Below are 56,781 nucleotides of genomic sequence, written 5' to 3' on the forward strand. Positions count from 1 at the left end.
CGACGCGTTGATGGATTCGAAGATGTGCTTGCGGCTCAGGCCGGTGTCGTTCGGCCCCTTGGGACCGGTCGGCCAGTACACCTTGGTGAAGATCTCGAGCGACTCACGGCGCTGGCCGTTCAGCGCCTTGCCGAGCACCTCCTCGGCGAGGGTGTTGGCATAGACGTCGGCCGTGTCGAACGTCGAGATGCCGGCGTCGAGCGCTGCGTGGACGGTGGCGATGGCGGCCGAGTCGTCGACCTGCGAGCCGTGCGTGACCCAGTTGCCGTAGGTAATCTCACTGACTTTGAGACCGCTGTTTCCGAGGTACCGGTAATTGACCATGGGAAAACGCTACCTGCCCGCACGGGGTCGTCGGCGCGATCCCGCCGTTCGCCTGTCACAAAGACAACACGACGGATGCCGCGACCCGGCGCGCGAGCGCGGGGTGCGGCATCCGTCGTCAGGAGGTCAGACGACCGGGGCCGACTCGTCCTCGACGGCGTCGCCCGCAGACTCGGCGAGCGGCTCGCCGTGCTCGGCCTCGGCCAGCGCGCGCGCCTCCTCGTCGAGATCGGTCGCCGCCTGCTGGAACTGCGAATTGTAGAGCCGGAAGTACGCGCCCCGGGCGACGATGAGGTCGTCGTGCGTGCCCTTCTCGACGATCCCGCCGTTCTCCATCACGAGGATGAGGTCGGCGTCGCGGATGGTCGACAGGCGGTGCGCGATGACGAACGACGTCCGGCCTTCGCGGAGCGCCGCCATGGCGTGCTGCAGCAGCAGCTCGGTGCGGGTGTCGACCGAGCTCGTCGCCTCGTCGAGGATCAGCACCGACGGCTGGGCCACGAAGGCACGGGCGATCGTGATGAGCTGCTTCTCGCCGGCCGAGATGTTCGACGCGTCCTCGTCGAGGAGCGTCTCGTAGCCGTCCGGCAGCGAATGCACGAAGCGGTCGACGTACGTCGCGCGGGCCGCGGCGAGGATCTCCTCGTCGGTGGCGTCGGCGCGCCCGTAGCGGATGTTCTCGCGGATCGTGCCGGCGAACAGCCACGGGTCCTGCAGCACCATGCCCGTCTTGGCGCGGATGTCGCGCCGCGTGAGCTGCGCGATGTCCTGCCCGTTGAGGAGGATGCGGCCGCCGTCGAGCTCGTAGAAGCGCATCAGCAGGTTCACGAGGGTCGTCTTGCCGGCACCGGTCGGGCCGACGATCGCGACCGTCTGCCCCGGCTCCACCCGGAAGGACAGATCGTGGATGAGGGGGCGGTCGGGCGTGTACGAGAAGGCGACGTCCTGGAATTCGATGGTGCCGTCGCCGTCCACCGGCTCGGGCGCGTCCACGGCGTCGGGCTCCTGCTCCGGAACGTCCAGGAGCTCGAACACCCGCTCGGCCGACGCCGTGCCGGACTGCACGACCGCGGCCATGCCGCCCAGCTGCGCAAGCGGCTGGGTGAACTGCTGCGAGTACTGGATGAACGCCTGCACGTCGCCGAGACGCAGCTGGCCTCCGGCGACCATGAGCGCCCCGAAGACCGCGATGCCCACGTACGTCAAGTTGCCGATGAACATCATCGCCGGCTGCATGATGTTCGCCAGGAACTGCGCCTTGAACGAGGCCTGGTAGAGCTCCTCGTTCTCGAGGCGGAACGCCTCGCGTGCGCTCTTCTCGCGGCCGTACACCTTGACGAGCGCGTGACCCGAGAAGGACTCCTCGACGCGGGCGTTCAAACGACCGACCTTGCGCCACTGGATGCCGAAGGCCTTCTGGGAGCGCGGCCCGATGACACCGAACAGCACGGCCATGAGCGGGAAGCTCACGAGCACCACGAGTGTCAGCTGCCAAGAGATCGACAGCATCATGATGAGCACGCCGACGACGGTGAGCACGCTCGTGAGCGCCTGGGACAGAGACTGCTGCATCATCTGCGTGATGTTGTCGATGTCGTTCGTGACGCGCGAGATCAGCTCGCCGCGCTGCACACGGTCGAAGTAGCTGAGCGGCAGGCGGTGGATCTTCGCCTCGACCTGTTCGCGCATGCGCCACATCACGCGGACCATCACGACGTTCATGACGTAGCCCTGGATCCACGTCAGCAGCGAGGCCGCGAAGTACAGCGCGAGCACGAAGAGGAGCACACGGCTGAGCGCCATGAAGTCGACGCCCACGCCGGGCTCGAAGTTCTGCATCGCCGACACGATGTTCGCGAGGTCCTGCTGGCCGGCGTCTTCGAGGCCTTGAACGACCTGCTCCTTGGTCGCGCCGGCCGGAGCCATCCCCGAGACGACGCCCTCGAACAGGATGTTCGTGGCCTCGCCGAGCACCTTCGGGGCGGCCACCGTCAGCACGACGCCGATCGAGCCCAGGAGCGTCACGAAGACGAGGGGGAACGCGTGCGGCTTGAGCATCCCGAGGAGGCGCCGGAACGAGACTCCGAAGTTCGCGGCCTTGCCGGGGGCCACGCCGCCGCTCCAGTCGTCCGCGGCGAGGCGGGCCTGCTCGGCGAGTTCGAGCTCGAGCTTCTCTTCGGGACTCAACTCGGCGACCGCTGCCCCGATTTCGGCGGCTTCGCCGCGCTTGCGGCGGGACGCGCGGGAGGTGGTGTTGCTGTCGTCGCTCATCGGGCGACCTCCGCTCCGAGCTGGGATTCGACGATCTCGCGATAGGTCTGGCTCGTCTCGAGCAGCTCCTCGTGGGTGCCGAGACCCACGATGCCGCCGTCATCGAGCACGACGATCCGGTCGGCGTCGGTGACCGTCGACACGCGCTGCGCGACCACGATCTTGGTGACGTCCGGCAACTCACGCCACAGCGCCTGCCGGAGTCTCGCGTCGGTGGTCAGATCGAGCGCCGAGAACGAGTCGTCGAAGACGAGCACGCGCGGGCTGTGCACGATCGCACGCGCGATCGCCAGACGCTGTCGCTGTCCGCCCGAGACGTTGGTGCCGCCCTGGGCGATGCGCGCGTCGAGGCCGCCGTCCATCTGCGCCACGAAGTCGCTCGCCTGTGCGATCTCGAGCGCGTGCCACAGCTCGGCATCGGTCGCCTCCTCGCGGCCGAATCGCAGGTTGGAGGCGATCGTGCCCGAGAACAGGAACGGACGCTGGGGCACGAGGCCGATCGTGCGCCACAGCGCGTCGAGGTCGGCCTGCCGCACGTCGACGCCGCCGACGAGCACCGCGCCGTCGGTCACGTCGAACAGACGCGGGATGAGCGATATCAGCGTCGTCTTGCCGGCGCCCGTCGATCCCACGACCGCCACGGTCTCGCCGGGCGCGGCGCGGAAGCTGATGGCCGACAGGATCGGGCGCTCCGCGCCCGGGTACGTGAACGTCACGTCTCGGAACTCGACGGCACCGGGCTCGGGGAACTCCGCACGCGCGTCCGCCGGGCGGGCGAGCGTCGAACGGGTGTCGAGCACCTCGCCGATGCGTTCGGCCGACACGGCGGCGCGGGGGATCATCATGGTCATGAAGCTCGCCATCATGACGCCCGACAGGATGATCATGACGTACTGCATGAAGGCGAAGAGCGTGCCGATCTGGATCTCGCCGGCATCGACTTGAATGCCGCCGAACCAGATCACCCCGACGACGGTGACGTTGAGGATCAGCATGACGGCCGGGAAGAGCACGACGAACAGCGAGCCGACCTTGCGTCCGACGACCATGATGTCGGTGTTGGCCTCGGCGAAGCGCTCCTCCTCGATCGGCTCGCGCACGAACGCGCGGATGACCCGGATGCCCGTGAGCTGCTCGCGCATCACCCGGTTCACGCCGTCGAGTTTGACCTGGAAGGAACGGAAGAGCGGCACCATGCGGCCGATGATGAGCCCCGCGACGATGAGCAGCACGGGCACGGCCACGGCGATGATCCACGAGAGGCTCGGGCCCTGCGAGACGGCGAGGATGATGCCGCCGATCGCGAGCAGCGGTGCCGACACGAGGAAGGTCGCCGACATCATCGCCAGCATCTGCACCTGCTGCACGTCGTTGGTGTTGCGGGTGATGAGCGACCCCGCACCGAACCCGGTGACCTCGCGCTCCGAGAAGCCCGAGACCCGCTCGAAGATGTCGTCGCGCATGTCGCGCCCGGCTCGCATGGCGGCGCGTGCCGCGAACCAAGTGGCGATGATCGAGGCCACGATCTGGCCGAGCGACACCGCGAGCATCAGCAGGCCGGTGTTCAGGATGTACTCGGTATCGCCCTGGACGAGACCGTTGTTGATGATGTCCGCGTTGAGGTTCGGCAGGAACAGCATGGCGAGCGCGGACGCGAACTGGAACACCAGCACGCCGAGCAGCAACCAGCCGGATGCTTTGAGATAGCGGACGAGGAGCTTGGCGAGCACGGAGTTCTCCCGGACGTGACGAGGCCATGACGAAACGCCGCCTGATGCGGTGTCCATGGGTGCCGATCCACCTTCGCACGGGCTCCCGACATCGCGGCAGTCCCGTTCACGGAGGGCGAACGAGGCTCGCGGGCGGCTGTTCCCGCGACGTCGGTCACTCTAACACGATATATCGCGAGCCACAGCCCTGCCTCGTCCACCCGGACACGACAGCGGAGAGCGGATGCCTCGGCTCAGGCAGGCCCGCCCTGGGCGATGTCAGCCCTCTCCCGCCAGCTGCGCGCGGTCACCCGATCCAGCGCCACCTGGCGGCGCAGGGCGTCGGCCTGCTCGTAGAGCGACGGGTTGCCCCAGCTGGTCAGCACCTTCACGAGCACCGGGAGCAGCTCGATCATGAAGAACAGTCCGGCGATGAGCCAGTGCGCCCACGCCAGGGTGGGCTCGCGCTGCGACAGGCGTTCCAGCCCGCTGATCTGGCTCAGAAGGCCTACGGCTCCCGCGTTCCCGCCGGCGACCTCCGCCGCCCGCGCGTCGTAGGCCTGGAGCGCCGCCTCGTACTGGGCCCGTGCCGCGGGCAGCTCGTCCTCTGCCTGCTGCTTGTTCTGCTCCTCCGAGGCGCCGGCGCTGGCGGTGCCCGCCGACTGCGCGGCCGCGAGATCCGCCTCGGCGGTGCGCAGCTTCGCGGCGAGGTCGTCGTACGAGGCCTGTGCCTGCGAGAGCTGCGCCTGGGCGGCACCGGAGCTCGCGCCCTCGCCCGCGACGCCGCTGCAGCCCGGCACCTCACCGGCGCCCTGGCCGGTCAGCTCGCACTGGTAGATCGCGCGCGCCTGGTCGATCACCTGCTGCTGGGCGGCGAGCTTCGCCGTCAGATCGTCCACGGTCTGCTGCGCGGATGCTGTCGCCGCCGACGTGGTGTCGGCTCCCTCGACGATGCCGCTGGCCGCCTGGCTCTCGAGCGCGGCGACACGTTCGCTCGCGGCATCCAGCGCCTGCTTCTCGGGGCCCTCGGTGACCGCGTCCTGATCCGACTGCGCCTGCACGATGTTGGTCGCCGTCACCTCGCGCGAGATGTCGTTGTGGAAGATCTGCAGCACGAGCGGCTCGGCCACGACGATGCCGATGACCGCGGCCATGATCACGCGGGGGATCGCGAGCCCGATGAGCCTGCCGACGCTGTGCGTCGAGCGCATGGTCGAAGTGAGGAAGCGGTCGAGGTTGAAGATGATGAGCGCCCAGACGATCGCCAGCGGCAGCGCACCCCAGGCGACGATCCGGACGCCGGTGGTCAGCGCGAAGTACATCGAGATCGCCGAGATCAGGGCGGTGCCGGCGATCACGAAGAACATCTGCACGAAGCGGGGCGTCTCGATGGGCACCTGGTCGAGCACCGAGGCGTCGGCGCCGCCCAGAACGGCGAGCCTCCGCCAGCCCGAGCCGCGCTCCTTGCGACGCTTGGCGCGCTTCGCGCGAGCCGGGCGTGCGGGAGCAGCCTCTTCCGCGGCGGGCTCCTCCGCCTCGAGCGGCGCGGGGGCCGCCGCCTCGTCCACGGCTCCCCACTCGCCGATCCGCGCCGTTTCCGCGACCTCGGCCTGCTCTGCCGCGGCGGGGGCAGGAGCTTCCCGCGCCGCCACCACCTGGACCGGCTGCGTCGGGTTCATCGCGAGCGCGTCCTCGAGCAGGTCGCGCGTCACCGGATACGGGTCCTCGGGGCCGTCGGCATCCACCCGCTCGTCGCTCGGCTCGCCGGCGGCCTGCTGGGCCCGCACGTCGTCGAGGTACAGATCCTCGGTCCGCTCGCCGTCCGTCTCGAACTCGATGCGGCCGTCAGAGCCGAATCGGCCGGGCCGGTGTGCGGAGAAAGACATCCCGACACCCTAGACAGGCCAACCTGTGCGGCAGGTGTGTCTGGCTCTGCGAAGAGGCGGCGGGCTCAGTCCTCGAGCGGGGTGACGGCGGCGACCGCCTCGTCCTCTTCGGTGGCGACGAGCTGCCCGCAGGCGCCGTCGATCTCCTTGCCGCGGGTGTCGCGGAGAGTGGTGGGGATGCCGGCGTCGTTGAGGCGCCGCACGAACTCGTTCTGCACCGGCACATCCGAGGCCGTCCAGATCGAGCCGGGCGTCGGGTTGAGCGGGATCGGGTTCACGTGCACCCAGCCGCGACCGCGGGCGTTGAGCTTCTCGGCCAAGAGGTCGGCGCGCCAGCCGTGGTCGTTCATGTCCTTGATGAGCGCGTACTCGATCGACACACGGCGTCCGGTCTTGTCGAAGTACGCACGCGCGGCGTCGAGCGCCTCGTCGACCTTCCAGCGCGAGTTCACCGGAATGAGCTCGTCACGCAGCTTGTCGTCGGGGGCGTGCAGCGACAGCGCGAAGGTCACCGGGATGTCCTCGTTCGCGAGCTTCGTGATCGCCGGCACGAGCCCGACCGTCGACACGGTGATGCCGCGCGCGCTCATGCCGAGGCCGTGCTGCTTGTCGGTCATGACGCGCACCGCCTGCATCACCCGCGCGTAGTTGGCTAGCGGCTCGCCCATGCCCATGAAGACGATGTTCGACACCCGCTCGGCGGAGTGATCGGTCTTCTTCTTGCCGCCGAGGCCGCCCTCGGCGATGAGGCGGTTGGCGCGCACGATCTGCTCGATGATCTCGGCGGCCGACATGTTGCGGGTGAGTCCGGCCTGCCCGGTGGCGCAGAACGGGCAGTTCATGCCGCAGCCCGCCTGGCTCGACACGCACAGCGTGATGCGGCCGGGGTAGCGCATCAGCACCGACTCGACGAGGGCGCCGTCGTGCAGCTTCCACAGGAACTTGATCGTGTCGCCGCGGTCGGTCTCGAGGCGCCGCACCTCGGTGAGAAGGGGCGGGAGCATGCCGTGGACGAGCTCCTCGCGGCCCTCGGCCGGCAGATCCGTCATGTCGGCGGGGTTGTGCGTCCAGTGCTGGAAGTAGTGCTTCTCGAGCTGCTTCGCACGGAAGCCGGGAAGCCCCAGCTCCTTGACCTTCTCTACGCGCTGCTCGGGGGCGAGATCGGCGAGATGCACCGGCGGCTTGCCGCGCTTGGGACTCGCGAACTGGAGAAGCGGCCGCCCCTCGGCATCCTTCTTCTGGGTCCATCCCTCAGTCGCCGGACGCACCTGCCGGGGCTTGGTCGTGCGCACAGGCGAATCGGTCATGAAATCCAGGGTAGGGGACGCGCCTGGACGGATGCCGATGCCGGCGCATCACGGCCGCCCGCGCACTCGTACCCACGCGTGGTCAACCCCCATCGGGCGAGCCGGCGGCGCCCTTAGCCTGACTCGGTGAGCGACGACACAGACCTGACGATCCGACCGATCCAGCCCCGCGATGCCGGCGAGGTGCTGACGCTGCAGCGTGCGGCCTTCGTGCAGGAGGCGCTCATCTACGGCACGCCGGACATGCCGCCCCTCACCCAGACGCTCGAGGAGCTCGAGGCGGAGCTGACCGAGAACCTGGGCGTCGTCGCGCTCGACGGCACGCGCCTGATCGGAGCGCTGCGCGCACGGATCGACGGCGATCTGGTGCTCGTCGGACGCATCGCGATCGCGCCGGACCGCGCCGGCGAGGGCATCGGCAGCGCGCTGCTGGAGGCGGTCGAGCGCCGCGGCGCCGGCCGGGGCGCCACGGAGGCGGAACTGTTCACCGGCTCGCTGAGCGAGGCGAACATCCGCCTCTACGAACGCCTCGGGTACGCCGAGACGCAGCGGGTGTCGGGCGACGACGGCACCGAGCAGGTCTTCCTCCGCAAGCGGCTCGACGCGAGGCGCCGCGGCTAGGCTCGCGGTGTGGTCCCCCTCGAGAACCTCCTCGCCTTCACGCTCGCAGCCCTGGTGCTGATCGTGATCCCGGGCCCGAGCGTGCTGTTCACGATCGGGCGCGCGCTCGCGCTCGGCCCCGTCGGAGGCCTTCTCAGCGTGCTCGGCAACGCGTTGGGCCTGCTGCCGGTGATCGGCCTCGTCGCGATCGGCGTGGGCGGCGTCGTCGCGCAGTCGGTCGTGCTGTTCACGATCGTCAAGGTCGCCGGCGCCGTGTACCTCATGTACCTCGGCGTGCAGGCGATCCGCCACCGCCATCGCGCCGCCGCCGAGGCGAACGGCGGCGCTCTGCCCCGCTCGGCCTGGCGTCAGCTGGGCGAGGGGTTCGTCGTCGGGATCACCAACCCGAAGACGATCGCGTTCTTCGTCGCGGTGCTGCCCCAGTTCGTCGATCTGAACGCCGGCATGGTGCCCCTGCAGATGATCCAGCTCGGCCTCGTGTTCTTCGTGATCGCGCTCATCTCGGACGCCGTCTGGGCGCTGGTCGCCGCAGGCGCCCGCACCTGGTTCGGCCGCTCGCCGAAGCGCATCTCCACCCTGTCCGCCACCGGAGGAGGCCTCATGATCGGCCTCGGCGGCATCCTCCTCTTCACCGGGAACAAGCACTGATGACACCTTCGACAGACTCAAGGACCGACGCCGGCTCGGGTTCCGGGGACGGGCGGCGACGCATCGTCTTCCTCGACGTCGACGGCACGATCCTCGAGCACGGCTCGCACATCTCCCCCTCGACGCCGGACGCGGTCCGCGCCGCCCGGGCGGCCGGACATCTCGTGTACCTCAGCACCGGTCGGTCCGCTGCCGACATCCACCCGGTCGTCGCGGACATCGGGTTCGACGGCGCCGTCACCAACTCCGGCGCCCTCGTGACCTCGGGCGGCGAGGTGGTCGTCGAACGGCCCCTCTCGCCGGAGGCGACGGACCGGATGCTGACGGCGCTGCGCAGCCGCGGCATCCGCTATTTCCTGCAGGCACGTGACGGCGTCTATGCGAGCGACGACATGGCCGAGCTGATGCGCGACTACGCCCTCGCCCTCGAGGCCAGGGAGCGGGCCGGCGAGGAGGTGCGCCCCGAGGACTCCCTCGTCGGGCTCGCCCAGCGCACATTCCCCGGCGTGGAGGAGGCCGACCTCAGCCGCATCGACAAGGCCGTGTTCGTGAGCGACCACGAGGAGGGCCTCGACGAGCTGCGGGCCGACCTCGGCGACGAGTTCCTCATCGTGCCGGGGAGTATGCCGCTGCCCGGCGGCTCGAACGGCGAGATCAGCGAGCGCGACACGACGAAGGGCTCGGCGATCGAGCTGCTGCTCGCCCACCTGGGCATGGATGCCGCCGACGCCGTCGCGGTCGGCGACAGCTGGAACGACATCGAGATGTTCCAGGTGTGCGGCGTCGCGGTCGCGATGGGAAATGCCCGACCCGAGCTCAAGGAGCTCGCCGACCTCGTGACGACCGACGTGCTGGACGACGGGATCGCCAACGCCTTCCGCCGGCTCGGCCTCATCTGAGCCGAGTGCCCTTCCGCCGGTGCGCGGCGGCGCTTTCAGCCGGCGCGCGGCGGCGCCGTCGAGGCGCGCGGCGACGCCGTGGAGTTCCGCGGCACGAGTCCGGTCGGCAGCCGCACGTGCTCGGGGGGCGCGCCGCGCTCCATCTCCAGCGCCACGCGCAGGGACTGGCGGCCGAGCAGCCCCCAGTCCTGGCGCACGGTCGTCAGCGGGGGTGCGAACATCTCGGCCTCGTCGATGTCGTCGAAGCCGACGAGCGAGACGTCCTCGGGGATGCGCAGGCCCGCCTCGATGATCGCCCGGTAGGCGCCGAGCGCCATCTGGTCGTTCGCTGCGAAGATCGCGGTGGGTCGCTCCTCGCGCAGCAGCCGCTTCGTGGCCTCGTAGCCGGAGCCCGGGCTCCAGTCGCCCGACCGGGTCGAGGGTATGGGCCGGCCCCGCTCGGTCAGCACCTGCATCCATGCGCGGCACCGCGCTTCCGCCGAGAACGACACCGCCGGCCCGGTGATGTGGTGGACCGTCTCGTGGCCGAGGTCGAGCAGGTGCCCGACGGCCTCGCGCGCCCCGACCTCCTGGTCGAAGTCGACGGATGCCACGCCCTCCACGAGCGGCGGACCGAGCACGACCGTCGGCACCCCCTCGGGCAGCTGCAGCGTCTCGTCGACCCCGAAGGGTGCGGGCAGGATCACGATGAGCACGTCGACGGCCATCTCGCCGAGCCGTGTGAAGGCGCCGTTGGCCGCACGCCCGGAGGTCGCGGCCAACGGCATCAGGGTGGTCGCATAGCCCCGCTCGGCGGCGCGCTCCGAGATCTCCTCGAGCGAGCGATGCGTGCCGACCGAGTGCAGGTTGTAGTAGACGACGCCCACCGTGCGGAACGACCCGCGGCGGATGGCACGCGCGGCGGCGTTCGGCCGGTAGCCCAGCTCGCGCATCGTGGTGAGGATCAGCTCGCGCTTCTCGGGCGCCACGTTCGGCTCGCCGTTCGCGACACGCGACACGGTCTGCACCGATACGCCGACGGCCTGCGCGACATCGCGCAACGATGTGCGTCGCTCAGCCATTCACACCCCTCGGAACGCGAAGCGGAACTGGAGGTCTCCGCTCGTAGGCAGGTGGTACTGCGCCAGCGTGCGCGCACCCCACGAGTCGTCGCCGCCCACGCCCCGACGCATGAGCGCCGGGCGCAGCACCGTCCGGTGGATCGGCGGCAGCTCGGTGTGATGCAGCGCGTTCTCCACCTCGTCGGGCGTCCACGGCAACGCCGAGAACTCCATGCCGTCGGGCGACTCGACCCGCAGGCCTACGCCGCGTCCGTCGGTCACCTCGGCCCAGCGCACCCCTGTGCGGCTTCCCGCCTCCTGCGGCCGCAGGTACGGCGTCAGCTCCGTCGTCACGTCGCGATCGTATACGCCCAGCCGCGCGCCGCCGCGACGATCGACGTAGCACTCCTCCGGTCCGTCGCCGTACCACCGCAGCCGGCGGAACTCCGGCAGAGTCGTCAGGAGCATGCCGAACTCGGGCAGGCTCGGAAGGCCCTCGATGAGACGCAGCGTCTGGGTCACCTCGACGCGCCCCGCACCGTCGACGCGGTAGGCGACGTCGCACGTCGTCGCCGGTCGCGTCGGCAGCTCGTACGAGAGCGTCACGGTCACGGCGGAGTCGTCCGTCTCGACCCGCGTGCTCGTGAGCGGATCGCGTACCCGCCCGTACCGGCTCGCGAGCAGCCACTGCCCGTCCTCGAAGGGCGCCTCCCATCCCCGCTCGTTCGCGGTCGGCGCGTGCCAGAAGTGCGGGCGCGGCATCGAGGTGAGAAGCTCCCGCCCGCCGTCCGACGTCATGCCGAAGCGGTACGAGGCGAGGCCGCCGTACAGCGTCGAGAACAGCACGCTGAAACCCGGCCCGCGCACACCGATGTTGTGCGCACCGCGGATGAGCTCGGGAGCCGGGCCCGCGACGACGGCCGCCGGCGAGCCGACCCGCACCACCCGCTGCTCATGGGCGACCTCGTGTCCTTCGGCCGCCCACGCGGTCGCCGACCGCAGTCGGAACGAGACGTCGATCGTGTACTCCCCCGGCGCGGCGGGCACCGCGAGCGGGAGGGGGATCGTCCCGGTCTCGCCGGCCGGGATGTCGGTCTCGACCTCCGCCCGGCGCAGCACGGTGCCCTCGCGGGCCAGCGTCACCACGCACCGGTACGCCGCGCTCGAGGTCGCCAGCAGGCGGTTGTGCACCGTCATGGCGTCGTCGCCGATGCGGATGCGCAGGCCCTGATAGAGGTACGCGACCTCCTGCAGCTTGGGCGTCGGAGTGTGGTCGGTGAAGAAGATGCCGTTGCCGCAGAACTCGCCGTCGTTCGGCGCATCGCCGAAGTCGCCGCCGTAGCCGAAGTACTCGTTGCCGTATCGATCGGTCAGGGCGATCGCCTGATCCGCGAAGTCCCAGATGAACCCGCCTTGGAACAGCGGCTCCCGGTAGGCGAGCTCGATGTACTCGTCGACCGCGCCGAAGGAGTTGCCCATCGCGTGCGCGTACTCGCACAGGATGAACGGCTTCTCGCGATGCTCTCGCAGGAACTCCTCGACCTCGGCCGCAGGCGTATACATCTGGCTGACGACATCCGTCGTCTCTTCATGGCGCGGGTCCCAGTGCACGCCCTCGTAGTGCACGGGGCGGCTGTCGACCTCGCGGAAGTAGGCCGCGACGTCGCGCAGGTTGGTGCCGCCGTACGATTCGTTGCCGCACGACCACATCACCACGCTCGGGTGGTTCTTGTCGCGCTCGTACATGCTGGCGGCGCGGTCCAGGAGGGCGGGCAGCCACTCCGGCCGGTCGCCCGGGACGGCGTCGTCGATCGGCGCGCCGAGCTTGCGGATGCGGTCCCACACGCCGTGGCTCTCGAGGTTCATCTCGTCGATCACCATCAGGCCGTGACGGTCGGCGAGCTCGTAGAAGGCCGTGCTGTTGGGATAGTGGCTGGTGCGCACCGCGTTCACGCCGGCGGCCTTGAGCAGGAGGATGTCGGCCTCGATCTCGGCCGCCGTCTGCACGCGTCCGGCCAGGCCGAACTCGTGACGGTTCACGCCCAGGAACACGACGCGGCGACCGTTGAGCGAGAGCAGTCCGTCCTCGATCGCGAACCGGCGCACGCCGACCCGCTGCACGATCACCTCACTCAGGTCCCCGGCGCCGTCGCGCACCTCGATCTCGACCTCGTAGAGCGCCGGGTCCTCGGGGCTCCACAGTCGGGGACGGTCGAGACGGATGCCGAGCACGCCGTCGCCGCGATCCTCGAGCTCGCCCACGCCGTCGATGCGCGCGCGCACCGAGACGCCCCTGTTCGCAGAGCCGTCGCGCAGCGCGAGGCGCAGCGCCACATCCGCGACGTCGTTGGCGGGCGCGAGATCCACGTCGACGCGGACGTCCTCGACGTGCACGGCCGGCCGGCGGAAGAGCACCACGTCGCGGAACAGCCCGGAGAAGCGGAAGAAGTCCTGGTCCTCGAGCCACGATCCGCTGGAGAACTTGAACACCTGGGCGGCGAGCTTGTTCTCCCCGTCGACGAGCGCGTCGGTCAGGTCGAACTCCGACGGCGTGAAGCTGTCGGTCGCGTACCCGAGGTAGCGGCCGTTCAGCCAGACGGCGATCGCGCTCTCGGCTCCGAGGAAGCTCACGCTCATCGTCTCGCCGGCCGCGAGCGGCCGGTCGAGTACGAAGCTCTTCACGTACGAGGCGACGGGGTTGTAGCGCTCGGGCACCTGCCCCGGCGCGATCTCGTCGACACCGTCCCACGGGTACTGGACGTTGACGTACTGGGGGCGGTCGTACCCGTGCAGCTGGATGTGCGCGGGCACCGGGATGTCGTCCCAGCTCTCGCAGTCGTAGCCCGACTCGAAGAAGCCCGCGGGCGCCGCCGCCGGGTTCTTCGCGTAGTGGATCTTCCACCGGCCGCTCAGCGACTGCTCGTAGCCGCTGACGCCGTCGGCGGCCTCGGCCGCCGAGCGGAACCAGCGGTGGTCCGAGTGCGCGGGGCGGCGGTTCTCGCGCACGAACCGGGGATCGGCGATGCGCGCCGGGTCGAAGGCCGCGCGATCGTCGTCCGGGCGTGCGTCTGCCGTCTGGATGGTGTCGAGAGTCACTTGACCGCCCCCGTGATGCCCTGCGCGAACTGCCGCTGCAGGAGGAAGAAGACGATCATCGTGGGCAGTGACGACAGCAGCACGGCGAGCATCAGCACGCCGTAGTCGGTGACGTAGCCCGCACTGATGTTCGCCGTGAGCATCGGCATCGTGAGGATGCTGTTGTTGACCAGGATCACCTTGGGCCAGAGGAAGTTGTTCCACGCCATCATGAAGGTGATCACCGCGGCCGCCGCGAACGTGGACCGCATCGTCGGCACGTAGATGCGGGCGAAGATCGCGAACTCCTTCAGGCCGTCGATGCGCGCCGCCTCGATGATGTCGTGCGGGAACGAACGCGACGCCTGCCGGAACAGCAGGATCAGGAACGGCGTCGAGATCATCGGGATGACGACGGCCCACAGCGAGTTGACCATGCCGACGCGCGCGAACAGCTGGAACAGCGGGATCATCGTCGCGGCGAAGGGGATCATCATCGCGAGCAGGAGGATCGCCATGACGATGTCCTTGCCCCGGGAGTGATACACCTCGAAGCCGTAGCCGGCGACCGAGCACACCGCAAGGGCGAGCACCGTCGTCCCCACCGCGATGAGGAACGAGTTCGTCATCGCACCCACGACGTTCTGCGTCGAGAACAGCACGGAGATGTTCTCCAGCAGCGCGGTTCCGGGCAGCATCCGCGAGGCGAGGACGTCCTTGCTGGTGTTGGTGGCCGAGACGACCATGAAGTAGAGCGGGAAGATGGAGAAGAGCGCCCAGAACGCCAGCAGGGCGTATCCGGGGAGGCTGCGCAGCTTAGTCACGCTTGTCACCGACCTTCATCTGGATGAACGAGAGGATGGCGACGAGCATGAGGATCACGTACGAGATCGCCGCGGCGTAGCCGAAGTTGGGGTTCTTCTGGAACGACACCTCGTAGAGGTAGTGCGCCATCGACATCGTCTGGTAGGCCGGCCCTCCTCGGGTCAGCGCCCACGACTCGTCGAAGAGCTGAAGTGTGCCGTTGATCGAGAGGATCGCGGTGAGCACGATCATGGGCTTCAACTGCGGGACGGTGACGTACCAGAACGTCTGGAAGGCGTTCGCGCCGTCCATGCGCGCGGCCTCGATGCTCGAGTGGTCGATGTTCTGCAGGGCGGCGAGGTAGAAGACCATGTTGTAGCCGGTCCACCGCCACAGCAGGCCGAGGATGATCACGAAGCGCGCGGTGTCGGCCTGCCCGAGCCAGTTGATCGGGCTGTCGATGGCGCCGATGCCGGTCAGCATGTCGTTCACGAACCCGTCGCCGGCGAAGAGCGTGCGGAACACGAGCGAGTACGACACCAGCGACACGGCGCACGGCAGGAAGATCGCCGTCCGCCACAGCGCCTTGAACTTCAGCTTGGGGTTGTTCAGCAGGTTGGCCAGCACGAGCGCCAGCGCCAGCATGAGCGGCACCTGGATGATCAGGTAGATGAAGGTGTTGGTGAGCGTGAGCTTGAAGATCTCGTCGCTCAGCAGGCGCTGGTAGTTGTACCAGAGCGGCTCCGCGAACTCGAGTCGCGTGCCGCGCCCCGTCTGCAGCGACAGCACGAAGGCCTGCGCCATCGGGATGAAGCTCATGAAGAGGATCAGCAGGGCCGCCGGAAGCAGGAACCCCCAGCCGGTGAGGCTGCGGCGGCGGGTGTTGTTCAACCAGGGCTTGCGGTTGCCGATGTAGTTCGGCAGCGGCGGCGGATCGTTCCGCCGCGGTGTCTTCGTGCGCGTCTTCGCGTCGGAGGCCACGGGTGTCATCTCTTTCCCTCGAGCGGTCGGGATCACGGGGGGGGTCGTCCGGCCGGGCGGCGTCACCGCCCGGCCGGACGCTCCGTCGTGGTCACTCCATCGCGAACTCGACGTTGGCCTGCGCCTCGCCCAGAGCCGTCGCGGTGTCGGTGCCGCCCATGATCTGCGTCATGGCCGTGCTCACGGCGTCGCGGGCCTCGTAGTAGTAGGCGCCGGTGTTGTTCGAAGGCACCTCGGGACCGAACGCGACCACATCGGCGAAGATCGGCTGGCCGCCGAAGAACTCGATCGGCTCGTTGTACACGTCGCTGTCACCCGCGGGGACCCAGTTCGCGACCGCGCCGGCCTTCGGCAGGATCGTGTCGTAGAGCTCGGTCGAGCCGGCGAACGTCGCGGCGAGGAAGTCCGAGGCGAGGTCGACGTCGGCGTTGGACGAGATGGCCCACGACGAGCCGCCGTTGGCGGAGTAGTTCGTCGCACCCGAGACCGTGTCGAGCTTGGGGAGGTTCGTGATCCCCCACTTGCCGGCCTGGTCTTCCGCGGTCTGGATCGAGCCCACGATCCAGATGCCGTTGATCGTGCCCCCGACGTTGCTGTTGACGATCGTGCCGATGTACTCGTCCCACGAGTTGACCTCGATGAGCACGCCGGCGTCGACCAGCTGCGTGTAGACGTCGATGGCGGCTTCGAGCGCCTCGTTGTCCACGATCGTCGGGTTGCCCTCGTCGTCGAAGAGGCTCGCACCGGCCGACTGGAGCATCATCATCGGGATGTCGGCGGAACCTGCCTGCCCCGACAGCAGCGGCTGCCCGGTCTTGGCGAGGACGTCCTTGCCGATCGTGAGGTACTGGTCCCAGGTGATGTCGGTGAAGTCGTCGACGGTGTAGCCCGCCTGCTCGAGGACGTCGGTGCGCAGCGCCGTGACCGCGGTCCCGGCGTCGAACGGCACGCCGTAGTTGATGTCGTCGATGGTCGAGTATTCGACGACCGACTCCGGGAACTCCGAGAAGTCGATGTCGGAGTCGCTGAAGTCGGAGAACAGGTCGGGGTAGTTCAGCCCGTTCTTCTGGAACGCGTTGTTCTGCATCAGGAAGATGTCGGGCAGTTCGCTGAACGCCTGGGACTGGGCGATCGTGGTGAGCTTGGTCTGCAGGTCATCCCACGGCACTTCGACGATCTCGAGTTCGAAGTCCGGGTTGTCCTGCTGGTAGACCTTCTCGGCCTCCTCCATCGCGTAGATGTTGAACGCGGGGTCCCAGGTCCAGACGGTGAGCTTGTTGTCGCCGTCGCCTTCGCCGCCGGAGTCGCCTCCCGAGCCGCAGGCCGTCAGCGTGAGGGCGAGGGGCAGCGTGAGGGTGAGGGCCGCGGCGAGCTTCGCAGAGCTTTTCATGGATTGCAGATCCTTCCGTGGATTCGGTGGTGCCGAGCAGTGCCTCGGCTTCCGACACGTCCCCGCACATGGTGCCGTGCGGGCGTCGGCGGATCAGCCGGCGCACGTCGGAACGCACGCCGGACAGACGGAGGGCTCCCGGAGATCCATGGGTTGATGCGACATCGCATCGCCTGCGCTCTCCAGTGAGCACACCAGCTTCTGAGTCCGAGGGAACGGTAACACTGGTAACGTCACCACGCCAGTGTTTCAGCGGAATTCGTCTTTTCGGCCGACGCGCGGGGACGAACCTCCCGCCGCACGATGAGGCGCGCTTCTGCGCGGTGGGGCGTGCGTGCGCCGGTCGTCAGGCGGGCTCGACGGCGGGCGCTTCGGCCCCGAGATTGACCAGCGTGCCGCCGGGGTCGCGCACCTGGGCGACCCGCTCGCCCCACGGCATGTCGGCGGGCGGCTGCTCGGCCCGGCCGCCGGCATCCAGCCACGACGCGTACGTCGCATCCACATCGTCGACGTAGAACCAGAGCGCGGCCCGGTCGCCCACCGAGAGCGGGAGCGCGTCGGGGTCGCGACCGATGCCGAGCGCGACCTCGCCGATCTGCAGCGAGACGTAATCGTCCTCGTCGCCGCTGCCGAACCGGTACGCCACCGTCGCGCCGAGCGCGCTCTCGTAGAAGCGCACGAGCCGCGGAAGATCTCGCGCCAGCAGGATCGGGAACAGGCTCCGGACCGCCATGAAGCCCACCCTACGTCGCCCGGATGGGTCGAGAAAGGGAGTGCCCGTCGAGGAAGAAGTCCTCAGTCGAGGAAGATGTCGGGGAACAGCGCCGAGTCGGGCGTTCCCGGAACCGCCGCGTAGCCCGAGAAGTCGGTCACACCGGCTGCCTCGAGGACGTCCTCCACGATGAGCGTCTGCCCCGTGTACTCGCGTGCCGGCCGGGTGACGACCTCGTATGCGGCGTCGGCGTAGATCTCGGGCGTGCGGCTGACCTTCATCATGCGGTCGCCGCCGAGCGCGAACTGCACCGCAGCGGTGGCGATCGTCGTGCGCGGCCACAGCGTGTTGGCGGCGATGCCGGCCTCGGCGAACTCCGCCGCGAGTCCCAGCGTCGCCATCGTCATGCCGTACTTCGCGAGCGTGTAGCCGGTGTGGCCGCCCAGCCACTTCGGCGAGAGGTTGAGGGGCGGCGAGAGCGAGAGGATGTGCGGGTTGGCGGCATCCTTCAGAATCGGGATCGCGGCACGCGAGAGCATGAACGTGCCGCGCACGTTGACGTCCTGCATCAGGTCGTACTTCTTGGCATCGAGCTCGAGCGAGCGCGACAGGTCGATCACCGAGGCGTTGTTGACGACGATGTCGATGCCGCCGAACTCGCCCTGCGTCTTGAGCACGGCCTCGGTGACGTCGTCGTCGTTGCGCACGTCGCCCACGATGGGCAGGGCGTTCCCGCCGGCGGCGCGGATCTGCTCGGCCGCCGAGTGCACCGTGCCCTCGAGCTTCGGGTGGGGCGTGTCGGTCTTCGCCAGCAGCGCGATGTTGGCGCCGTCGCGGGCCGCGCGCAGCGCGATCGCGAGGCCGATGCCGCGGCTGCCGCCCGACATCAGGATGGTCTTTCCGGCCAGCGACGTGTCGCTCGTCGAGGGGTTGGTCACTGTCTTCCTCCGGTGGTGATGTCCCGGTTTCCGCCCTCAGTGTCCCGGTTTCGGGTCTTCATGTCCCGAATTCCGTCGTTCTGGTCGCCCGGAACGGTAGAAAGCGGGACATGCCGGTGGCGGCGGTAGCGGGCGGGCGGGTGGGCGGGGTGGATGGCTCAGGTGGGTGGCGTTCGGGTCAGGTGGGTGGGCTTCGGGTCAGGTGGGCGGGTCGGGTCAGGGACGGGACTTGGCGGATGCCGCGGCGAAGGCCGCGACGCGGGCGCGGGCCTCGTCGGTGTCGAAGCGGGCGCCGATCGAGGCGGCTTCGTCGTCGAGGTTCTCGGCGAACGAGCGTCCGGCGCCCGTGCGGACGAGCCGCTTCGCCTGCCCGAACGCGCCGGTGGCGTTGTCGAGCCAGAACCGCGCGACCGCCTCCGCGCGCGCAGCCACATCCGCCGCGGGCACGACCTCTGTGACGAGGCCCCAGTCGAGCGCGGTGGCGGCGTCGATCGTGAGGTCCTGCAGCACCAGCTGGAGGGCACGGCGCTGGCCGACCGCGGCCGGCAGCAGCGTCGAGACGCCGAGGTCGGGGGTGAGGCCGATGTTGGCGTACTTGCTGACGAACCGCGACTGCTCCGACGCCACGATGTAGTCGGCGGTGAGCATGAGCCCGAGTCCGCCGCCGGCGACCGCGCCCTGCACGGCCGCGACGATCGGCTTGTCGGACTCGACGAACGTGCGGATGCCGTCGTGGATCGTGTGCGCCGCGTCGGTGACCTCGGAGCCGGCCGCCCCCGACGTCGCCATCTCGAGCACGTCGCCGCCGGCGCAGAAGGCCGGGCCTGCGGCATCCAGGATCACGGCCCCGACCGAGTCGTCGGAGGTGAGCTCGTGCGCGACGTCTCGCCAGCGGCGACCCATCTCGAAGCCCATCGCGTTGAGGGACGCGGGCCGGTTGAAGGTCACGCGGGCGAGGGCGCCGTCACGCGTGACGAGGATCGATTCGCTCATGGCTCTCCTTGGATCGTGGGCGTACTTCGATGCCACCGGGGGTGGCGCGGGGCTTACTTCGGTGCCATCCGGATCGCACGATGGCGGATCAACGAGGAGCCATCCGGATAGCACCGTCGAGACGGATGGTCTCGCCGTTGAGGTACCCGTTGTCGACGATCGACATCACCAGGCGCGCGTACTCGTCGGGCCTGCCGAGCCGCTGCGGGTACGGCACCTGCTCGCCGAGGGAGTCCTGCGCGGCCTGCGGCAGGCCCATCAGCATCGGGGTCTCCATGATCCCTGGGGCGATGGTCACGACGCGGATGCCGTAGCGCGCGAGCTCGCGGGCGATCGGCAGGGTCATGGCGTGGACGCCGCCCTTCGACGCGGCATATGCGGGCTGGCCGATCTGGCCGTCGAACGCCGCGACGCTCGCGGTGCTGACGATGACTCCCCGGTCTCCGTCGGCCGTGGCATCCGTCTTCGCCATGACGGCGGAAGCCTGCGCGATGACGTTGTAGGTGCCGATGAGGTTCACGCGCACGATGCGCTCGAAACCCTCGAGCGGCGACGGGTTGCCGTCGCGGTCGAGCACCTTCGCGGGCGGCGCGATGCCGGCGCAGTTGACCATGACCCGCAGCGGACCGGATGCCGCAGCCGTCGCGACCGCGGCTGCCACCTGCTCCGCATGTGTGACGTCGGCCGGCGCGAACGAGCCGCCGAGCTCTGCGGCGATCTCCTCGCCGGCCGAGCTCGGCAGGTCGAGGATCGTGACCGCCGCGCCGGCTGCGGCCAGGCGGCGGGCGGTAGCCAGGCCCAGTCCGCTCGCGCCCCCGGTGACGAGCGCGGACGCGTCGGTGAGGTCCATGGGATTCTCCTTCGAACTCCGTAAACGGCGGAACCGCGTATCAGCATACGCGGGACTGAGTACCAGACGAGTGCTTCCGGCGCATGACCCAGGCTAACCGTGTCGCCACGCGGTCACGCGGTCACGCGGTCACGCGGTCGGCGGGCGCACCCGTATCAGCGTGGCGATGCGATCGAGGAGCTCGGCAGGCCGAGCCAGCAGCAGGCGCGCCTCGGGCCGATCGGTCAGGTACTCGGCCAGCCGTGTGGTCGCCCGCGCCTCGGCGCGACGATACCCCGACAGATAGTGCTGAGTGACGCCCCACTCGGTCCCGCCGCCGTCGGTCGCGACCCGCACCGGGAAGGTCGGCGTCTCCGTTCCTTCGACGAAAGACCCGCCGCCGCTGAGGAGGCCCTCCAGCAGCGGTCCGACCGAGTCACCGATCACGGGGTGGGGCCACCACGTCGTCGGCGGCTCCACGACGAGCAGGCGCACCTCGCCCCACGGCACGAAACCGGCCGGCGATTCGCCCAGCCAGGGCGCCAGCCCGTCCGGAGTCAGCCGGACGTGACGGGCCGCGGCATCCCCGATCGCGAGCGCCGGCTCCACTCCCTCCAGAGCCGTGAGCGGTCCTCGACGGCGGGTGACGCGCGTGGTGGCGGGCATGGCTCCATCCCATCACGCGGCTGGTGCGCGATCGCCCTGGCGGCTTGGATGGAGCCATGGAGGTCCGGCTCAAGCGCGTCTACGACGACCCGGCGGACGACGGATTCCGCGTGCTCGTCGACCGGCTCTGGCCGCGCGGCCTGTCGAAGGAGCGGGCGGCCCTCGACCTGTGGGCGAAGGATGTCGCGCCCTCGACCGAGCTGCGGAAGGCGTTCCACCTCGGAGACCTCTCGTGGACCGACTTCGAGGCCGCCTACCGGGCCGAGCTCGAGGGGCCGGCCCGTGCCGCCGTGGAGTCGCTGCGCGCGGAGCTGTCATCCCGCCCGGTGGTGACGCTGCTGCACGCGGTCGCCGACGAGTCGCACAACCACGCCCTCATCCTCCGCGAGGCGCTCCAGGCCTGAGCTGCAGAACTCCACGGATTCGCCGCCCAGCTGGAGCTTCGGCCTCGAAGTCACGGCGCTCTGGGCGCGAGCGCAGCGCGAATCCGTGGAGTTCCGCAGGACGCCGGACGGCAACGGGCAGGATGGAGGGATGAACATCCCGCCGGTCGATGTCGAGGTGCCCGCACGGGTGCGTGCGCTGGCGCGCGGCGCAGCGCTGGTTCCGGTGTGGCGCAACGACTACGGCGGACTGACGTTCCGCACCGACGACGGCCGCTATGTCAAGCACGGGCCGCGCAACGCCGAGTCCTCGTTCGCGGGAGAGGCGGAGCGCCTGGGCTGGGCCGGCGCGCACACCGCGGTGCCGCGCGTCCTCGAGGCGGGAGCCGACGACACTCACGAGTGGATGGTCACCGCGGCGCTGGCGGGCGCATCCGCCGTGGATCCCGCGTGGCGGGCGCATCCGGCGGTCGCCGTCCGCGCCGTCGGCGAGGGCCTGCGCGCCCTGCACGACGCGCTGCCCGTGGCGGACTGCCCGTTCGACTGGGGCGTGACCGCGCGCATCGCGAATGCCGAGGGTCGCGGCATCCGTGTGCCCGACGCGCTGCGCGAGGCGCCGCCCATCGACCGCCTCGTCGTGTGCCACGGCGATGCCTGCTGCCCCAACACGCTGATCGGCGACGACGGCCGATGGACGGCGCACGTCGACCTCGGCACGCTCGGCCTCGGCGACCGCTGGGCCGACATCGCCGTGGCGTCGATGTCGACGACGTGGAACTATGGCGAGGGATGGGAGGACGCCCTCATCGAGGCGTACGGGGTCGAACCCGACCGCGAGCGTCTGTCGTACTACCGAGACCTCTGGAACGCGACATGACCGAGAACAACGGCCCCTCGATCACCGGCACCGTCTGCAAGATCGACGGGCACCCCAACCTCGTGATCCTGCGACGGTTCCGCGCCGGTGCCGACGAGATCTGGCGCGAGCTCACCGAATCCGCGCGGCTCGAACGCTGGATCGGCCGGTGGGAGGGCGATCCGAAGACCGGCCACGTCACGTTCTACATGACGTCGGAGAGCCAGGATGCCGCCCCCGAGGAGTACACGATCCTCGAGTGCGACCCGCCACGGCGGTTCGCCGGCGACACCTCGCAGGGCAGTGGCTCGTGGCATCTGTGGTTCGAGCTCGCCGAGGACTCCCCCGGGGACACCGTGCTCACCTTCGGCCAGCGGCTGAATCCCGGCGAGGACGTCGGCTCGATCGGTCCGGGGTGGGAGTACTACCTCGACCGGCTCGTCGCCGCCCAGGCCGGTCTGGATGCCGGCACCGTGGTGTGGGACGACTACTTCCCCGCGCTGCAGCCCGCTTACGAGCGGCTCGTCGCGGCCGACTGACGCAGCGTCGCCGACGTTCGCGTCCGGTCCGGGGCGTTTCGTCTCGCTCGTTCCTCGCTCGCTCAACGACCCGGGGTCAGGGCACGAGTGAGCCGTGCGGTCCAGCAAACGCCGGTCAACGGCATCCGGAATCCCGCGATGTCCGGACCGCACCCGGTCAGGACACGAGTGAGCCGTGCGGTCCAGCAAACGCCGGTCAACGGCATCCGGAATCCCGCGATGTCCGGACCGCACCCCGGGTCAGGACACGAATGAGCCGTGCGGTCCGAGGCGTTTCGTCTCGCTCGTTCCTCGCTCGCTCAACGACCGGGGGTCAGGACCAGACGAAGCGGAAGGTCCCGGCGGCGACCGCGGCGCCGATGGCCAGGGCCATGATCGCGGCGCCTCCGACGAGCGCCACGAGGTCGCGCGGATGCAGGCGCGAGGGCCGCGACCAGGTGCGGGGGATGTCGGAGCCGAAGCCGCGCGCCTCCATCGCCATCGCGAGCTTCGTGCCCCGCCGTACGGCGAACACGAGCAGGACGAACGCCATGGAGAAGAAGCGGCGGATCGCGCCGCTGTCGCCCACGCCGCGCGCGCGGCGCGCGAGACCCATGCTGCGCCAGTCGTCGAGGAAGAGGCCCAGCGTGCGGGTGCCGGCCAGCACCCCGAGCACGAACCGGCTCGGCAGCTTCGCGACCTGCGCGAGGGCGTCGGCGAGCTCGGTGGGATCCGTGCGACCGAACAGCAGGATCGTCGGCAGCGCGAGGGCGAGCACGCGCACGCACACGGCGAGGGCGAGCGCGATCGAATCGTCGCTGATCGTGGCGTACCAGAACGACCAGTACACGGTCCCGCCCGGCTCGGCGTACAGCAGCATGCTGATGCCGGCGATCGGTGCGAAGAAGAGGATGGGCAGCATCCGCTTCAGCACGGTCATGGCGCCGAGGCCCGTCAGCGGGATGCAGGCGAGCTGCAGGATGATCGCCACGACGGCGCTCGTGACGTCGATCGAGGCGAACAGCGGCACCGACAGCAGCAGCGCGAGCACGATCTTGGTGACCGGGTTGACGCCGTCCAGCCACGCCCTCCGCTCGGCCTCGACATCGTTCGCGCCGGTGCGCGGAGCGACGGCGGTCACGATCGCACCCCCACCGGCAGCGGCCCCACGCCCCGGTCACGGGCCGACCCCACGCCGCCGAGATCGATGCGGTGGCCGCCGAGGTGGCGCAGCACGTCCTCGTCGTGCGTGACGGCGACGACGGTGGTGCCCGCGTCGATCTCGGACTGCAGCAGCTGCACGAGCTCGATCCAGCCGCGGCGGTCCTGCCCGAACGTCGGCTCGTCGAGCACGATCACCGGCGGCGCGTCGGCGAGCACGGTCGCCACCGAGAGCCGGCGCTTCTGCCCGCCCGACAGCGTGAACGGATTCGCGGCCGCGAGCGGCGCGAGGTGCAGGCGCTCGAGCAGCTCGTCGACGATCGCGTCGACCGCCGCCGGGTCGACGCCGCGCGAGCGCGGCCCGATCGCGAGCTCGTCGCGCACGGTCGAGGCGAGGAACTGGTGCTCCGGCTCCTGGAACACCGTGCCGATGCGCGTGAGCAGCTCGCGCGACGTCCACCGCGACGGCCGGCGGCCCGAGCGCCCGGCGAGCTCGGGCGCGGCGATGACCTCGCCCGCGGCCTCGGGCAGCAGCCCGGCGAGGGTGAGCGCCAGGGTGGACTTGCCGGCGCCGTTGGGGCCGGTGATCACCGTCGCCGCGCCGCGCGGCACGCGGACGTCGAGCCCGGCGCGGACGACGCTGCGTCCATCGCGCGAGATCGAGAGAGCGGATGCCTCGACCGCCGCAGCGGCGTCGGCCGAGGCCCCAGCCCGCACCGGCAGCTCGACCGGGCGACCGGGCACCCACACCCCTGCGGCGGCGAGCGCCTCGCCGTGACGGGCGAAGACGTCGGCCGGCGTGCCGTCGGCGAGCAGTCCGCCGTCGGCGCCTACGACGATGACCCGGTCCATCAGGTCGGCCCAGACCGCCGTGCGGTGCTCGATCACCACGAGGGTCGCCCCGGTGTCGCCGAGCGCGTGCTCGATGCTCGCGCGCACCTCACGGACGCCGTCGGGATCGAGGTTCGCCGTCGGCTCGTCGAGCAGCAGCACACCGGGTCGCATCGCGAGCACCCCGGCCAGGGCGAGGCGCTGCTTCTGCCCTCCCGAGAGCGACTTCGTCTGCCGGGCGAGGGGCACGTCCAGACCGACCGCCTCGAGCGCCTCGGCGACGCGCGCCGGGATGTCGGCCGCCGGCACACCGAGGTTCTCGCAGCCGAAGGCGACGTCGTCGCCCACCTTCGACAGCACCACGCCGGCGTCGGGGTCTTGCAGCACCAGACCGACGCGGCCGCGGTGCGCTTCCGCCCGCTCGCCGTCGATGAGGAGCGAACCGGTCTCGTCGCCTTCGTCGGCGCCGCCCAGAAGGCCGGCCATGCCCGCGAGCAGCGTCGACTTTCCGGCGCCCGAGGCGCCGAGGAGCAGCACACGCTCCCCCGGCTCGATCGTGAACGAGACGTCGCGGACGGCGGGTGCCCGCCGGCCGGCGTAACGCCATCCCCAGCCCGCCGCGGTGAGGCGTGCGGGGCCGGTCGCCCCCATCGTCAGACCTCGCGGCGCGCTTCGCGTCCTGCCGCGAAGCGGTTGAGCGCACCGGTCGCCGCGAGCGCGCGCACCGCGAGCCAGCCGACGACGCCGGCGAGCAGCGCGCCCGACACGATGAGCGACACCAGGTAGATCGCGTTGAACTCGAGCGTCTTGAGGATGTTGGGCGAGCTGCCGTAGAACAGCTCGAACACCCAGGCGCCCACTGCGGCGCCGGCACCGGCGAGCATCGCCACGGGAAGCGTGAAGCGGCGATAGAGGAAGAGGGCGAAGATCAGCTCGGCGCCGAGGCCCTGGACGAGGCCCGACAGCAGGGTCGACACGCCCCACACGTTGCCGATGAGCATGGAGACGATCGCGGCGATCACCTCGACGAGCAGCGCGGCTCCGGGCTTGCGGATCACCAGGCCGCCGATCACCCCGCCGATCAGCCAGATGCCGACGGCAAGTCCGCCGAGGCCGGGCGTGAGGCCGTCCATGGCGGTGAACCAGGCGTAGCCCACCGTGTTCCAGGCCCAGAAGACGAGGCCGATGGCGACGCCGAGAACGGCGGCGACGACGATGTCGACGACCCGCCAGCGCAGGTTGCGCGCGCTCTGCGGTGTGGCCGCAACGGGAGTGGATGCGGACGTGGACGTGTGCATATGAGCTCCTCCCTGCGCCGGCATGATCCGGATCAGGTTCGACGGTCGAAGCGTGGGTCGCTTCCTCTCAGCCCGGCTCACCGGACTCCCGTGGTTGTGTGACGTCAGTATACCGCCGCGATCCCGGGTATTTTGGGTGGATGACCCTCGACGACGCCCCTGTGCCCACGCGCCGCGCGCGCCGGGCACAGACCGGCGACGTGCCGATCGCTCCCGGGTCCGACCCTTCGGAAAGCGGCATCCTGACGGTCGCGACCGGTGAGACGGTCGTCACCCCACCCGGCAGCAGCACCGCTCCGGACGACGTGCCGGCCGTCCCCTCGACCATCGCCACTGTGCCGCTGGGCGATGCCGCTGCGACGAGCCCCACGGTGCCGGTGTTCGAGGGAGCGCCGGCGTTCCAGGCCGCGCCGGAGTTCCAGGCGGCGCCCGTGTTCCAGCCGGCGCCGCAGACCGCACCGGTGATCCCCGAGCCCACGGCGCCGGTCGCGACCTGGGACCCCACCGGTCACGCCGTCCTCCCCGACGCCGCAGATGACCGGGTCGGCGCCACTGCGGCGGGCGGCGGACGCACCGCGCTCGCCTGGGTGGACGAGACGACCATCGGCCGCGGTGCCGCGCCGGGCGACCTGGCCGCTGCCGCCACCCCCTACGTCACCGTCGACGCGGACCTGCTGTCCCAGGCCCCGCGGCGCTCGCCGCTGCGTGCCGGCGTCATCGTCCCCACGCTCGCAATCGCCGCGGTGTTCGGGGCCTACGCGGCGACCACGCTGCTGTGGCCTCTGCACGCCGTCGCCCCCACCGTCATCGCGATGGAGGTCCAGCCGATCGCGGCACCCGTCGCCGCGCCGGCGTGGCCGGCGGAGGGCAGTGCTGCCGAAGGGGTCGCCGGCATCACGGGCACCCTCGCGTCCAGCGCCGACCCCGACGCGATCGCCAGCATCACCAAGGTCGTGACCGCGCTGGTCGTCCTCGAAGAGATGCCGCTGGCGCTGGGCGAGCAGGGACCCGAGTTCCGCTTCACGTCGGCCGACCGCTCCCGCTATTGGCAGTACCTCGGCAACGGCGAATCGGCCCTCAACGTGCCGGTCAACGGCTCGCTCACCGAGTACCAGATGCTCGAGGGCATCCTCGTGGGCTCCGCCAACAACTACGCCGACCGCCTGGCGCAGAGCATCTGGCCTTCCGATGCCGTCTTCGCCTCGGCGGCGTCGTCCTGGCTCGCCGCGCACGGCGTGCCCGGTGTGACCGTCTACGAGCCGACAGGCATGGACCCGCGCAACACCGCCAGCCCCGAGGCGCTCGTGGTGCTCGCGCAGAAGGCCCTCGCGCATCCGGTGATCGCCGAGATCGTCGCGAAGCAGTCCGTCGACCTGCCCGGCGCCGGCAACGTCAAGAACACGAACGGCCTGCTCGCCGATCCGGGCGTCGTGGGCATCAAGACCGGAACGCTGGATGACTGGAACCTGCTGTCGGCGAAGGACATCACGGTCGGCGACACGACGGTGCGCCTGTACGCCTCGGTGCTGGGTCAGCCCGATGACGAGGCCCGGCTGGCCGCCTCCCGCGCGATCTACGCCCAGCTCGAGGCGGAGCTGCAGCTGAAGCCCTCGGTCACGGCGAACACCGTCGCCGGACAGGTCGAGACCCTGTGGGGCGACGAAGTCGACGTCATCACCGCCGGCGATGCGTCGGTGATCCTGTGGAACGGCGGCAGCGGCACGGTCACCACCACCTACGACCTCGACGAGAGCCGCGACGCGGGCGACGTGATCGGCTCCCTCACCGTGACCGGACCGCTCGACGAGACCGCGGTCGACCTGCAGCTCACCGCCGACATCAGCGACCCGTCGCCGTGGTGGCGGCTCACGCACCCGCTGGACCTGTTCGGCCTGAACGGCTGAAGCCGCGCCGCTCGTCAGCCGGCGGACGGGTGCCCCCCGACGCCCGTGCGCAGCAGTGCGTTGCCGTACGTGGTCGCCCGGTTCCTTCGTCAGCGGAGGAGGCCTTGGGCGGCCAGATCGTCCCATAGCGCGCCGGGGATGTCGACCGCCATGAGCTCCGCGTTGCGGCGCAGCTGCTCGGGGCGGCTCCCACCGACGACGACCGAGCGGACGGCCCAATCCCGCAGCGCGAACTGCACCGCTGCCGCGGGCAACGGCACGTCGTGCGCGCGGCAGACCGCGACGATGCGCTGCAGGTGCTGCCACAGCGGCTCCGGCATCCGTCCGTATTCGTAGCGGTCGTCGCGCGTGGGCTCGTCCTTCGCCAGCAAGCCGGAATTGAAGACGGATGCCGCGACCACGCCGGTCTCGTGCTCGTGGCACGCCGGCAGCACGTCCTCGGCGGCGGGCTGCTCGAGCAGCGTGTACCGGCCCGCGATCATGATGAGGTCGAGATTCGCGCCGCGCACGGCCGCGGCGAGCGCGTCGGCGGTCATCGAGCCGATGCCGACGGCGTCGACGGCACCCTCCGCGCGGAGCTGCTCGAGAGCGGGGAAGCCCTCCTGCAGCGCGAGGTCGAGGTCGTGACGCTCGGGGTCGTGCAGGTAGAGGACGTCGACACGGTCGAGCCCGAGGCGCTGGAGCGACTCTTCGAGGCTGGCGCGGATGCCGGCCTCGGAGAAGTCCCATTCGCGGCGCAGCGTCGTGCGCACGTGGAAGTCGGCGGCGAGGTCGAGCCCGCCGTCGTCGACGGGGTTCGCACGCAGCAGCCGCCCGGCCTTCGTCGAGATCACGAACTCGTCGCGGGGCTTCGTCCGCAGGAACGCACCGAGCCGCCGTTCCGAGAGGCCGAGGCCGTAGTGCGGCGCGGTGTCGAAGTAGCGGATGCCGCTCTCCCAGGCCGCGTCGAGGATGGCCCACGCCTGATCGTCGGTGACCTCGCGGAAGAGGTTGCCGATGTTCGCGGCGCCGTAGCCGAGGCGGGTCAGCGCGGGCGTGCGCGGCTCAGACGGCGACACGAGCGGCCCTCCACTCGTACTCCGCGCGGCTCGCGGCCTTCATCTCCATGCCGATCCCCGGTGCGAGCGGGGCGACGTAGACGCCGCCCCGGACATCGGTCGGCACGACGAAGTGCTCGTGCAGGTGGTCGACGTACTCGATCATGCGCCCCTCGCGGCTGCCGCTGACCGCCACGAAGTCGAACATCGAGAGGTGCTGCACCGCCTCGCACAGCCCGACGCCGCCCGCGTGGGGGCACACCGGCACACCGAACTTCGCCGCGAGCAGCAGGTTCGCGATGTTCTCGTTGACGCCGCCGACGCGCGCGGCGTCGATCTGCATCACCGCGATGGCGTCGGCCTGCAGCAGCTGCTTGAAGATCACCCGGTTCTGGGCATGCTCGCCGGTCGCCACGCGCACCGGGGCGACACCGCGGGCGATCTCGGCATGGCCGAGCACGTCGTCGGGGCTGGTGGGCTCTTCGATCCACGCAATGCCGAACTCGGCGAGCGCGTTCACCCACGCGACGGCCTCCGACACCTCCCAGCGCTGGTTCGCGTCGATCGCGATCGGGAAGTCGGGCCCGCACACGTCGCGGGCGACGCGCAGGCGGCGGATGTCGTCGTCGAGGTCGGCGCCCACCTTGAGCTTGATCTGGCCGAATCCGTCGGCGATCGCCTCGCGGCAGAGCCGCGCGAGCTTCTCGTCGGAGTAGCCGAGCCAGCCGGGGCTGGTGGTGTAGGCCGGGAAGCCGCTCGCGAGCAGTTCCCGCTCGCGAGCGGCGCGGCCGGGCTCGGCGTCGCGGAGGATCTCGAGTGCGTCCTCGGGAGTCAGGGCGTTGGTGAGGTAGCGGAAGTCGACGAGCGCCACGATCTCCTCGGGGCTCATGCGCGAGAGCAGCTGCCAGAGCGGAAGCCCGGCGCGCTTGGCCTTGATGTCCCACAGCGCGTTCACGACCGCGCCGATCGCCATGTGCATGACGCCCTTCTCGGGGCCCAGCCAGCGCAGCTGCGAGTCGCCGATGAGTTCGCGATTCGTCGCGCCCATGTCGTCCAGGAGCGGCTCCAGCTCACGGCCGACCAGGTGCCCGGCGAGGGCGTCGAGCGCGGCGACCTGCACGTCGTTGCCCCGGCCGATCGTGAACACGAAGGCGTGGCCGTCGACGCCGTCTGCGGCATCCGTGACGATGCGGAGGTAGGCGGCGGAGTAGTCGGGATCCGGGTTCATCGCGTCGGAGCCGTCGAGGCTGAGCGACGTCGGGAATCGGATGTCTGTGGTCTCGAACGCGACGATGCGGCTCACGGGGCGGTCTCCTGCGATTGCGGTTCGCGAGATCGAACCGCTCGCAGTGTAAACATCCGATGTCTATACTGTCAATCACGCCCCGCGGGGTGCGACGGCATCGACGCCACCCGCATCGAGAATTCAGGAGAGCAATGAAGTTCGCGCGCCTCGGCGAGTCCGGCAGCGAGATCCCCGTCGTCTTCGACGGCGATCGTCGCCTCGATCTGCGCCCGCTCACATCGGATGTGGACGGCCGGTTCCTGGCCGACGATCCCGTCGGTCGCACGTCCGCCGCGATCGCCGACGGGCTTCTGCCCGAGTTGACGGACGCCGGCTCGCTCCGCATCGGCGCCCCCATCGCGCGGCCGAGCGCCCTCATCTGCATCGGCCAGAACTACGCCGCGCACGCGCGCGAGTCCGGCGCCGAGCCGCCGACCGTGCCCATCATCTTCCTGAAGACGCCGAACACCGTCGTCGGGCCGAACGACGCCGTGACGATCCCGCGCGGCAGCGAGAAGACCGACTGGGAGGTTGAGCTCGGCGTCGTGATCGGCCGCCGTGCGGCGTACCTCGACAGCGTCGACGAGGTCGACGCGCACATCGCGGGCTTCGTCGTCGCCAACGACGTCTCGGAGCGCACGTTCCAGATGGAGGTCTCGGGCGGGCAGTGGTCGAAGGGCAAGATCGCGCCCGGCTTCAACCCCACGGGACCGTGGCTGGTCACGCCCGACGAGGTCGACGCGCAGAATCTGGAACTGAAGAGCTTCGTCAACGGCGAGCCCCGTCAGCACTCGAACACGAGCGACATGATCTTCGACGTGCGCACCATCGTGCACCACCTCTCGCAGTTCGCGACGCTCGAGCCCGGCGACCTCATCCTCACCGGCACCCCGCAGGGCGTGGCGTTCGGCGGCAAGTTCCCTTATCTCAGGGCCGGCGACGTCGTCGACATCGAGATCGAGGGCCTCGGCGCGCAGCGCCAGGAGTTCGTGGCATGGGAGGCGATGCGGTGAGCGGGCAGCTGGACGGCCTGGTCGCCGTCGTCACGGGCGGCGCCTCGGGCATCGGCGCCGCGATCGCGCGGGCGATGGCCGACGAGGGCGCCGAGGTCGCCGTGCTCGACCGCGACACGTCGGGCGCCGACCCGCGCTTCGCCGCGTTCGCCGCGGACGTGTCGGACCGCGCCGGCGTCGACGCCGCGATCGCCGCGGTCGGCGAGCGCTTCGGCCGCATCGACATCCTCGTGAACAACGCCGGCATCGGCGCGCAGGGCGACGTCGCCGCGAACGACGACGACGAATGGGCGCGCGTGCTGTCGATCAACGTCACCGGCATCGCGCGGGTGAGCGCCGCGGCGCTGCCGTGGCTGCGGCAGTCACCTGCGGCGGCGATCTGCAACACGTCGTCGATCGCCGCGACCGCCGGCCTGCCGCAGCGCGCCCTGTACAGCGCGTCGAAGGGTGCGGTGCTGTCGCTCACGAGGGCCATGGCGGCCGACCACCTGCGCGAGGGCATCCGCGTCAACGCGGTCAACCCGGGCACCGCGGACACCCCGTGGGTCGGGCGCCTGCTCGCCGGCGCGCCCGACCCGGCGGCCGAGCGGGCGGCGCTCGAGGCACGGCAGCCGCACGGGCGCCTGGTGTCGGCCGACGAGGTCGCCGCAGCGGTGCTCTACCTCGTCAGCCCGCGCGCCGGTTCGACCACGGGCACCTACATCGAGGTGGACGGCGGGATGTCGCCCCTCCGCCTCCGCCCCGCCGGCTCCTGACCCTCTCGCCGCCATCCGGGGCGTTTCGTCTCAGTCGCCGGCGCTCCCTCGCTCAACGACCGCACCCCACGAAGTCACCCCGATCTCCGGTCGTTGAGCGAGCGAGGAACGAGCGAGACGAAACGCTTGCAGCCCGGCGCGCGACGTCGGCCGCCGGCGTCTCGTCTGCTTCGCTCGCTCAGCGACCGTGACCCTCCGCCGCTCAGCCGAGGCGGTAGATCCGCTCGGCGTTCTCGGCGAGCACGGCCTCACGATCGGGCGGGCCGACGCGGTCGTCGAGCCAGGAGACCACGGTCTCGACCCAGCGGCCATACGGGGCTGAGACCGGCCAGTCGCTGCCGAACAGCAGGCGATGCGGACCGAAGGCGTCCAGCGCCACGTCGAGGAACGGACGCAGCTGCGCGGAGGTCCACTCCCCCTCCGACTCCGCCGGCAGGCCCGACAGCTTGCACACGACGTTGTGGCGTCGGGCCAGCCGGCGCAGCTCCGCCGCCCAGGGCGTGCCGCCGGTCGGGGCCGCGTCGTCCGCCGAACCGACCGGCGGCTTGCCGAGGTGGTCGAGCACGATCGTGAGCTCGGGCACGGCGTCGGCGAGCTCGACCACGTCGGCCAGCTGCGTCCAGCGCACGCACGCGTCGAAGGACAGGCCGGCGGATGCCACGGCCCGGGCGGCGTCGCGAAAGCCGGGCTCCGCGGCGAAACCGTCGGGCTCGGACTGCAGCAGCCGGCGCACCCCGACCACGAGCGGCCGGCTCGCGAAAGCCTGCAGGTGCGCATCGGTGGCGGCGGGATCCTCGAGCGGCGCGCGCGCGACGATGCCGCGCAACGGCACGTGCGGTGCGAGCGAGGCGACCCAGTCGACTTCGGCGACCGACTGGTCCGGCGCGCACTCCGCCTGGACGAACACGAAGCCGAAGTCGTCGTCGGGAGCGTCCTGCAACGCGAGATCGAGCTCCTCCGGTCCGAAAGATCGGAGCAGCGGTCCTTCCAACCAGTCGTACGTCAGAACCTCTGGATTCCAGAGATGGAGGTGTCCGTCCACGACTCGCATGGCCTCCATTGTGCCGCGGACGTACGGCGGCCGCAGCATCCGTGCCCGCCTGACATCCGATGTCTAAGATGGGCGCGTGGCCGTCACCGACGAAGCGATCGAGAAGATCAAAGACATGATCGTGCGCGGCGAGCTGGGTCCCGGGTCCCGGCTGCCTCCCGAGAAGGATCTCGCCGAGCGCCTGGGCCTCTCGCGCAGTTCGATGCGCGAAGCGGTCAAGGCGCTCGAAGTCATCCGGGTGCTGGACGTGCGGCGCGGCGACGGCACGTACGTCACGAGTCTCGAGCCGCAGCTCCTCCTCGAGGCGATCTCGTTCGTCGTCGACCTGCACGACGACGACTCGCTGCTCGAGATCTTCGCCGTGCGCCGGGTGCTCGAGTCCCACGCGACCGGCCTGGCGGCACAGCAGGCGAGCGATGACGAGGTCGCGGCGCTGGATGCCGAGATCAGCGGAGTCGCCCCCGACACCGACATCGAGTCCCTGGTCGAGCACGACGTGCGCTTCCACAGCGCGATCGCGCTGCTGGCCGGCAATCAGTACCTCGCCAGCCTGCTGGACAGCCTGACCAGTCAGACGGTGCGGGCACGCGTATGGCGGGGGCTGACGCAGGCGGGCGCCGTCGAACGCACCCTCGCCGAGCACCGGGCGATCCTCGACGCGATCGCCGACCACGACGCCGAGCTCGCCACCTCGATCGCCCAGGTCCACATCGCCGGCATCGAACGCTGGCTGCGACAGGCGCGCGATCACGCCTGAGCCCGTCGAGAACATGCGCTCTCACCGAGCGCACACGTCACGCACGTGAACGTCGTGTGCTGTCGGCGAGAGCACACGATCTCGACGAAGGCACCGCTGAAGCCCGCGCCACCGCGCCTGCGCCCGGGCGACCGGGCTCGCGATCGGCGCCGCGCGGCTACGCGAAGCGGACGGTCTGCTGCAGCCGGGTGCGGATGTCGAAGACCTCGTTGCCGCCGATGTCGCGCGCGCCGGTGATGCCGCGGCGCAGCACCGTCGCCAGCGCGCTGCGCGACGTGATCGCGACACGCATGCCTCGCACGCGGCCGAGCTCCTGGATCGGCTCGACCACGTCCTCGTCGGGGAGCACGACGATCGCGCCGCTGAAGCGCACGCCCGCCGCACGTGAGACGACGCGCATGTGCGCGAGCAGCTCGGCCAGGGGCGCGCCGGGAACGCCGTCGCCGACGAACTCGCCGCGACGCAGGCGCGCCGGACCCCCGAAGTCCTCCGACAGCACGCCGTACAGACCGCTCGGCCCGAGCACGATGTGGTCGATCTTGGCATCGGGATCGGCGCCGCGTCCGGACGCCGCGACGTCGTGCCACACCGTGTAGCCCATGCCGAGGTCGGCCACGATGCGGGCCGTCGCCTCTTCGGCGAGCGCGTCGGCGAGGAGGCGTCGCAGCGCCACGGGGGCGGAGCGCACGAGCGCCGGGTCGTACGGGTCTTCCAGAGTCACACCGCGACCGGCCCACTCGCGGATGAGGGTCAGGTAGCGCTCGCGGCGCCAGCCGCCGGGGTGGCCGTACGAGCGCGCGCGGGGGCGGGTGTCTGTGCGGGCCGCGGGCGGCCGCCATCCCGACCATTCCGGAGCCGCCGCCTCGCCGAAGCCGTGCCCGCGGTCGTAGGCCGCGCGCGCGTCGGGGGTGCCGACCAGCTCCCAGGCCCGCTGCACCTGGATGAACACGGCCGCGTCGCCGCCGGTGTCGGGGTGCGTCTGCCGCAGCCGCAGGCGGTAGGCCTTGCGCAGGGTCTCGTCGTCGACACCGGGGTCGACCGCGAGCACCTCGTAGGCCGACGCCGAGAGCGGACTGTCGAACACGAACCCTCCCGGAGGTTTCGGTCCCGCCCGTTCGATCGGGCAGAACAACGCAGATCAGGCTACGTCACCCGCGCACCGCGCGGCCGCGTCAGCGCCGCTCGTTGCGGCGTGCATAGGCCGCCGCGCTGCGGCTCGACAGCGCGAGCAGCACCAGGATGTCGAGCGCGAGCGACACGAACGTCTCATCGACGCGGATCTCCTGGCCCTGCACCCACCATGCGACGAACGTCGTCGAGATCGACAGCACCGACACGACCATGACCGCCACCCGCGCCCAGTTGTGGCCGCGCAACACGAAGATCGCGCACACCAGGTCGAAGACGACCGCCGTGCCGCCGACGGCGAGCACGACCCACAGCCCCACCTGCGCCGCGAGGTCGACGGAGTCCACCCCGTCGAGGATGAGCACCACGTCGGGATCGGCGATGATCGCCGGCCATCCGACGGCGAGAGCGCCGAGCAGCAGGACGCCTGCCGCCGCACGCAGCAGCACCAGCACGCCGCCGGCCACCGTGGACCCGGGCCGGCGCATGTCGGGATCGCGGGCGGGCGGCCGCAGCAGCCGCCCGGCCGGCTCGTACGCGGGCCGCTTCTGCGGGGCGGGCGTCGCGCTCACGCCGTCACCTCCCCGGAGGCGTCGACCCGGGGTTCGACCGCGCGGACGTCCACGATCGGCAGGTCGCCGTCGGTGCGGATGCTGTCGCCGCCGCCGTTGCGCGCGTGATACCCGGTGGCGAAATCGGCGATGACGTCGACCGCGACGCGGGGGTCGGCATCCGTCACGGTCCTGACGATGTGGTCGCGCTCGACGTCGGTGTCGGCGTCGATGCGATGCGTGACCTGGAGCGTGAAGAGCGACAGCCCGACGCTGGTGTCGAACGTCCCGGCGGCGAGCCAGTCGACGCGGCGCCCGCCGGGCAGCAGCCAGTCGTCGGGACACCGCCAGAACCGCACGTGGTGACGCTGGGCGGGGTTGCCGTCGACCTCCTGCTGGTAGGCGAAGTCCTGCTGACGGCCGAACAGGAACAGCGGGCTCACCGGGGCGTCGTCGTAGCTGCGCCGCGTCAGCGTCGACGTGATGATGCGCCACGACGAGCCGACCGTCACGGGTTCGGCGCGGGTCCAGCCGGCCGCCTCGAGCGCGGCGCGGATCTGCTCGCCGGTGCCCTGGAAAGCCAGGTTCACCGGGTCTCCCAGCAGTCCGTCGCTCGTCCGCGTGCGTCCGATGAAGTAGTCGGGCACGTAGACGGTGGTGAGGATGCGGTGCACCCGCGGCAGCACGAGATACGCGAGCAGTCCCCAGAACGCCACGAAGAACGGGATGCCCCACCAGCCGACGCGGAAGGTCTCGGTGAAGCTCAGATACGCCAGCCACACCGCCGCGGCCCCCGCGAAGACGAAGAAGAACCAGTCGATCGCGACCCCGATCGAGTAGGCGCGGCGCCGGGTGCTCACGGTTCCTCCTCGCCGCCCGCCGCGGTCAGCCCCAGAGCGGGACGTCGGGGCGGTGGGCGAGGGCCGTCTCCCCGAGGTCTGCGGGCAGGTCGGCGAGCGTCGCCGGCTGCCAGCGCGGCGAGCGGTCCTTGTCGATGACCTGCGCGCGGATGCCCTCGGCGAGGTCGGGCTGGGTCGTCGCGAACCACATCACGAGCCCGTACTCCTGGTCGAGAGCTTCTCGCAGCCCCGGCAGTTCGCGCGCGCGGCGCACGGCGGCGAGGGTGACGGCCAGCCCGGTGGGCGAGAGCTCGCCGAGCAGATCGGCGGTGGCGGATGCCTCGGGCTCGGGGCGCGCGCGCAGTCGCTCGACGATCTCGGGAACGGTGTCGGCGGCGAACGCGTCGTCGATCCACCTGCGTGCCACCTCGAGCTTCGACGGGGCGGGCGTCTCGTCGAACAGCAGCACGAGCTCGGTCGGCGTGGACGGGTCGGCCCGCGTCTCGAGCGCGTCGCGGACGGCGTCGAGGTTCGCGTGGGGCACGTAGTGGTCGGCGAATCCGGCGTAGATCGCGTCCGAGGCATCCATCACGGCTCCGGTCAGCCCGAGGTACTCGCCCAGGCGCCCCGGCGCGTGGGCGAGCAGCCACGTGCCGCCGACGTCGGGGGTGAACCCGATGCGCGTCTCGGGCATCGCGAGCTGGGACCGTTCGGTGACGATGCGGATCGCCGCGTGGCCGGCGACACCGATGCCGCCGCCCATCGTGATGCCGTCGGCGAACGCGATGAAGGGCTTCGGGTACTGGGCGATGCGGGCGTTGATGGCGTACTCGTCGCGGAAGAACACCCCGGCGTCCTCGGCGCGGCCGCTCGTGACCTGCTCGGCGAGGCCGCGCACGTCTCCGCCGGCGCAGAGCCCGCGCTCGCCGGCACCGTCGAGCAGCACGACATCGACCTCGGTGTCGTGCTCCCACGCGTCGAGGGTCTCGTGCAGGAGCCGGACCATGCCGAGGTCGAGGGCGTTGATCGCGCGCGGACGATTGAGGGTGAGCCGCCCGAGCCCGCCGCTCGTGCTCACGAGGACGGTGGGCTCGGCGTTGACGTCGGCGAGGTCGGTCACGAGCGCAACGTTACCGGGCGGCTGAAGTTCTCCCACGCCGGACCTGGATTTCCGCCAGGATGGAACTCGGTTCCGCAAGGAGCCCGCAATGAAGCGACCCCGACCACTGCCCCGCGGGGTGTCTCGCTCACGACCACGGGAAGGGTTCGGCATGCCCCACGGCCAGTCGCTGGAGTTCTCAGGTGTCACCAAGCGCTTCGGCGCCGTCACGGCCGTCGCCGGCCTCACCGCGCGCGTCGAGCCCGGGCAGGTGACCGGATTCCTCGGCCCGAACGGCGCGGGCAAGACCACGACACTGCGGATCCTCCTCGGCCTCGTCCGCGCGACGGACGGCCACGCGACGATCGGCGGCCGCCGCTACGCCGAACTCGACCGCCCGCTGCAGACCGTCGGGGCCGTGCTCGAGGCATCCAGCTTCCATCCCGGCCGCACCGCCGCGGCGCACCTCACCATCTACGCGCAGGCCGCCGGCATCCCCCGCACGCGGGTGGACGAGGTGCTGGATCTCGTGGGGCTGACGGATGCCGCGAACCGCAAGGTCGGCGGATTCTCACTGGGCATGCGCCAGCGCCTCGGCCTGGCCTACGCGCTGCTGGGCGACCCGGGCGTGCTGGTGCTCGACGAGCCGGCGAACGGGCTCGACCCCGAGGGCATCCGCTGGATGCGCGGCTTCCTCCGCCGGCTCGCCGCCGAGGGGCGCACCGTGCTCGTGTCATCGCACCTGCTCGCCGAAGTGCAGCAGACCGTCGACGCGCTGCTGATCATCTCGGGCGGGCGGCTCGTCTTCCAGGGATCGATCGACGAGCTCACCGACCCCGACGAGCACGCCACCGTCGTCGACGCGCCCGACCGCGCGGCGCTCGCGGCGGCTCTCCAGACCGCGGGCGTACCCTTCGAAGTCCTCCGCTCGGGCCTCACCGTGCGCGGCCTCGACCCCGTCGCCGTGGGCGCGGCAGCAGCCGCCGGCGGCGTGGCCCTGTCGTCGCTGCACCGGCGCGGCCCCGCGCTCGAGGAGGTCTTCCTCGATCTCGTCAACGGCGCTCGCGTGCACGCGAGCGCGGCAGGCGGGGTCGGTCCGCTGTCGCATGTGCCCGGGACGGATGCCGCCGCCGCGGGCCTCGCCGCGGGCGCCACGTCGGCGGGGGCGGCGACGGCGGTGGTGACGGCCGACCCGGAGCCCTCGGAGTCGGAGCCGCCCGCGGTCGCGGACGGTTCGCCCGAGCAGGAAGACCCGGGATCGCACGAGGCCGAGCAGTCGGCGCTCAGCACGGCGGTCCTCGACGCCGAGGGGACGAGCGCGCCGGGTGCCGCCGCTGCTCTCGGTGCAGCCGCCGGGGCTGCGTGGGCGAGCGAGGCACGAAACGATGAGCCTGCCGCCGCCACCGAAATGCCGCGGGCCGCGGAGCAGAGTGGCGATGCGGAAGCCGCGGAGCAGGGTGGGACTGCCGAAGCCGCGGAGACCGCGTCGGTCGACGACCTCCCGCCCACAGCCGATTCGGCCCCGACGGAGTCCGCGCCCCCGTGGTACGCGGTCGCGAGCACGGGTGTGATCGACATCGTCCCCGCCGCCGCGCAGGAGCAGCAGGGCGAGGTCGCGCCGGAGCAGCACGGCGAGGGCCTCCCGGAGCAGCAGGGCGATGTCGCGCCGGAGCAGCACGGCGGGGGCGAACAGGAGCAGCCGGGGCAGGAGTTCGCCCCCGCGGGGGGCGCGGAGCCCGCGGCCGACTGGGCGTCGGATCCTGCAGCGATCCCGGCGGATGCCGAGGAGCTCGCCCCCGACGACCCCTGGGCGCCCGAAGACTCAGACCCCGACGTCGATGCTCTGGGTGAGATCGACGACGAGCTCTCCGCTCGCGAACCGGCCGATGCAGACGACGACCGCCCGTGGGAGCACTACGTCAAGACGGACTCCGACATGGAGGCCGATGCCTTCTTCGCGGCGTTCGACGCCGACGGCAACCCCCGCGTCGCGCCCGCTCCGGACGTGGAACCGGAATCACAGCCCGAACCGGAATCCGAGCCCGCGGCCGAGGCCGATGCTCCCGGCGCACCAGACCAAGAGCCCGTTCTTCAGCCCGAGCCGGAGTCCGAGCCCGCACCGGCGGCCGACGACTCCGACGAATCAGACACCTCCCGCGCTGTCGAGCCCGACGCTGAATCGGAACCGGCACCCGAGTCCGACGCCGAATCAGAACCGGCACCCGAGTCCGAGGGGTGGGCTGCAGAACCCGGCATCACACCAGACCTCGCGGCTGCCCCACCCGGCGATGAACCCAAGCCCTCGTCCGTGGCCGAACCCGAACCCGAATCCGAACCCGAACCCGCAGCCGAATCCGAGGATCGGGCTGCCGACCTCGGCTTCGCGCCCGAAGCCGCTCCCGGGCACGAACCCGCGCCGGCTCCCGAGCCCGAACCCGCGTCCGAGGAGCGGGCTCCGGAACCGGAACCCGCCCCCGAGCCAGAGGTCGACGCCCCGGAAGAGCCGGCGACCGCGCCCACCGCCGACGCCGCGCCCGAAGAGTCGGCATCCCAGCCGGCGGCTGCAGACTCCGCCGACGAAGCGTCGCCCGAGCCTGCCGCACCGGCGCCGGACGCGGCATCCGTCCCCCCGCCGACCGACCACGACGATACCGACACCGCCCGCTCGGCGGATGCCCGCCACGAGGAAGGGGGCGACCGATGAGCCTCACCGCCGCGACACGCTCCGAGACCACGAAGCTGTTCTCGACCAGCATCTGGTGGATCCTCGCCATCGTCCTCTTCGTCTACGTCGCGTTCACCGCGGCGGCGCTCGGCTTCGTCTTCGCCGCGGCGGCCACGGGCTCGCTTCCGGGCGACGCACCCCCGCTCCCCGAGGAGGGCCTCGCGGCGACGCTCTACAGCACGGCGACCGCCGTCGGCTACGTCTTCCCGCTCCTCGTCGGCACGCTCATGGTGACCGCCGAGTTCCGCCACAAGACGCTGACGCCGACGTTCCTCGCGACGCCGCGGCGCGGCCGGGTGCTCGCCGCGAAGCTCGCGGTCGGCGTGCTCATCGGCGTGGTGCTCGGCGTGATCGGCATCGCCGCGGCCGTCGGCACGTCGGCGGCGTTCCTCGCCGGCTTCGGTCTCGGCACCGAGATCACCTCGATCGACACCTGGACGATGCTCGGACGGATGCTGCTCGCCTACGTCCTCTGGACGCTCATCGGCGTCGGAGTCGGCGCCTTGGTGCGCAACCAGGTCGGCGCGATCGTCGGCGTGCTGGTCTTCACCCAGTTCGTGGAGCCGATCGGGCGCACGGCGGCCGCGTTCGTCGAGGGACTCTCGGACTTCACGCGCTTCCTGCCCGGCGCCGCGAGCGATGCGCTCGTCGGCGCGAGCGTGCTCGCGGCGAGCATGCCGCAGGGCTCGTCGGAAGCGCTCGAGTGGTGGGTGGGCGGCCTCGTGCTGCTCGGCTACGCCGTCGTGTTCGTCGTGCTCGGCCACTTGGTGAGCTGGCGCCGCGACGTCAGCTGAGTGCCGTTCGCTCGGGACGTTTCGTCTGCGGGCGCCAGAGCGCCCTCCGCTCAACGACCGGGCTCTCCACGCCGGTCCCCGGTCGTTGAGCGAGCTTGCGAGTCGAAACGCCCCGTACCCGGCGCACGACTCCGCACCCGGATCCGGCTGGTCAGACGGCGGGCGCCGGCGCCGGGGCCTTCTTCTTGCGGGGCTTCTTCTCGGGCACGACGGGGATGGTGCCCGTCTCGGCCGCGATCTCGACGACGTCCGCGGGCTCCTCGGCCACCTCGACGCGCAGCGCCTGCATGAGGGCCAGGCCGTGGCGGGTCGTGAGGATGATCCGCTGGAACTCGGGATGGCCCTCGAGGTCGATCACGGCGCTCGGGCGGCGGCGGCGGATCAGGGCGAAGTCCTCGCCGCCCGCGGAGCGCCACGTGCCCATCGCGATGACGCCGCGCACGTGCGTGCCCGGATTCGGGATGCCGCGCAGCCAGGTCCACGCGTCGTCCGTGAGCTGCACCCGGGTGATCGTCGACCGTTCGATGACGACATTCCCCTTGTGGAATGACAGTGCGCGCTCGGTGCCCGACAGCACGACCTCGAGCCGCGTGGAGTCGAGCAGCAGCGTCACCATGCGACCAGTCTGCCAGCGGGTCGCCCCGGAACCGGTCTCATTTGCTCACGGGAGGGCAACGATCCGCGACCCCGAGTCTCCTGCTCGGTGCGAGACTGGATCGGTGACAGTCGTGTCCCCCTCCGTCACCGCGCCTTCCGCAGCGGCCCCGTCCGCCGCCGTCGACGCAGCCCTCGCGCGCGCCGCAGCGGGCGAACGGCTCGACACGGCCGACGCCGAGGCGCTGCTCGCCGCAACGGGCGAACGGTTCGAACGCATGCTCACGATCGCCGGGGAGGTGCGGGATGCGGGGCTCGCGACATCCGGTCGTCCCGGCGTGATCACGTACTCGCGCAAGGTCTTCGTGCCCTTAACGACCCTCTGCCGCGACCGCTGCCACTACTGCGTGTTCGTCGACACCCCCGGGCAGCTGCTCAAGAAGCACAAGCCTGCGTACATGTCGCCCGAGCAGGTGCTCGCCGTGGTGCGGCAGGGGCAGGCGATGGGCTGCAAAGAGGTGCTGCTGACGCTCGGCGACCGGCCCGAGGAGCGCTGGCCCGAGGCGCGGGCCTGGCTCGACGAGCACGGATTCGCATCGACGATCGAGTACGTCGCGCACATCGCACGCCTGGTGACCGCCGAGACCGGGCTGCTCGCGCACGCCAACCCCGGCGTCATGACCGAGGACGAGCTGCGGATGCTGCGTCCCGTCGCACCCTCGATGGGCATGATGCTCGAGACGACCTCCCGCCGGCTGTTCGAGGAGCCGGGCCAGGTGCACTTCGGCTCGCCCGACAAGGATCCGGCCGTACGGCTCGAGGTGATCGACGCCGCCGGGCGCGAGCGCGTGCCCTTCACCACCGGCATCCTGGTCGGGATCGGCGAGAGCGTGCACGACCGCGCCGAGTCGCTCGTCGCGATCCGCGACGCGCACGAGCGGCACATGGTCGAGGGCCAGGGCCACGTGCAGGAGGTGATCGTGCAGAACTTCCGCGCGAAGCCTCGCACCGCGATGCAGGGTGCGCCCGACGCCGACCTGCTCGAGTACGTCGCTGCGGTGGCGGTGGCGCGGCTCGTCATGGGACCCCGCATGCGGATCCAGGTGCCGCCGAACCTCTCCGACGCCACGGAGTTCGGCCTGCTCGTGCGCGCCGGCGCGGACGACTGGGGCGGCGTCTCGCCCCTCACCGCCGACCACGTCAACCCCGAGCGCCCGTGGCCGCACCTCGACGACCTCGCCCGCATGACGGCGGAGCTCGGCTTCGAGCTGCGCGAGCGCCTGACCGCTCAGCCCGAGTTCGTCGTCGCCGCGGAGACGTGGATCGATCCGGAGCTGCGCCCCGCCGTCTCCGCGCTCGCCGACCCGTCGACCGGCCTCGCCGCGATGGACGTCGAGAATCCGGGCGAGATCGCCGCTTTCCCTCCCCGCGGCGCCGGTTCCGACCGATTCGGCCCGGGTCCTTCACACGGTGCGGTCAAGAATTCAGGAGACGCGCCGGTGGACTCCGGCGCCGCGGGCTCGTCGCGGTCCGAACTCCTGAATTCTCGACGCGACCCGGCCGACCTCCGCCGCCTGGCCGAGACCGCCGCCGCCGACCCGCTCGCGCTCGACGACGCCGAGTGGGTCGCGCTCCTGGAGGCGACGGGCGACGACCTCGACGTCCTCGCGGCCACCGCCGACGACGTCCGCCGCTACACCGTGGGCGAGGCCGTCACGCTCGTCGTCAACCGCAACCTCACGTCCTCCGGACTCCGCGCCGTCGCCACCGACGACCCCGCGACCTTCACGCTCGACGACGTCCGCGCGATCGCCGCCGACGCCTGGGACCTCGGGGCCACCGAGCTCTGCGTGCAGGGGCTGCTGCCGCCGGAGCAGGACGCCTCTGGGTATCTCGACATCGCGCGTGCCGTGAAGGCCGCGGCTCCCGGCATCCATCTCCACGCCTACCGTCCGCAGGATGTCCGCGATCTCGCCGACCGCTCCGGGATGGGGCTCGACGCCGCCTTGGCCGCACTGCGCGACGCCGGCGTCGACACCGTGCCCGGCACGGGCGTCAAGGTGCTGAGCGAGCGCGTTCGCGCCCTGGTCGCACCCGGCGACCTCGAGATCGACCGTTGGATCGAGGGCATCACGGCCGCCCACCGCGCCGGCTTCCGCTCGACGAGCGTGCTCTTCTACGGGCACGTCGAGACCTCCGCCGAGCGCATCGCTCACCTGCGGCGGCTGCGCGAGATCCAGGGCGCTGCGGCGCACGCAGGTGCCGGAGGCGGCTTCAGCGAGTTCGTGCCCATCCCGCTGCCGGGTCCCGCCGGCGGCGTGCCGCTCGTCGACGGCCGGGCGCCGCTCGACGAGCACCGGGCGATGGTGGCGGTCTCGCGACTGCTGCTGTCGGGCAGCATCCCGCACGTGCAGATCCCGTGGACGCGCGTCGGGCGCGAGGCATCCGTCGTCCTGCTGCAGTCCGGGGGCGACGACCTGGGCGGCACGCTGCTCGACGGCCGCGTCAAGCCCGGGGCGGGCATCGAGCACGGTCTCGAACTGCCGCTGACGGATGCCGCGGCCATGGCCGCCCGCATGTTCCGGCCGTTCCGGCAGCGCACCACGACGTACGGCCAGGCGCGATGACCCGCGTCGAGGTCGCGATCGTCGGCGCCGGCTTCGCGGGCATCGGCATGGCCATGGCGCTGCGTCGAGCCGGCCGCGAGGACTTCGTCGTGCTCGAGCGCGGCGCCTCCGTCGGCGGAACGTGGCGCGACAACACCTACCCGGGCGTGGCGTGCGATGTGCCGTCGCACCTGTACGGCTTCGCCGCCCACCCGAACCCGTCGTGGTCGGGAACCTATGCGCGGGGCGACGAGATCCGCGCGTACCTCGAGCGGGTCGTCGACGCCGAGGGCCTCGACGACCGGCTGCGCCTGCGTACGGCGATGCAGCGGGCGGACTGGGATGCCGAGCACGAGGTGTGGCACATCGGAACGTCGTCGGGTGTCATCGTGGCGGACGCGATGGTGCTCGCCTGCGGGCGGCTCACCGAGCCGTCGATCCCCGAGGTCACGGGCCTCGAGACCTTCACCGGCCCCCTGTTCCACTCGGCGCGGTGGGATCACTCTTCCGACCTCGCGGGCCTGCGGGTCGGTGTCGTCGGCACCGGCGCCAGCGCCATCCAGCTGGTGCCCGAGCTCGCCCGGACGGCCGCGCACGTCACGCTGTTCCAGCGCAGCCCCGCCTGGATCGTGCCGCGCGGCGGCACGGCGTACTCCGAGGCCGACCGCGCACGGTTCGCCGAGGCCCCCGAAGAGCTCGCCGCGCTCCGGGCCGACCTCTACGCCGAGGGCGAGCTGCGCTTCGCCTCGCGGTCCGGGGATGCCGCCGCCTCCACCCGGGCGCAGGCCGAGGCGCTCGCGCATCTCGAGGCGCAGGTCGCCGACCCCGCCCTGCGCGCCGCGCTCACGCCGGACTACGCGTTCGGCTGCAAGCGCGTGCTGCTGTCGGACGAGTTCTATCCCGCGGTCGCGTCGGACGCAGTGACCCTCGTGCCGGCCGCGCTGGAGCGCGTCGACGGCACGACGCTCGTCGCCGCCGACGGCACCCGCCACGAGGTCGACGCCCTGGTGCTCGCGACGGGCTTCGCCTCGACCCAGCAGCCCTACGCCGAGCTCGTCGTCGGCGAGCACGGCGACACGCTCGCCGCCCACTGGTCCGGCGGCATGACCTCCTTCGCCTCGACGGTGGTCGCCGGCTTCCCGAACCTCTTCGTGCTGAACGGCCCCAACGCCTCGCTCGGCCACTCGTCGTCGGTGCTCATGATCGAGGAGCAGGCGGCGTACACCGCGCGCGTGCTCGACGGCCGCGCCGGCGGCGTGCTGCGCGTCGACCCGGGCGCTGAAGACGCCTACACCGACGAGATCGCGGCGGCCGCGGCATCCACCCCCTGGATGACGGGCGGATGCCGCAACTGGTACGTCGACGAGCGCTCAGGCCGCCTCACCCTGCTGTGGCCCGGCACCGTCGACGCGTTCCGTGCGCGGCTCGCCCGCGCCGACGGCTCCGAGTTCCTGCCCGAGCCCGCACCCCTGCCCCGCTGAGAGGAATCGCATGACCGTTCCGCTGCGCTTCGGATACAAGGCGTCCGCCGAGCAGTTCGGCCCCGCCGAGCTGCTCGACTACGCCGTACAGGCCGAGGAGGCCGGGTTCGACTCGGTCTTCATCTCGGACCACCTGCAGCCCTGGCTGCACGAGGGCGGCCATGCTCCGGCATCCGTTCCGTGGCTCGGCGCACTCGGCGCGAAGACCTCGCGGGTGCTCATCGGCACGTCGGTGCTGACACCGACGTTCCGGTACAACCCGACCGTCGTCGCGCAGGACTTCGCGACGCTCGGCGTGATGTACCCGGGACGCGTGATCCTCGGCGTCGGCACCGGCGAGGCGCTCAACGAGGCGAACCTGGGCATCGTGTGGCCCGACCCGCCCGAGCGGTTCCAGCGGCTGAAAGAGGCGATCGGCCTCATCCGCCGGCTGTGGTCGGAAGACCGCGTCAACTTCGACGGCACCTACTACCACGCCCGCAACATCACGATCTACGACAAGCTGCCGGAGCCCGTGCCGATCTACATCGGCGCCGCCGGACCCGCGGCGACGCGCCTCGCCGGCCGCATCGCGGACGGTTTCATCACGACGTCGGGTAAGAAGCGCGAGCTGTACACCGACACGCTGCTGCCCGCGCTCGACGAGGGGCTGTCGAAGGCCGGGCGCACGCGCGACGACCTCGACACGCTCATCGAGGTGAAGGTGTCGCTCGACGCGACGCTCGAGGCCGCGCAGGAGAAGACCCGGTTCTGGGCGCCGCTCGCGCTGACGCCCGAGGAGAAGATGGGCATCGACGACCCGATCGAGATGCAGCGGCTCGGCGAGCAGCTGCCGATCGAGCGCGCCGCCTCGCGGTTCATCGTGTCGGACGACCCCGACGAGCACGTCGAGCGCATCGCCTGGTACATCGAGCTCGGCTTCCGCCACCTCGTCTTCCACGACCCGGGCCACGACCAGAGTGCGTTCCTGGGGCTGTACGGCGAGGAGATCCTGCCGCGCCTGCGCGCGCGGTTCGGCGCGTGAGCCCGCTGTTCGGGCGACGCCGCCGGCAGAACTCCACGGATCCGGTGTCGCCGTCGTCGCGCCCGGACCCTCTCGCCGATACGAATACCGAATCCGTGGAGTTTCGCCACGCCCGCTGGGTCGTCGTGGTGCCGGTCAAGCCGTCGGCGCGCGCCAAGTCCCGGCTCGATGTGCCGGGGGTCGGCCGCGCAGACCTCGCGCGTGCCATCGCTCTCGACACCCTCGCGGCGGCGACGGCGTCCGAGCTCGTCGCGCAGGTGGTGGTCGTGACCGACGACGCCGCGCTCGCCCGCGAGGCGGCGATGATCCCGGCGCTGCGGTTCGTCCCCGAGGGCGACGCGGACGGACTCGATGCCGCGGTGGCGGCGGGTGTGGCGGCCATCGACCCGCAGGGACGGATGCCGCGCGCCGCCCTGCTCGGCGACCTCCCGGCCCTGCGTCCCGCCGATCTCGCCGACGCACTGCGGGCCGCGGCATCCGTCGATCGCGCCGTCGTCGCCGACGCCGAAGGCACCGGATCCACCCTCGTCACCGCGGCGGCGGGTGTGGGGTGGACGTCGTCGTTCGGCGACGGCTCGTTCGCTCGGCACGTCGCTCTGGGGTGCGCGGCGCTCGAGATTCCGGATGCCTCCACCCTGCGCCGCGACGTCGACACCGCCGCTCAGCTCGAAGCGGCACGCGCGCTGGGCCTGGGTCCGCGCACGGCCGCGCTGCTCGCCTGACCCCCGCCCGCCCCGCGGGCCTCGGTAGCCTGGGCGGATGAGCGACTACGAGGTGCTGGAGCTGGGCGGGCTCGACGAGTGGCGGGCGCACTACGGCGGGTTCCGGCCCGACAGCTCCCGCGCCGGGCGCCGCGTGGTCGACCACGAGCTGACCATGCAGTACATCGGCATGACGGCGAACGCGTACGAGCCGGGTGAGGAAGCGGGCTACTGGCACGTGCACTCGCGCGTCGAGGAGGTCTACGTGTTCCTCGCCGGCCGCGGGCAGATGGCACTCGACGACGACATCGTCGACGTCGGCCCGGGCACCGCGGTGCGCGTCGGCCAGGGCGTGCTGCGCACCTGGCGCGCGCTGCCCGACAGCCCCGAGCAGCTGCGGTGGCTGTGCATCCGCGCGGGCGGAACCGAGCTGCCGCATCTGCCCGACGACAGCCGGCGCGCCCCCGAGCGCCCCTCGCCCTGGACGTGAACCCGAACGGCGCGAACCCGCAGGACGCGACGCTCGCCGCCTACGAGCGGGGTGCCGCGCGATATGCCGAGCGCACGTCGGCCGATCCATCGCCGCTCGCCGACGACCTGGTCGCGCTGGTGTCGCCCGGCGCTCACGTGCTCGAGCTGGGCAGTGCCACCGGACGGGATGCCGCAGCGCTCGAATCCGCCGGCCTCGTGGTCGATCGCACGGACGGCGCGGTCGCGTTCGTGGCGGCGCTGCGGGCGGGCGGCCATGCCGCGCGCGTGCTCGACGTGCGCGCCGACGACTTCGGCGGCCTCTACGATGCCGTCTTCGCGAACGCCGTCCTCCTGCATGTGCCGCGCCCCGACCTTCCCGGCGTGCTCGCGACAGCACGCCGCGCATGCCGTCCGGGCGGGGTGCTCGTCGCGAGCGTCAAGAAGGGATCGGGCGCCGGCTGGTCGGACGCGAAGCTCGACGATCCACGCCATTTCACCTACTGGGCCGAGGACGAGCTGCGCGACGCACTGAGCGCCGCCGGGTGGAGTCCCGAGCGCGTCTTCGAGTCCACCCGCTCCGGTGCGATCGAGCGGTGGATCACTGTGATCGCGCGGAACGCGGCATCCGTCACCTCGCCAGTTGCCCAGAACAGGTGATCTGGTCAGAACAGGACGATCGCGCGCGGATCCACCTGTGCTCGCCAGATCACCTGTTCTGGGGAGCACAGCGGGGCACTGCGGCACGGCGGGTCAGCCGACGAGCAGGTAGACCGCGCCGACGATCGTGAAGGTGATCACGAGCTTCTCGAACACGGACTGCGGCATGCGGTCGGCGATCCAGCGGCCGAGGAAGGCGGACGCCACCACGAGGGGCACGAGCACGAGGTCGATGAGCAGCCCGGGCACCGTGATGATGCCGATGCCGACCGAGAACGGCACCTTGAACAGGTTGACGATCGCGAAGAACCACGCCGCCGTGCCGAGGAACGCCTTCACCTCGAAGCGCGCGGCGAGGAAGTACATCGACATCACCGGGCCGGCGGCGTTGGCGACCATCGTGGTGAAGCCGCCGAGCGAGCCGTAGGTCGCGGCGGCGATGCGGTGCGGTCCGCCGGTGTCGACCTGCGACACGAACCGGCGGCGCAGGAGGGTGATCGCGATCACGGCGAGCAGGATCACGCCGATCGACTTCTTCACCCAGAAGTCGTCGGCGAACCAGAGGAACACCACGCCGAGCAGCACGCCGACCACCACGGCGGGCGCGAGTCGCAGGAGCGTCCGCCAGTCCGCGTGCCGGCGGTACATCGTGACGGCGAAGATGTCGGCGACGATCAGGAGCAGCAGCAGAACCCCGGTCGACTGCTTGGCCGGGAGCACGGCCGCGAAGATCGCGACGGCGATGGTGCCGGCGCCGGGGACGGCGGTCTTCGACAGCCCCACCACGACGGCGCCCAGGGCGAGCAGCGCCCACGCCCACCAGGCGAGGTCGGGCACGTCAGCGCACTCGATCGTCGGGCAGCGCGGCGGCGAGCGCGGCCTGCGCGAGCGCGGTCTGGCGTGCGGCACTTGCACTGGGCGACGAAGGAGCCGAAGCGTCCGTCATCCACAGCGGACGGACGAGCGGACGGATGCCGAGCCCGGCCACCTCGCCGGCTGCGGCCTCGTCCTCCTCGGCGATGAGCCAGGCGTCGAGCAGCCCGCCGTCGGAGCGGGCACCGTAGAGCCCGGCGACTGCCGCGGCGGAGGTCTCGACCCCGATCGCGGTGAGGCACACGTCGGCCATGCCGCGCACGACCTTGCCGCCGATGATGGGCGAGACGCCGACGATCGGCGCGGCCGTCTGTCGGAGCGCCTCCCGCACGCCGGGAACCGCGAGGATCGGGCCGATCGAGACGACGGGGTTGGAGGGGGCGAGGAGCACCACATCCGCTCCCGCGATCGCCTCGGCGACGCCCGGAGCGGGTGCGGCGGCAGCGATGCCGGGGTTCTCGAAGCGCGCGGGGGTGAGCGTGGCGCGGTGCCGCGTCCACCACTCCTGGAAGTGCAGTCGCGCGCCGTCCTCGAGCACCACCACGGTGTCGACTTCGGCGTCGGTCATCGGCAGCAGCCGTGCGCCCAGGTCCCAGCGGTGCGACATCCGCTCCAGCACCTGCGTCGGCGTGAGGCCGTCGCGCAGCCAGCCGGTGCGGGCGAGATGGGTGCCGAGGTCGAGGTCGCCGAGGGTGAACCACGGCCACCCGGCGCCCCACTCCTGCAGCTCGTGGTTGACGCGCTCGCTGTCGCCCTGACGGCCCCAGCCCCGCTCGGCGTCGTTCACGCCGGCGAGGGCGTAGGTGATCGAGTCCACGTCCGGCTGGAGGCGGACGCCCGACAGCCAGAGGTCGTCGCCCGTGTTGACGATCACGGTGAGCGCGGCGGCGGTGTCGTCGAGGCCCTGCGCGCGCAGCGCCCCGCGGACGCCCAGCACGAAGCGCGACCCGCCGACGCCGCCCGCGAGCACGACGATGCGGGGTGTGCCGGTCATGCGGGGGTCAGCCCCGGGTGTCGCGGCCGAGCTGCGGGAGCGCCCCGGTGCGCGGTGCGAACTCGTCGGCCGCGTGTGGCAGCGAGAACTTGGCGACGGCGTCGATGAGGGCGTCGACGGTCTGGGCGTCGGCGACGACGTCGACGTCGAGGCCCGCCCGGCGCGCGTCCTTGGCTGTGCGAGGACCGATCGCGGCGATCAGGGTGGTCGCAGGGATGTGCGGGAACTGCTCGTGCACCTGCTCGGCAACCGAGCCGCTGGTGACGAGGATCGCGTTGATGCGCCCGGATCGGACATCCTCGGCGATGCGATCCGTCACCGGCACCCCGACGGTGCGGTAGGCGACGACGCTGCGCACCCGGTGCCCGGCATCGGTCAGCATGCGCGTGAGCACCGGCTTCGCGATCTCGCTGCGGAGGGTGAGGATGTCGCGGGCCTGCGGCTCGAGGCCGATCAGCTGCTCCGCCATGCCGGCGGCCGAGTTGTCGCGCTCGGGCACCAGATCGACGCGATAGCCGACGGCGAGGAGCGCTGCCGCGGTCGTCTCGCCCACGGCCGCCACCTTCGTGGTCGGCGGGACGACGGCCCGATAGGCGTAGAGCACGTCGACGGTGGTGGCACTGGTGACGGTGAGCCAGTCGAACCTGCCGGCCGCCAGGTCGGCGAGCGCCTGGTCCAGCGCGGCCTGGTCGTTGGTGGGCGCGAAGTTGATGAGGGGGGCGATGACCGGCGTCGCACCCTGACGGCGCAGGGTGGCCGCGACGCCGTCGCCCCACGGACCGCCCCGGGGGACGAGGACGCGCCAGCCGGTCAAGGGTTTGACGGACTGGTGCTGTGCTGCGGCGGTGTTCATAAGGGGGTCGACTCTCGATGGTGCTCAGTCGGCCGCCCGAGACGCCGAGCAACCGATGCGCGATTCGAATCGGGTTCGCGCGATCGGCAGCATACGCACCTTTGCACTGCCTGCATCCCGAGCATACCCCCGATCTCGGAAGCCGCGACCCCTGCCTGTGGAGGAAGCGGAATCAGGCAGGCTCAGCGGGTGTATAGACGGACGAATCCCCAGACGGCGGCGCCGATCGCGGCGGCCCCCACGATCACGGCGACCGCGGTGAGCGCGGGGTTGCGCCGCTGAAAGGCGCGCGCCTGCTCCACGCCCTCGTCGACCGCACGGCCGACTCGGCGGGGCACGTTGGCCTTCTCTTCGATCGCGGCGAGCGCGGCCTTCAGCTCGGTACGCGCCTGCACGACCGGGTCGCCGACGCCGAGCGGAACGGCGGTGCGGGGCACGGGCACGGGCACGGCGGCGTCAGAGCTCATCGCGCACCTCCTTCACATCCAGGGCGATCGACTGCACGGGGTTCTGCCGCTCGCCGATCTTCTTGAAGCGGAGGATGCCGAGCCAGGCCAGAATGGCCGTGATCACCAGCATCGCGAAGAACACGACCAGAGCCGACAGCCACACCGGCCACCATGACGACAGCCCGGCGATCACGAAGGTGCCGAGGACCGGCACCGACCAGAACAGCACGAACAGGGCGGCGAACGCCCACAGCGCACCCCACCCGCCGTCCTTCGCGGTGCGCGAGAGCCACGCCTTTGCGGCGTCGACCTCCGCGATGACGAGGTTGCGGACGAGCTCCGGGATCTCCCCGACGAGGGTGAGCAGGCTGTCGTCCGCGCGGTCGCGGAAGCCACGCGGAGTGGTCATCACGTCAAGCCCCGCCGCGGCCGTTCTCGGGCAGATCGTCGGTGGCGTCGTCGACGGCATCCTTCACCGCCTGCGTGGAGGTCTGCGCGGCCCTGCCGACGTCGTCGGCGGAGTCCTTGCTGACCTTGAGCGCGGCGTCGAGCTTCTGCCCGGCGCTGCCCTTCGAGCCGGCGGCCTGCACGACCTTGACGGCCGAGTCCCACAGGGTCGACGGCAGTGCCATCGCCTGGGACTTCGTGAAGTCCTTCACCTTGGTCACCTGCGTCTGCACTGCCTCGGTGTCCCACACCTTCAGCCACTGCGTCTTGATCTGCTCGTACCGCTCGCGTCCCGCCCGCGTACCGAGGACGTATCCCACCGCAAGTCCGATGACGAGTCCAGCCTTGCCCCTCATGAGGTCTCCTCACGCTTGGTGTGCACCTGACGACCCTCTCAGAGTAGCCCCGTATGCCGATTCCGGCATCCACCCTTGACAGGGGTCGTGGCCGCGTGCTCAGTCCGTCGCTGCCGTACCCCAGAGCACCTGGCGACGCAGGCGGTCGGTTTCGTCCCGGGCATCGGCGACGACCAGGGCGAGGCCGCTTCCCGACAGCCAGGCGCCGACCGCCGCGATGCCGGGCCCGCGTCCGACCGTGGCACGCGCCGTGGCGGCGCGGTCGCGCTGTCCGAGGGCCGAGGCCGGCGGCACGAGGGTGAAGGCGTCGCGGTGCGCGCCGAGCAGTGCGTGGTCGTCGAGATGCACGCCGAGCAGAGCGGATGCCTCCGCCAGCGCCACTCCGGTGGCCTCGGCGTCGGAGAGCGTCGCGGTGGCGGGAGCGACCCCCGGCCCGCCGAAGGCGACGCGCAGCACGTGGCGACCGGGACCGGCTTCGCGCGCGAGCCACTCCCACCGCGCGGTCTCGTGCACGAGCCCCGTGGCGCGCAGCGCGCCGGGAACGGCGTGCACGTGCGCGCCGCGGGGTGCGGAGTCGAGCTCCGGGGCGTCGACGACGAGCGTCACGACTTCTCGGGCGATGCCCGCCGCCCTCACGTCGGCGAACGATGGGACGCCGAGCGCCGGGGCGAGCAGGGCACGCGCGGCGTCCTCGTCCGTCGCGACGATGACGGCGTCGGCGGGCAGCTCTCGGGGGAGGTCGGCCACCGAGCCGGCGGACCCCGGCTCCGCGGTGGCCGGCGAGGCGGTGGCGGCCGGCGAGGCGGCGGTGGCCGCGGTGGCCTCGGCGGCCGGCGTCGGGGCTGCGAGACTCACGGCCCACTCCTCACCGGCACGCACGAGACCGGTCACGCGGGCGCCGGTGTGGAGAGCGGCCCCGCGTTCGGCCAGGCGCTGCGCCAGCGCGGCCACGAGCTGCGGCATCCCGCCGTCCAGTCCTTCGATCGCCGACCCGGTGGCGCCGACGCGCACATCGGCGACGGCGCCGCCCAGCCAGCCCGTGCGGGTCAGCGCGTTGCTCAGCCCGGGCGCCGCGACCTCGACGTCCACGTCGTCGGGGTCGAGGCCGAAGCGGTCGACGGTCAGCGGTGCGACGAGGCGGTCGTGCACCTTGGCTCCCATGCGACTGCGCACGAGGCGGCCGGCGCTGCGCTGCGTGCCGATCGTCAGCGGCGGTCGCAGGCGATCGAGATAGGCGCGCCAGGTGCCGCCCCAGCCGATCACGCGGCGCACGCTCTCGTCCCACGGATTCGCCGGGATGCCGAGCACCTGCTCGACCGGGACCGGCGCCGCCGCCCCCTTCGCGAGGCCGGCGATCCACTCCCGGTCGTCGCGGGGAGACACGATGGCGGCCCCGGGGAGCACCTCGGCGACGAGCCGCCGCACGGCGCCGCCGCGGGTCGACCAGCAGGTGACGCCGGTCTCGAGGTCGATGCCAGCGAGGCGCGTCGACCCGATCGTGCCCCCGAGGCGATCGGATGCCTCGACGAGCGTGACGCTCATGCCGACCTTGACGCACTCCCACGCCGCCACGAGGCCGGCGATGCCCCCGCCGATCACGACGACGCGTGTGCGCCGGGCATGGTCGACGAGTTCCTGGAACGGTTCGGCGGCTGTGCCGGCACGCGCGGAGTCCCTCGGGGAAGCGCCGGCGGCGTCGGGATGAGGCGTCGGGTCGGTCACGGCATCCATCCTCCCATTCGCGATCCGGCCCCCGCTCAGCCTGTTCGGGCGTCGGTCCGGGGTGGGAGACTGGGGGCCATGACGCTCCACATCACGGGTGACGACGAGGCCGATCGCCTGCTGACCGAAGATCCGCTCGCGCTGCTCATCGGCATGCTGCTCGACCAGCAGGTGGCGATGGAGACCGCATTCGCCGGTCCGCTCAAGATCTCGGAACGCGCGGGGACGCTGGATGCCGCCGCCCTCGCGAGCTTCGATCCGGAGGCGTTCGCGGGGCTGTTCTCGGCCACCCCCGCAGTCCACCGGTTCCCGGGGTCGATGGCCGCTCGCGTGCAGGCACTCTGCGCGGCGATCGGCCAGGAGTGGGACGACGACGCCGCGGCGATCTGGACGCGCGACGAGCCGGACGGCGTGACCGTGCTGAAGCGTCTCAAGGGCTTGCCGGGGTTCGGCGAGCAGAAGGCCAAGATCTTCCTCGCGCTCCTCGGCAAGCAGTACGGGTTCACCGGCGACGGATGGCGCGAGGCATCCGCGCCCTACGGCGAGGACGGCTCGTTCCGCAGCGTCGCCGACATCGTCTCGCCGGAGTCGCTGACGAAGGTGCGCGAGCACAAGCGCGCGATGAAGGCCGCCGCGAAATCCGGCGGCGGAGGCGTCTGATGAAGAAGACCGGAGTGGACGTCGGCGAGTTCGTCGCCGGCGTGAGTCCCGCCAAGCGGCAGCGGGATGCCGCGACGATGGTCGAGCTGCTGCGTGAGGTCACGGGGCGCGAACCCGAGATGTGGGGCACGATCGTCGGCTTCGGCTCGTGCCACTACCGCTACCCCACCGGCACCGAGGGCGACGTTCCGATCGCCGCATTCTCGCCGCGTCGCCAGGCCACCACGGTGTACCTCCTCGACACCGGCGCCCACGCCGAGCGGCTCGGCACGCTCGGACCCCACGAGACGGGTGTCGGCTGCCTCTACATCAAGGACCTCGAGGCGATCGATGCCGATGTCCTGCGAGAGATCGTGGCCGAGGACTACCGCCGCGTGATCGAGGGCGACACCGGCTCCACGGTGTTCACCGTCACCGACTGACCTCCGGACATACGCCGCCGCAGGCTCGGGGCCCCGCGCGTTTGCGCGAGGCCCCGGGTCGTGCTGCTTCCTGCCCTCACCGGTACGCGGTGCGGGTGCGACGGATCACTTGAGGGCGATCGCGTCCAGGACCGTCTCCTTGAAGGTGCTGCCGGCCGCATCCCACGCCTCGGACTTGAGCGAGATCTTCGTCGTGCCCTTCGGCGGGGTGATGCTGGCCGCGTAGGAGCCGGCCGAGCCCGTGACGGCGATCGTGGTCCAGGTGCGCCCGCCGTCGTACGACGCCCACAGCTTGAGGCCGCTGATCGCCGCACCCGTCGAGCCGTCCTGGTGCGACACGGTCGGGGTGAGGCTGATCCGCTTTCCTGCGGCGACGTTGAGCGCGTCGAGGCCCTGCACGCCGTAGTCGAGCTGCAGCAGCGGGAGCACCGTGAGCGCATCGGTGGTGCTGCTCGTGAAGGACCACTCGGTGCTGACCTCGGTGGACTGCGTCCACCACCGCTCGTACCGGTCGGAGTCGAGGAGCACGCGATAGGTGCGCGCCTCGGCCGGCACCTCGCCGGAGCCGTTCGCATACTCGCCAGTCACGTACAGCTCGTCGTCCACCCACAGCTGGAACCGGCTGTCGGTTCCGCCGTCCGGGCCGGCGATGTTCGGGTTGCCGTCGCCGTCCACGCGGTACGGCAGGTCGATCATCAGGGTGTCACCCTCCCGTCGCACCGACGACTGGGCCGGCGAGGCCGGGTTCGGAAGAAGCCCGCCGTGCACCACCTGACCGAGCAGCGTCTCGCTCGCCGTCTCGCCGGGCTGGTATGAGCGCAACGCGCCGACGAACGCCGTCGGGAACACCTCGCCCGGGTTCGCGCCGCCCGCGTACGCCTCCGCGGAGTGCTGATACCTCGCCGCCGGATCGGCGTAGTAGTGGATGGTGCGCTCGGCGATCGGCTCGTCCAGCCACCGGTTGAAGCCGATGTAGCTCTGGTCGGTGACCATCATGTGCCACTCCTGCAGCGAGGTGCCCGCGGTCTGCGCCTTCACCGGACTGTGCACGGATGCCGTGTTCGATCCGTCCAGGGTGTAGCTGAGGCTCGAAGGGATGCCGTGCTCCACCTTGGTGAACGCGTAGTCGTACGGCGGGTACCCGTACCCGGTGCCGGTCACCTTCGCGCCCTTCTTCGCCGACGCGAGGGCGAGCAGCTCGAGTCCCTTCTCACGCGAGAGCGTCAGCGTCGGAAGCGATTTGTCGGGGAACTCCCCCATCGCGCGGAAGTCGACATCCTCCCAGTACGGTCCGTCGTGGGCGCCATAGGCGATCACCGCGATCGCACCGGCGTCCTTCGCCGCCTGCGCCTGGGCGTTGAGCAGCATGACCCGCCCCACCGCCTCGGGGCGC

The 56,781-nt window shown here is 71.3% G+C and carries 54 protein-coding genes and 1 riboswitch (2 of these 55 only partly in view); of the genes, 20 read left to right on the forward strand and 34 right to left on the reverse strand.

Annotated features, from left to right (window positions below):
- From ABG085_RS17615 to rlmN, 5 genes are all read right to left on the reverse strand, one after another.
- Positions 1–324, reverse strand: the start of a protein-coding gene (locus ABG085_RS17615; RefSeq protein ID WP_347977041.1) for an aldo/keto reductase family protein. It extends 690 nt beyond the left edge of the window; only the first 324 of its 1,014 coding nucleotides appear in the window; it begins with the start codon at positions 322–324; its stop codon lies beyond the left edge, outside the window.
- A 126-nt stretch (positions 325–450) separates the two neighbouring features.
- Positions 451–2,595, reverse strand: a complete 2,145-nt coding sequence (locus ABG085_RS17620; RefSeq protein WP_347977042.1) for an ABC transporter ATP-binding protein — start codon at positions 2,593–2,595, stop codon at positions 451–453.
- A complete protein-coding gene (locus ABG085_RS17625; RefSeq protein ID WP_347977043.1) occupies positions 2,592–4,325 on the reverse strand; it encodes an ABC transporter ATP-binding protein in 1,734 nt (577 codons plus the stop codon). The genes ABG085_RS17620 and ABG085_RS17625 overlap by 4 nt, the downstream gene beginning before the upstream one ends.
- Positions 4,326–4,558: 233 nt before the next feature.
- Entirely contained in the window at positions 4,559–6,190 is a 1,632-nt protein-coding gene (locus ABG085_RS17630; RefSeq protein WP_347977044.1) for a DUF4407 domain-containing protein, read from the reverse strand.
- A gap of 65 nt (positions 6,191–6,255) precedes the next feature.
- The gene (gene rlmN / locus ABG085_RS17635; protein WP_347977045.1) at positions 6,256–7,497 is read right to left on the reverse strand and encodes a 23S rRNA (adenine(2503)-C(2))-methyltransferase RlmN; all 1,242 of its coding nucleotides are present in this window, start codon (positions 7,495–7,497) and stop codon (positions 6,256–6,258) included.
- Positions 7,498–7,623: 126 nt separating this feature from the next.
- Between rlmN and ABG085_RS17640 the strand changes: the two genes are divergently transcribed.
- Genes ABG085_RS17640 through ABG085_RS17650 form a run of 3 tightly spaced genes read left to right on the forward strand, consistent with a single transcriptional unit; the run spans position 7,624 to position 9,665 of the window.
- Positions 7,624–8,118 (forward strand): GNAT family N-acetyltransferase, encoded by a 495-nt coding sequence (locus tag ABG085_RS17640; protein WP_347977046.1) that lies wholly within the window; start codon positions 7,624–7,626, stop codon positions 8,116–8,118.
- Between the two features lie 9 nt (positions 8,119–8,127).
- Complete coding sequence (locus ABG085_RS17645) at positions 8,128–8,766, forward strand: LysE family translocator (RefSeq protein ID WP_347977047.1); 639 nt, start codon at positions 8,128–8,130, stop codon at positions 8,764–8,766.
- The gene (locus ABG085_RS17650) at positions 8,766–9,665 is read left to right on the forward strand and encodes a Cof-type HAD-IIB family hydrolase (RefSeq protein ID WP_347977048.1); all 900 of its coding nucleotides are present in this window, start codon (positions 8,766–8,768) and stop codon (positions 9,663–9,665) included. Before ABG085_RS17645 ends, ABG085_RS17650 begins: the two co-directional genes overlap by 1 nt.
- A 35-nt stretch (positions 9,666–9,700) precedes the next feature.
- On the opposite strand, the gene ABG085_RS17655 is transcribed toward ABG085_RS17650, so the two are convergent.
- The 10 genes from ABG085_RS17655 to ABG085_RS17700 form a co-directional block, all read right to left on the reverse strand.
- A complete protein-coding gene (locus ABG085_RS17655) occupies positions 9,701–10,726 on the reverse strand; it encodes a LacI family DNA-binding transcriptional regulator (RefSeq protein WP_347977049.1) in 1,026 nt (341 codons plus the stop codon).
- Positions 10,727–13,801, reverse strand: coding sequence for a glycoside hydrolase family 2 TIM barrel-domain containing protein (locus ABG085_RS17660; RefSeq protein WP_347977050.1), 3,075 nt, complete (start codon positions 13,799–13,801; stop codon positions 10,727–10,729).
- On the reverse strand, positions 13,798–14,613 hold the full coding sequence (locus ABG085_RS17665) for a carbohydrate ABC transporter permease (protein ID WP_347977051.1): 816 nt from the start codon (positions 14,611–14,613) through the stop codon (positions 13,798–13,800). The genes ABG085_RS17660 and ABG085_RS17665 overlap by 4 nt, the downstream gene beginning before the upstream one ends.
- Positions 14,597–15,565: a sugar ABC transporter permease gene (locus tag ABG085_RS17670; RefSeq protein WP_347977052.1), complete on the reverse strand. Its 969-nt coding sequence runs from the start codon at positions 15,563–15,565 to the stop codon at positions 14,597–14,599. The genes ABG085_RS17665 and ABG085_RS17670 overlap by 17 nt, the downstream gene beginning before the upstream one ends.
- A 91-nt stretch (positions 15,566–15,656) precedes the next feature.
- Complete coding sequence (locus ABG085_RS17675) at positions 15,657–16,955, reverse strand: extracellular solute-binding protein (RefSeq protein ID WP_347977053.1); 1,299 nt, start codon at positions 16,953–16,955, stop codon at positions 15,657–15,659.
- Positions 16,956–17,301: 346 nt separating this feature from the next.
- On the reverse strand, positions 17,302–17,688 hold the full coding sequence (locus ABG085_RS17680) for a VOC family protein (protein WP_347977054.1): 387 nt from the start codon (positions 17,686–17,688) through the stop codon (positions 17,302–17,304).
- A gap of 62 nt (positions 17,689–17,750) precedes the next feature.
- Complete coding sequence (locus tag ABG085_RS17685) at positions 17,751–18,605, reverse strand: NAD(P)-dependent oxidoreductase (protein WP_347977055.1); 855 nt, start codon at positions 18,603–18,605, stop codon at positions 17,751–17,753.
- Positions 18,606–18,821: 216 nt separating this feature from the next.
- Entirely contained in the window at positions 18,822–19,598 is a 777-nt protein-coding gene (locus ABG085_RS17690) for an enoyl-CoA hydratase/isomerase family protein (RefSeq protein ID WP_347977056.1), read from the reverse strand.
- 88 nt (positions 19,599–19,686) lie between these two features.
- Positions 19,687–20,448, reverse strand: coding sequence for an SDR family NAD(P)-dependent oxidoreductase (locus ABG085_RS17695; RefSeq protein WP_347977057.1), 762 nt, complete (start codon positions 20,446–20,448; stop codon positions 19,687–19,689).
- Positions 20,449–20,577: 129 nt separating this feature from the next.
- Entirely contained in the window at positions 20,578–21,093 is a 516-nt protein-coding gene (locus tag ABG085_RS17700; RefSeq protein WP_347977058.1) for a hypothetical protein, read from the reverse strand.
- A gap of 56 nt (positions 21,094–21,149) precedes the next feature.
- Here ABG085_RS17700 and ABG085_RS17705 point away from each other — a divergent pair, with 56 nt between their 5' ends.
- From ABG085_RS17705 to ABG085_RS17715, 3 genes are all read left to right on the forward strand, one after another.
- Positions 21,150–21,497 carry a DUF488 family protein gene (locus ABG085_RS17705; RefSeq protein WP_347977059.1) on the forward strand — a complete coding sequence of 116 codons (348 nt, stop codon included), beginning with the start codon at positions 21,150–21,152 and terminating at the stop codon, positions 21,495–21,497.
- A gap of 130 nt (positions 21,498–21,627) precedes the next feature.
- A complete protein-coding gene (locus ABG085_RS17710; protein ID WP_347977060.1) occupies positions 21,628–22,353 on the forward strand; it encodes an aminoglycoside 3'-phosphotransferase in 726 nt (241 codons plus the stop codon).
- Positions 22,350–22,871 (forward strand): SRPBCC family protein, encoded by a 522-nt coding sequence (locus ABG085_RS17715; RefSeq protein WP_347977061.1) that lies wholly within the window; start codon positions 22,350–22,352, stop codon positions 22,869–22,871. The genes ABG085_RS17710 and ABG085_RS17715 overlap by 4 nt, the downstream gene beginning before the upstream one ends.
- A gap of 313 nt (positions 22,872–23,184) precedes the next feature.
- Here the strand turns inward: ABG085_RS17715 and ABG085_RS17720 are convergent, their stop codons facing one another.
- The 3 genes from ABG085_RS17720 to ABG085_RS17730 all read right to left on the reverse strand — a co-directional run bounded on the left by ABG085_RS17720 (position 23,185) and on the right by ABG085_RS17730 (position 26,140).
- Positions 23,185–23,991 (reverse strand): energy-coupling factor transporter transmembrane component T, encoded by an 807-nt coding sequence (locus ABG085_RS17720; RefSeq protein WP_347977062.1) that lies wholly within the window; start codon positions 23,989–23,991, stop codon positions 23,185–23,187.
- Complete coding sequence (locus tag ABG085_RS17725) at positions 23,988–25,493, reverse strand: ABC transporter ATP-binding protein (RefSeq protein ID WP_347977063.1); 1,506 nt, start codon at positions 25,491–25,493, stop codon at positions 23,988–23,990. The genes ABG085_RS17720 and ABG085_RS17725 overlap by 4 nt, the downstream gene beginning before the upstream one ends.
- Before the next feature lie 2 nt (positions 25,494–25,495).
- The gene (locus tag ABG085_RS17730) at positions 25,496–26,140 is read right to left on the reverse strand and encodes an ECF transporter S component (RefSeq protein WP_347977064.1); all 645 of its coding nucleotides are present in this window, start codon (positions 26,138–26,140) and stop codon (positions 25,496–25,498) included.
- Positions 26,133–26,242: riboswitch (TPP riboswitch) on the reverse strand. It overlaps the preceding gene by 8 nt.
- A gap of 38 nt (positions 26,243–26,280) precedes the next feature.
- Between ABG085_RS17730 and ABG085_RS17735 the strand changes: the two genes are divergently transcribed.
- Complete coding sequence (locus ABG085_RS17735; RefSeq protein WP_347977065.1) at positions 26,281–28,044, forward strand: D-alanyl-D-alanine carboxypeptidase; 1,764 nt, start codon at positions 26,281–26,283, stop codon at positions 28,042–28,044.
- Between the two features lie 89 nt (positions 28,045–28,133).
- On the opposite strand, the gene ABG085_RS17740 is transcribed toward ABG085_RS17735, so the two are convergent.
- Together ABG085_RS17740 and ABG085_RS17745 are read right to left on the reverse strand one after the other, a co-directional pair.
- Positions 28,134–29,102: an aldo/keto reductase gene (locus tag ABG085_RS17740; protein ID WP_347977066.1), complete on the reverse strand. Its 969-nt coding sequence runs from the start codon at positions 29,100–29,102 to the stop codon at positions 28,134–28,136.
- Complete coding sequence (locus tag ABG085_RS17745; RefSeq protein ID WP_347977067.1) at positions 29,089–30,384, reverse strand: L-fuconate dehydratase; 1,296 nt, start codon at positions 30,382–30,384, stop codon at positions 29,089–29,091. Before ABG085_RS17745 ends, ABG085_RS17740 begins: the two co-directional genes overlap by 14 nt.
- A 134-nt stretch (positions 30,385–30,518) precedes the next feature.
- Here ABG085_RS17745 and ABG085_RS17750 point away from each other — a divergent pair, with 134 nt between their 5' ends.
- Positions 30,519–31,379: a fumarylacetoacetate hydrolase family protein gene (locus ABG085_RS17750; protein ID WP_347977068.1), complete on the forward strand. Its 861-nt coding sequence runs from the start codon at positions 30,519–30,521 to the stop codon at positions 31,377–31,379.
- Positions 31,361–32,134 carry an SDR family oxidoreductase gene (locus ABG085_RS17755; RefSeq protein WP_347977069.1) on the forward strand — a complete coding sequence of 258 codons (774 nt, stop codon included), beginning with the start codon at positions 31,361–31,363 and terminating at the stop codon, positions 32,132–32,134. The genes ABG085_RS17750 and ABG085_RS17755 overlap by 19 nt, the downstream gene beginning before the upstream one ends.
- A 202-nt stretch (positions 32,135–32,336) precedes the next feature.
- On the opposite strand, the gene ABG085_RS17760 is transcribed toward ABG085_RS17755, so the two are convergent.
- The gene (locus tag ABG085_RS17760) at positions 32,337–33,185 is read right to left on the reverse strand and encodes an amidohydrolase family protein (protein ID WP_347977070.1); all 849 of its coding nucleotides are present in this window, start codon (positions 33,183–33,185) and stop codon (positions 32,337–32,339) included.
- A gap of 76 nt (positions 33,186–33,261) precedes the next feature.
- Here ABG085_RS17760 and ABG085_RS17765 point away from each other — a divergent pair, with 76 nt between their 5' ends.
- Positions 33,262–33,942, forward strand: a complete 681-nt coding sequence (locus ABG085_RS17765; protein WP_347977071.1) for a FadR/GntR family transcriptional regulator — start codon at positions 33,262–33,264, stop codon at positions 33,940–33,942.
- Positions 33,943–34,099: 157 nt separating this feature from the next.
- Here the strand turns inward: ABG085_RS17765 and ABG085_RS17770 are convergent, their stop codons facing one another.
- The 4 genes from ABG085_RS17770 to ABG085_RS17785 all read right to left on the reverse strand — a co-directional run bounded on the left by ABG085_RS17770 (position 34,100) and on the right by ABG085_RS17785 (position 37,580).
- Positions 34,100–35,026 (reverse strand): DnaJ domain-containing protein, encoded by a 927-nt coding sequence (locus tag ABG085_RS17770; RefSeq protein ID WP_347977072.1) that lies wholly within the window; start codon positions 35,024–35,026, stop codon positions 34,100–34,102.
- 88 nt (positions 35,027–35,114) lie between these two features.
- Positions 35,115–35,642 (reverse strand): hypothetical protein, encoded by a 528-nt coding sequence (locus tag ABG085_RS17775; RefSeq protein WP_347977073.1) that lies wholly within the window; start codon positions 35,640–35,642, stop codon positions 35,115–35,117.
- Complete coding sequence (locus ABG085_RS17780; RefSeq protein WP_347977074.1) at positions 35,639–36,481, reverse strand: LssY C-terminal domain-containing protein; 843 nt, start codon at positions 36,479–36,481, stop codon at positions 35,639–35,641. Before ABG085_RS17780 ends, ABG085_RS17775 begins: the two co-directional genes overlap by 4 nt.
- 25 nt (positions 36,482–36,506) lie before the next feature.
- Positions 36,507–37,580 carry an enoyl-CoA hydratase/isomerase family protein gene (locus tag ABG085_RS17785; protein WP_347977075.1) on the reverse strand — a complete coding sequence of 358 codons (1,074 nt, stop codon included), beginning with the start codon at positions 37,578–37,580 and terminating at the stop codon, positions 36,507–36,509.
- Between the two features lie 151 nt (positions 37,581–37,731).
- On the opposite strand from ABG085_RS17785, the gene ABG085_RS17790 reads away from it, so the two are divergent.
- Together ABG085_RS17790 and ABG085_RS17795 are read left to right on the forward strand one after the other, a co-directional pair.
- Positions 37,732–40,263 carry an ATP-binding cassette domain-containing protein gene (locus tag ABG085_RS17790; protein WP_347977076.1) on the forward strand — a complete coding sequence of 844 codons (2,532 nt, stop codon included), beginning with the start codon at positions 37,732–37,734 and terminating at the stop codon, positions 40,261–40,263.
- Entirely contained in the window at positions 40,260–41,078 is an 819-nt protein-coding gene (locus ABG085_RS17795) for an ABC transporter permease (protein ID WP_347977077.1), read from the forward strand. Before ABG085_RS17790 ends, ABG085_RS17795 begins: the two co-directional genes overlap by 4 nt.
- A 151-nt stretch (positions 41,079–41,229) precedes the next feature.
- On the opposite strand, the gene ABG085_RS17800 is transcribed toward ABG085_RS17795, so the two are convergent.
- Entirely contained in the window at positions 41,230–41,694 is a 465-nt protein-coding gene (locus tag ABG085_RS17800) for a hypothetical protein (protein ID WP_347977078.1), read from the reverse strand.
- A 103-nt stretch (positions 41,695–41,797) separates the two neighbouring features.
- Here ABG085_RS17800 and cofG point away from each other — a divergent pair, with 103 nt between their 5' ends.
- The 6 genes from cofG to ABG085_RS17830 all read left to right on the forward strand — a co-directional run bounded on the left by cofG (position 41,798) and on the right by ABG085_RS17830 (position 48,612).
- Positions 41,798–44,299 (forward strand): 7,8-didemethyl-8-hydroxy-5-deazariboflavin synthase CofG, encoded by a 2,502-nt coding sequence (cofG, locus tag ABG085_RS17805; RefSeq protein ID WP_347977079.1) that lies wholly within the window; start codon positions 41,798–41,800, stop codon positions 44,297–44,299.
- Positions 44,296–45,759: an NAD(P)/FAD-dependent oxidoreductase gene (locus ABG085_RS17810; protein WP_347977080.1), complete on the forward strand. Its 1,464-nt coding sequence runs from the start codon at positions 44,296–44,298 to the stop codon at positions 45,757–45,759. The genes cofG and ABG085_RS17810 overlap by 4 nt, the downstream gene beginning before the upstream one ends.
- A gap of 10 nt (positions 45,760–45,769) precedes the next feature.
- Positions 45,770–46,783 (forward strand): glucose-6-phosphate dehydrogenase (coenzyme-F420), encoded by a 1,014-nt coding sequence (fgd, locus tag ABG085_RS17815; RefSeq protein WP_347977081.1) that lies wholly within the window; start codon positions 45,770–45,772, stop codon positions 46,781–46,783.
- Between the two features lie 95 nt (positions 46,784–46,878).
- Positions 46,879–47,505 (forward strand): 2-phospho-L-lactate guanylyltransferase, encoded by a 627-nt coding sequence (cofC, locus tag ABG085_RS17820; RefSeq protein ID WP_347977082.1) that lies wholly within the window; start codon positions 46,879–46,881, stop codon positions 47,503–47,505.
- A gap of 37 nt (positions 47,506–47,542) precedes the next feature.
- Positions 47,543–47,974: a cupin domain-containing protein gene (locus ABG085_RS17825; RefSeq protein ID WP_347977083.1), complete on the forward strand. Its 432-nt coding sequence runs from the start codon at positions 47,543–47,545 to the stop codon at positions 47,972–47,974.
- Positions 47,971–48,612 carry a class I SAM-dependent methyltransferase gene (locus ABG085_RS17830; protein WP_347977084.1) on the forward strand — a complete coding sequence of 214 codons (642 nt, stop codon included), beginning with the start codon at positions 47,971–47,973 and terminating at the stop codon, positions 48,610–48,612. Before ABG085_RS17825 ends, ABG085_RS17830 begins: the two co-directional genes overlap by 4 nt.
- Before the next feature lie 93 nt (positions 48,613–48,705).
- On the opposite strand, the gene ABG085_RS17835 is transcribed toward ABG085_RS17830, so the two are convergent.
- The 7 genes from ABG085_RS17835 to ABG085_RS17865 all read right to left on the reverse strand — a co-directional run bounded on the left by ABG085_RS17835 (position 48,706) and on the right by ABG085_RS17865 (position 54,306).
- Complete coding sequence (locus ABG085_RS17835; protein WP_347977085.1) at positions 48,706–49,449, reverse strand: sulfite exporter TauE/SafE family protein; 744 nt, start codon at positions 49,447–49,449, stop codon at positions 48,706–48,708.
- A gap of 1 nt (position 49,450) precedes the next feature.
- On the reverse strand, positions 49,451–50,479 hold the full coding sequence (gene cofD, locus ABG085_RS17840) for a 2-phospho-L-lactate transferase (protein ID WP_347977086.1): 1,029 nt from the start codon (positions 50,477–50,479) through the stop codon (positions 49,451–49,453).
- A gap of 7 nt (positions 50,480–50,486) precedes the next feature.
- Entirely contained in the window at positions 50,487–51,332 is an 846-nt protein-coding gene (locus tag ABG085_RS17845; protein ID WP_347977087.1) for a uroporphyrinogen-III synthase, read from the reverse strand.
- Between the two features lie 182 nt (positions 51,333–51,514).
- Positions 51,515–51,799, reverse strand: coding sequence for a hypothetical protein (locus ABG085_RS17850; protein WP_347977088.1), 285 nt, complete (start codon positions 51,797–51,799; stop codon positions 51,515–51,517).
- Positions 51,789–52,190, reverse strand: a complete 402-nt coding sequence (locus ABG085_RS17855) for a phage holin family protein (RefSeq protein WP_347977089.1) — start codon at positions 52,188–52,190, stop codon at positions 51,789–51,791. Before ABG085_RS17855 ends, ABG085_RS17850 begins: the two co-directional genes overlap by 11 nt.
- Before the next feature lie 4 nt (positions 52,191–52,194).
- Positions 52,195–52,584: a hypothetical protein gene (locus ABG085_RS17860; protein ID WP_347977090.1), complete on the reverse strand. Its 390-nt coding sequence runs from the start codon at positions 52,582–52,584 to the stop codon at positions 52,195–52,197.
- A 99-nt stretch (positions 52,585–52,683) separates the two neighbouring features.
- Positions 52,684–54,306: an FAD-dependent oxidoreductase gene (locus ABG085_RS17865; RefSeq protein WP_347977091.1), complete on the reverse strand. Its 1,623-nt coding sequence runs from the start codon at positions 54,304–54,306 to the stop codon at positions 52,684–52,686.
- A 78-nt stretch (positions 54,307–54,384) separates the two neighbouring features.
- On the opposite strand from ABG085_RS17865, the gene ABG085_RS17870 reads away from it, so the two are divergent.
- On the forward strand, positions 54,385–54,966 hold the full coding sequence (locus ABG085_RS17870; protein WP_347977092.1) for an HhH-GPD-type base excision DNA repair protein: 582 nt from the start codon (positions 54,385–54,387) through the stop codon (positions 54,964–54,966).
- On the forward strand, positions 54,966–55,388 hold the full coding sequence (locus ABG085_RS17875) for a DUF1801 domain-containing protein (protein ID WP_347977093.1): 423 nt from the start codon (positions 54,966–54,968) through the stop codon (positions 55,386–55,388). The genes ABG085_RS17870 and ABG085_RS17875 overlap by 1 nt, the downstream gene beginning before the upstream one ends.
- A gap of 105 nt (positions 55,389–55,493) precedes the next feature.
- On the opposite strand, the gene ABG085_RS17880 is transcribed toward ABG085_RS17875, so the two are convergent.
- Positions 55,494–56,781, reverse strand: partial view of a S8 family serine peptidase gene (locus ABG085_RS17880; RefSeq protein ID WP_347977094.1) — the final stretch only. The gene runs 2,501 nt beyond the window's last position; the window shows 1,288 of its 3,789 coding nt (coding positions 2,502–3,789); its start codon lies off the right edge, out of view; the stop codon is at positions 55,494–55,496.

It is taken from the genome of Microbacterium sp. ProA8 (genome assembly GCF_039905635.1).
Lineage (GTDB): Bacteria > Actinomycetota > Actinomycetes > Actinomycetales > Microbacteriaceae > Microbacterium > Microbacterium chionoecetis.

Bases quoted from the DNA above. Each gene is read 5' to 3' on its own strand.
- ABG085_RS17730 (WP_347977064.1), bottom strand. From the start codon at position 26,140: ATGCACACGTCCACGTCCGCATCCACTCCCGTTGCGGCCACACCGCAG.
- ABG085_RS17855 (WP_347977089.1), bottom strand. From the start codon at position 52,190: ATGACCACTCCGCGTGGCTTCCGCGACCGCGCGGACGACAGCCTGCTC.
- ABG085_RS17755 (WP_347977069.1), top strand. From the start codon at position 31,361: ATGGGAGGCGATGCGGTGAGCGGGCAGCTGGACGGCCTGGTCGCCGTC.
- ABG085_RS17875 (WP_347977093.1), top strand. From the start codon at position 54,966: ATGAAGAAGACCGGAGTGGACGTCGGCGAGTTCGTCGCCGGCGTGAGT.
- ABG085_RS17655 (WP_347977049.1), bottom strand. From the start codon at position 10,726: ATGGCTGAGCGACGCACATCGTTGCGCGATGTCGCGCAGGCCGTCGGC.
- ABG085_RS17825 (WP_347977083.1), top strand. From the start codon at position 47,543: ATGAGCGACTACGAGGTGCTGGAGCTGGGCGGGCTCGACGAGTGGCGG.
- ABG085_RS17725 (WP_347977063.1), bottom strand. From the start codon at position 25,493: ATGGGGGCGACCGGCCCCGCACGCCTCACCGCGGCGGGCTGGGGATGG.
- ABG085_RS17795 (WP_347977077.1), top strand. From the start codon at position 40,260: ATGAGCCTCACCGCCGCGACACGCTCCGAGACCACGAAGCTGTTCTCG.
- ABG085_RS17650 (WP_347977048.1), top strand. From the start codon at position 8,766: ATGACACCTTCGACAGACTCAAGGACCGACGCCGGCTCGGGTTCCGGG.
- ABG085_RS17715 (WP_347977061.1), top strand. From the start codon at position 22,350: ATGACCGAGAACAACGGCCCCTCGATCACCGGCACCGTCTGCAAGATC.
- ABG085_RS17690 (WP_347977056.1), bottom strand. From the start codon at position 19,598: ATGAGCGAATCGATCCTCGTCACGCGTGACGGCGCCCTCGCCCGCGTG.
- fgd (WP_347977081.1), top strand. From the start codon at position 45,770: ATGACCGTTCCGCTGCGCTTCGGATACAAGGCGTCCGCCGAGCAGTTC.
- ABG085_RS17700 (WP_347977058.1), bottom strand. From the start codon at position 21,093: ATGCCCGCCACCACGCGCGTCACCCGCCGTCGAGGACCGCTCACGGCT.
- ABG085_RS17845 (WP_347977087.1), bottom strand. From the start codon at position 51,332: ATGAACACCGCCGCAGCACAGCACCAGTCCGTCAAACCCTTGACCGGC.
- ABG085_RS17695 (WP_347977057.1), bottom strand. From the start codon at position 20,448: ATGGACCTCACCGACGCGTCCGCGCTCGTCACCGGGGGCGCGAGCGGA.
- ABG085_RS17850 (WP_347977088.1), bottom strand. From the start codon at position 51,799: ATGAGCTCTGACGCCGCCGTGCCCGTGCCCGTGCCCCGCACCGCCGTT.
- ABG085_RS17675 (WP_347977053.1), bottom strand. From the start codon at position 16,955: ATGAAAAGCTCTGCGAAGCTCGCCGCGGCCCTCACCCTCACGCTGCCC.
- ABG085_RS17620 (WP_347977042.1), bottom strand. From the start codon at position 2,595: ATGAGCGACGACAGCAACACCACCTCCCGCGCGTCCCGCCGCAAGCGC.
- rlmN (WP_347977045.1), bottom strand. From the start codon at position 7,497: ATGACCGATTCGCCTGTGCGCACGACCAAGCCCCGGCAGGTGCGTCCG.
- ABG085_RS17870 (WP_347977092.1), top strand. From the start codon at position 54,385: ATGACGCTCCACATCACGGGTGACGACGAGGCCGATCGCCTGCTGACC.
- ABG085_RS17710 (WP_347977060.1), top strand. From the start codon at position 21,628: ATGAACATCCCGCCGGTCGATGTCGAGGTGCCCGCACGGGTGCGTGCG.
- ABG085_RS17705 (WP_347977059.1), top strand. From the start codon at position 21,150: ATGGAGGTCCGGCTCAAGCGCGTCTACGACGACCCGGCGGACGACGGA.
- ABG085_RS17800 (WP_347977078.1), bottom strand. From the start codon at position 41,694: ATGGTGACGCTGCTGCTCGACTCCACGCGGCTCGAGGTCGTGCTGTCG.
- ABG085_RS17860 (WP_347977090.1), bottom strand. From the start codon at position 52,584: ATGAGGGGCAAGGCTGGACTCGTCATCGGACTTGCGGTGGGATACGTC.
- ABG085_RS17810 (WP_347977080.1), top strand. From the start codon at position 44,296: ATGACCCGCGTCGAGGTCGCGATCGTCGGCGCCGGCTTCGCGGGCATC.
- ABG085_RS17760 (WP_347977070.1), bottom strand. From the start codon at position 33,185: ATGCGAGTCGTGGACGGACACCTCCATCTCTGGAATCCAGAGGTTCTG.
- ABG085_RS17750 (WP_347977068.1), top strand. From the start codon at position 30,519: ATGAAGTTCGCGCGCCTCGGCGAGTCCGGCAGCGAGATCCCCGTCGTC.
- cofD (WP_347977086.1), bottom strand. From the start codon at position 50,479: ATGACCGGCACACCCCGCATCGTCGTGCTCGCGGGCGGCGTCGGCGGG.
- ABG085_RS17630 (WP_347977044.1), bottom strand. From the start codon at position 6,190: ATGTCTTTCTCCGCACACCGGCCCGGCCGATTCGGCTCTGACGGCCGC.
- ABG085_RS17790 (WP_347977076.1), top strand. From the start codon at position 37,732: ATGCCCCACGGCCAGTCGCTGGAGTTCTCAGGTGTCACCAAGCGCTTC.
- ABG085_RS17735 (WP_347977065.1), top strand. From the start codon at position 26,281: ATGACCCTCGACGACGCCCCTGTGCCCACGCGCCGCGCGCGCCGGGCA.
- ABG085_RS17680 (WP_347977054.1), bottom strand. From the start codon at position 17,688: ATGGCGGTCCGGAGCCTGTTCCCGATCCTGCTGGCGCGAGATCTTCCG.